The sequence below is a fragment of the Rhizobium sp. P1_C7 genome, assembly GCF_056406295.1.
Window position 1 is genome coordinate 54645 of sequence record NZ_JBFUAL010000019.1, and the last position, 56823, is coordinate 111467.

The window sequence follows — 56823 nt, forward strand, 5'->3', positions numbered from 1 at the left end:
ATGGCATCAGTGGTACCGGCCAGTTGACCGGCGTCGCGGGCGCGGAGGGTCCGTGATGGGAGGAGGAAAGAAGGGCATGCCATGGTCGATATTCCTGCCGGTGCCGGCGACATCGTCCCGCCCGCCGAAGTCGCGGATGTGGAGCTTTATCATCCCAAGAGCTGGTGGACGCGCTACGTCTTCAGCCAGGATGCCAAGATCATTGCGATACAGTATTCGCTGACCGCCTTCTCCATCGGGTTCGTGGCGCTCGTGCTCTCCTGGCTGATGCGCCTCCAGCTCGGCTTTCCCGGCTATTTCTCCTTCATCGATGCCGATCACTACTATCAGTTCATCACCATGCACGGGATGATCATGGTGATCTATCTCTTGACTGCACTCTTCCTCGGCGGCTTCGGCAACTACCTGATCCCCCTGATGCTCGGTGCCCGCGACATGGTGTTTCCCTATGCCAACATGCTGAGCTACTGGCTCTATCTGCTGGCCGTTCTGGTGCTGGTCGCCGGTTTCTTCGCGCCGGGCGGGCCGACGGGGGCCGGCTGGACGCTCTATCCGCCGCAGGCACTGCTTTCCGGCACGCCGGGCGGGCGTGACTGGGGCATTATCCTGATGCTGTCGTCGCTGATCATCTTCATCATCGGCTTCACTATGGGCGGGCTGAACTATGTCGTCACAGTTCTGCAGGGGCGCGCGCGCGGCATGACGCTGATGCGGATGCCACTCACCGTGTGGGGCATCTTCACCGCGACCGTCATGGCGCTGCTTGCCTTCCCGGCGCTTTTCGTCGCCGCCGTGATGATGCTGTTCGACCGGCTGCTCGGCACCAGCTTCTTCATGCCATCCATCGTCGAAATGGGCGAGCAGCTGAAGTCACAGGGCGGCAGCCCGATCCTCTTCCAGCACCTCTTCTGGTTCTTCGGGCACCCGGAGGTCTATATCGTGGCGCTGCCTGCCTTCGGTATCGTCTCCGATCTCATCAGCACGCATGCGCGCAAGAACATCTTCGGCTACCGGATGATGGTCTGGGCAATCGTCATCATCGGCGCACTGAGTTTCGTCGTTTGGGCGCACCATATGTATGTCAGCGGCATGAACCCGAACTTCGGCTTCTTCTTCGCCACGACAACGCTGATCATCGCTATCCCGACGGCGCTCAAGGTCTACAACTGGGTGCTGACGCTTTGGCGGGGCGACATCCACCTGACGCTGCCGATGCTCTTTGCTCTCGGCTTCATCGTCACCTTCGTCAATGGCGGGCTGACCGGCCTGTTCCTCGGCAATGTCGTGGTGGATGTGCCGCTGTCCGATACGATGTTCGTCGTCGCGCATTTCCATATGGTGATGGGTGTCGCGCCGATTATGGTCGTCTTCGGCGCGATCTATCACTGGTATCCAAAAATCACCGGACGCATGCTCGACGAGCTACTCGGGCGGGTCCATTTCTGGGTGACGTTCATCGGCGCCTACGCGATCTTTTTCCCAATGCACTATATCGGCCTGATCGGCGTTCCGCGCCGCTACTACGAACTCGGCGAAACGGTCTTCATTCCGCCCTCCGTGCACACGCTCAACATGTTCATCACGGTTGCCGCGCTGGTCGTCGGGGCCACCCAGCTGGTGTTCCTGTTCAATCTCGTCTGGAGCCTTTTCCGGGGCCGCGAGGCCGGCGGCAATCCGTGGCGAGCGACGACGCTGGAGTGGCAGACGCCGCAGACGCCGCCTGCCCACGGCAACTGGGGCAAGGAGCTGCCTGTGGTCTATCGCTGGGCCTATGATTACAGCGTGCCGGGCGCGGCAGAAGATTTCCTGCCGCAGAACCAGCCGGACGGATTGTCGAGGGCCGTGACATGAGCGCGATCCTGATCTTCATGGCCGGGATTGCGGCTGTCGTCGGCTGGTGGATGTCAGGGCAGCGGCTGATGTCGAAGCCGTGGCTCCAGGTCGGCAGGGTCGGCGACGTGATGGGGCGGCAGGGTTCGCCGTTGCCCGCCGCGAAGGTCGGCCTCGGTATCTTCCTGGCCGTCCTCGGCGCCCTTTTCTCGCTGCTGGTCAGCGCCTACCTCGTGCGCATGGCAAGCACCGATTGGTGGTCGCCGCCGGTGCCGCCGCTGCTGTGGGTCAATACGGCGATGCTGATTGCCAGCTGCGCGGCGATGCAATGGGCAACCGTCGAAGCGCGCCGCGGCGGCGACGAGGCGATGCGGATCGCGCTCGACGCAGCGCTTGCCACGGCGGGGCTGTTCCTCATCGGGCAGGTGTTTGCATGGCACCAACTGGCTGCCGCAGGCTATGTACTCGCCGACAACCCGGCCAACAGCTTCTTCTACCTGCTGACCGGCCTGCACGGCCTGCACATACTGGGCGGCCTGGCGGTGCTTGGGCGGACCCGCGTCAGGGCATTTCCGGCTCGTCGCACATCCCAGGCTGCGCGGCGTCTGAGTGCCGAGCTTTGCGCCACCTACTGGCACTTCATGCTGGTCGTCTGGCTGGTGCTTCTTGCGCTCTTCACCGGCTGGGCCAACGACCTTGTCGATCTCTGCCGCCAACTGGTTAGCTAGGAGCTGGACGATGGCTGAACTCACCCGGACCGGAGCTGACCACACCCGCCCTTTGCCTCAGGCCGGCCTTCGCGGCGTGGCGGCTGATTTCGCATCGGATCAGCGCACGTTCAAGGATGTCTCCTGGGGGAAGGCCATGATGTGGATCTTTCTCCTCAGCGATACCTTCATATTCGGCTGTTTCCTGCTTGCCTACATGACCGCCCGCATGTCGACGCCCGTTCCCTGGCCCAATCCGAGCGAGGTCTTCGCGCTGACTATCGGCGGTCAGGACGTTCCGCTGATCCTCATCGCGATCATGACCTTCATCCTGATCAGCAGCAGTGGAACGATGGCGATGGCGGTCAATTTCGGCTATCGCCAGGAGCGCACCAAGACGGCAGCGCTGATGCTTCTGACCGCCGCCCTCGGCGCCTCGTTCGTCGGCATGCAGGCCTTCGAATGGACGAAGCTGATCACCGAAGGCGTGCGGCCCTGGGAGAATCCCTGGGGTGCCGCGCAATTCGGCTCATCCTTCTTCATGATCACCGGCTTTCACGGAACCCATGTGACCTTCGGTGTGATCTTCCTGCTGATCACGGCGCGAAAGGTGCTGCGCGGCGATTTCGAGACCGGCAGGCGGGGGTTCTTCACGAGCCGCAAGGGCAACTACGAGATCGTTGAGATCATGGGCCTCTACTGGCACTTCGTCGATCTCGTCTGGGTCTTCATCTTCGCATTCTTCTATCTCTGGTGAGGTCCCATCATGGCACAGGCGCAAACCCACTCCCACTCCGGCCAGCAGCATCCGATCAGGCTCTACCTCGTCGTCTGGGGGCTGCTGTTCGTGCTCAGCACCTTCTCCTACCTCGTCGACTACCTCGGCATCCAGGGTTTTCCACGATGGACGCTGATTATCGTCTTCATGCTCATGAAGGCGGGACTGATCGTTGCCATCTTCATGCACATGGCCTGGGAGCGGCTGGCGCTGGTCTATGCGATCCTTCTGCCACCGATTCTGGTGCTGGTGTTCGTGGCGATGATGGCGTCGGAGGCGCATTACACGATCTTCACCCGGATGGCGTTTCTGGGCGGGGCACAATGACTGCCCTGGCTACATGATCTTTTCGTTGGGATAGACGCCCCAGAGCGCCGACTGCCTGACGAACCCCTCCAGCCGATGACCGGGCACATCGACGCTGCACCACGTGCCGTCGCAAGAGAAGATGGCGAGCCGAACGCGCGACGTCACCTTGGCAAGGATTGCCGCGGTTGCTGCCGGTGCGACCCGGACCGGAACGGGGGATGCGATCCATGGGCCGACCAGTGCCGTGCGATCGCTGGACAGCAGGGCGCGATGCATCCACCCGGAGACGCCGTCGCAATCCCTGATCTGGCGCCAGTCGTATTCGGCGGTGATCTCCACCGGCAGGCCGCCAACCTGGTAGACCCACTGGGTTCCGTAATCGAGTGACGGGCCGACGCGCATGCGGGCCTCTCTCGATTTCAGCGAGACGAAACGAGGTACCGGGAGCCCTGTTTCGCGACCCCTGGCGCGGCTGGTCTCCAAAGGTGCTTGCGGCTGCAGCGGGTTGGCGGCGATCGGCGGGCAGGCGAGCGCGAGAGCAAGGCAGGAAAGGGCGATCGTCCGCATCCAGCCGCGTACAGGCATGCGTATGGCGCGAAGCGTCCGGTTTGGGGCATGAGCGATGGTGTGCATGCTCAGTTGCACGTGCTCATGCGCCTCAGCGCGGCGGTCACGCCGTTCAGCGAATAAGTGTAGGTCGTTGCCGTTCCACGCAGCGAATGGGCGTGAACCGTCATGTCGTTTCCCGAGCGCAGGGCGCTGATGACTTCGGATTCGCGCGCTTCCTCGGTCACCCAGGCGGATTTGCCCCTGGTGAACATGGAAAAGGTTTTGTCGCCGATCTCGACCTTGACCAGCCATCCCGGCTTCAGTTCGTAGCCCATGATCGCCTGCGGCTCGTGCCCCGAACCCGGGGCGCCGCCGATCACGAAGAAGTTGCGGCCATGGTCGACGCTTGCCGGCTCCATGGATTTCGGCACTGTCAGCACATAGCACATCGTCTGCCCGCCCTTGCTGTAGGAATAGACACCCCAGTCCCCGAACTGCTTGACCATGGCAGGCTGCGCCTTGGCCGACAGCGCGCCGAGCAGTGTCAACGAGAGTACGAGAGCTATTCTTTTCATGGTATTTTCCCGCCAAGAGTGAGAGAGGCTGGCCTTGAGACTGGCCGGCTGGAACGAATGCGGCGCATTCAAGTCGGGCAGGGTTACCGAGACCTTAACGACGGGTGGCGGGTAACGAACGTGTTACCTGATAGGGGCGGGATGTGAAAACGGAGGCGGCCGATCCACAGGCGCAAAAAGGCCGGCCTCGTTTCCGGGCCGGCTTTTTGAAAGTCTGGCGGAAGGATGAGGCCGAAATCTTGGCCCTTCGGATATCAGCCCTGGAGGAGCGTGCGCCTGATGTCGCCGACGGTGGCGAACATGATGTCCGGTGACTGGCTCACAAGATAATCGGGTGTCGCATAGCCCCAGGCGACTGCGCCCGCCACGATCCCTGTGGCACGGGACGCTTCGATGTCGCGGCCCTCGTCGCCGATGGCGATGGCATCTGCGACGCTCAGGCCGGCGCGCCTGAGCACGCGCCGGAAGCGCGCCGATTTTCCGAAGATGGAGGTCCCGCATTCAAAGTAGTCGATTTCGATGTCGCTGCCGAGTACCCTGCGGATCGTGGCCTCGGCATTCGAGCTGACGATCGCAATTCTCACGCCGGCGGCCCGCAGATCGGCAAGCAGTTCGCCTATGCCGGGAAACAGTTTCATGTCGTGGGCGCTAGCCGCTGCCCTCTGCCGCATATCGCGCGCGATCGCCGGCATTTTCCACCAGGGAACGCGGAGATAGCGGATGATCTCCCGGTTGCCCTTGCCACGCAGCATCGCCATTTCCTCGCGGGAAAGCTGGCGAAAACCGAAACGGGCGGCCGATTCGTTCAGCGCGGACGTGAACCAGCCGGCGGTATCGGCAAGCGTTCCGTCGAAATCGAAGAGAGCAAGCTTGTAGCGCATGCGGGTTCGTCCGCCAAAAAGAAGGCCTGCTTCTTTCGAAGGCAGGCCGGGAGCTCTAAACGGGCAGAAGGATCAGGCCGAAAGCTTGGCCAGAACTTCTTCCGAGACTTCGAAGTTCGAGTAGACGTTCTGGACGTCGTCATCGTCTTCGAGGCTGTCGATGAGCTTCAGCAGCGATTGTGCCCTTTCCTCGTCGACCGGCACGTTGTTTTGGGCGCGCCAGACAGACTTGACGGTTTCCGCCTCACCGAGCGTCGTTTCGAGAGCCTTGGCGACTTCACCGAGGGATTCGAAGGCGCAGGTGATGTAGTGGCCTTCGTCATCGGTCTCGACGTCGTCGGCGCCGGCTTCGATCGCGGCGTCCATCATCTTGTCGCCATCGCCAGCCGACAGCTTGTAGGTGATCTCACCGACGTGGTCGAAGGAGAAGGACACCGAACCGGTTTCGCCAAGAGCGCCCCCGGCCTTGGTGAAGATCGAGCGGACGTTGGAGGCCGTGCGGTTGCGGTTGTCGGTCAGCGCCTCGACGATGATCGCGGTGCCGCCCGGGCCGTAGCCTTCGTAGCGGACTTCATCGTAGTTCTCCCCATCGTTGCCTGCGGCCTTCTTGATGGCGCGGTCGATGTTGTCCTTCGGCATCGACTGGGCCTTGGCGTTCTGGATCGCCAGGCGCAGCCGCGCGTTCATCGAAGGATCAGGCAGACCAGCTTTGGCGGCAACTGTGATTTCGCGCGCGAGCTTGGAGAACATTTTCGACCGCACGGAATCCTGGCGACCCTTGCGGTGCATGATGTTTTTAAACTGTGAATGGCCAGCCATGGCACCCCTGTTCACGTCTTATTGTTGTCGGAATGGGCCGCCTTATAAGAGCGAAACGGGGCGCATTCAAGGGAAAAGCGGTGCGTGCGGGGACCGGTAGATGACGCCAGCGTGTCAGTTCACGGAGTATTTCTTGCGGCTGGCGAAGAAGCCATGACCATCGTCACGAGTGCAGGTGAGGCCGCTTCGCTCCGAGCTGCAGCTGAACGGCCCGGCTCGCCAGCGGTCGCCGTATTGCAGAACGTTGGCGTCGCTGCAGCAGGCACTATCGCCTTCCATCTTGAAGACGAACGGCTCTCCTGCGGCTGAAAGGATAAGGCGGACGTAAAGAGGTTCGATGCGATCGCAGCCGAGCTCCGGTCCGCCGTCGTCGGGCGTGTACATTGCGGTGCCGCCTTTGGGTATATAGGTGCAGCCGATGTTCTTCGAGGGGGTGACGAAGACGATCTGGCGGTTTTCGTCGGGCTTGAAGGTTCGATCGGCCGTCAGAGCTGAGGATGCGGATGCCAAACAGATGGCCATAGCCAGGAATGTTGCGTTCTTCATCAAATCCTCCGTTGGCAACGTGCGATCAAACGTAGCATCGGGGAACAAAGCCGAGAAGCCAGCGTTTGAAATCACGGACCCTCGAAAAGGAAGGAAGTGCTATGGCCAGTTTCAACGAGGCGCGGGAACACCCGGCACGGCAGCTCTGGGATCAGGTCAACGATATCCATGCTGGAATGCTCGGCGTGGATGGGGTTGATAGGCACATGCAGCCGATGGCGCCGCATGCAGACCCGAAGACCAACACGATCTGGTTCTATGCGAAGTCCGACGCCGACATCGTGCGGGCGATCAAGCCCGGCACGCGGGCGCATTTTTGCGTCGTCGGCAAGGAGCACGACTATCATGCGTGCCTCGCAGGCCATATAGAGGCCCGCGCCGACCCATCGAAGATCGAGGAATATTGGAACTCGGTCGTGGCTGCGTGGTACGAGGACGGCAAGAAGGATCCCAACCTGACGATGCTCGCCATGCATGTCGACGATGCGGAGATCTGGGTCTCCACCGGCAGCAAGCTGAAATTCGGCTGGGAGATCGCCAAGGCCAATCTCGATGACGAGAAGATGCCGGATGTCGGCGTGAGGCAGCATCTGCATTTTGCTTGAGTGCAGATCGCCGATCAAAGAAACTGCCCAGGTGCTTTCGCTCTCGGGCTTTCCATTGCGGTAGGGGCGGCCGAGCCGCAGGCTGATGTCCCTTGGTTTACTGCATGCCCTTGGCGATGTAGATCAATGGCTTCTTCGGTAAAGTGCGCATCGATACGGCGATGGTGTTGGTCGGTGCGTAGGCGATATCGAAATCGGGGCCGAACATCGATAGAAAGCTCTGCAACGGCCTTGGCTGATGCATCGGCAGGATCAGCGACGATCTAAGACGCTTGATGATGCGGCTCATGCTGTCTGCTCCCATCGTCAGCCCGCCGTCGACAGGAACCATCACCACATCCAGCCTGCCGATTTCGGTGTAGTGCGCCTCGGTCAACTCATAGTGCAGGTGGCCGAGATGCCCGATGCAGAGGCCCGCGACCTCGAAAATGAAGATCGAGTTTCCGTCCCTTTGTGGTGCGCCGTAGCCGCCGCGGATATCTGTCGTGACGTTGCGGATATAGGTGTCGCCGACCATCATGTCGATCCTGGCCTTTTCGCCAGGCACGTCGCTCCAGCCGTGCAGGACGTATTGGATGGCCGGATCGGGTGTTGGCGTATGGTGCGAGGAGTGCGCGCGGTTCATCGTCGCCACCATCGGGGGGCGAGGGGGCATGTACCAGCCTGAGAAGTCCGTTGCGATCGAAACTCCGCCGGGTGTTTCAATGAAGAACGTCGAATGGCCGATATAGGTCAGCGTTACGGTTTCCTCGGTGGCACCGGCCGAAATCAATGGCGGCGGGCCGGAGAAGCTCACGAAGGTTGCCTTTGGAATTGATTGGGCGACCGCCTGACACTGGCTGACGTTGCCGCGCTCCGCCTGCGCAACGGCAGCTTCCGCCGCGACAAGGACCAGCAGGCAAGCAATTGCGAAGACAAGAAAACGCGGCCTCATTGCCACTTCCTCCGGCGCTTTCACGGTGCGAGGGAGGATGCGGCAAGGGGTCGCAACGGTCCAGATCAAAAGCCGGCACCGTTGCTCACTTTTGCGTCATGGCAGGGGGATGCCCGACCTAGCGCCAGAATTCCGGAATGGTTTCCGCCAGCCGCGGGCCAAGGCGCAACGGCGCGATCTTTTCGGCAAGGCCGGTCGTGTCGGAGATCTCGACGCCGACGCCGCAGATGGTGGCAGGGCCGGTCGCTGCCTCCATCCGGCCTTTTGGCATCTTCGAGATGAAGCGATTCAGCGGCTCTTCCTTGTCCATGCCCAGGGACGAATCGTAGTCGCCGCACATGCCTGCATCGGAGAGATAGGCGGTGCCGCCGTTGAGGATCTGGTGGTCGGCGGTGGGCACGTGCGTGTGCGTGCCGACGACGAAACTGGCGCGGCCGTCGACGAAGTGGCCGAAGCACTGCTTCTCGCTGGTGGCTTCCGCGTGGAAGTCGAAGACGATCGCGTCAGCCTGTTCCTTGAGCGGGCAGGCGGCAAGGATGGTTTCGGCCGACTTGAATGGGTCGTCGAGCTCCGGATGCATGAAGACGCGGCCCATGATGTTGGCGACGAGGATGCGCGCGCCGTTGCGGGCATAGAACAGGCCCGAACCGCGGCCGGGCGTTCCCTGCGGATAATTGGCCGGACGCAGGAACTGGTCGTGGCGACCGGCAAAGCCAACGGCTTCCTTCTGGTCCCAGACGTGATTGCCCGTCGTCACCACGTCGGCGCCGGCATTAATCGTCTCGAGGAAGATATCCTCGGTAATGCCGAAGCCGCCGGCGGCGTTTTCGCCGTTGACGATCACGAAGTCGAGTTTCAGGTCCGATACCAGACCGGGGAGGCGATCCCAGACTGCCGTTCGTCCGGTCTTGCCGACCATATCACCCAGAAAAAGCAGTCTCATTGCTATCCAATCCAAGAGGCAAAAAGGCGAAGGCCGCTTTCTGTCAGGATGGCATCCAGGCTTACGTCATGCGGCTCAGCGGGCACATGTGCCACTTCCTGGCAGTCGAATGCAATGCCGATCAGTTTGGGATGCATGCCTTTTTGCTTCAATCGGTCGATCGCGCGGTCGTAGTGGCCCGCTCCGTAGCCGATACGATGGCCGCGCGGATCGAAGGCGGAGAGGGGGACAAGCAGGATCTCGGGATCGAGAACAGGTGCATCCGGGCCCGGACCCGACGTGCCGAAGCCGGTGCTGACCAGCGGTGCGCCGCGTACCAGCTCGCGAAAAACGATCGTCTGCCGGTCGAGGATGGCCGGCACGCAAAGGCGTGCGCCGCGAGCCTGGAACCTGGCCATCAGCGGGCGGGTGTCGGCTTCGGAACGGATGGGTAGAAAGCCGGAAACGATCGTGCCGGGGTCAAAGGCGACGGCTTCGCCCGCATGCTCGGCCATCGCCAGGCTCATCTCGATACGCGTGTCGGCCGGGATGGCATCGCGAAGCGCCAGCCGCTCGGCACGCATTTCAGCTTTCAGTTCTTTCGGGGTCATGGAATCTACCGCGCTGGTTTTGGCAGAACCATAGAGCGGCCGCAGGTCATTGCAACCTGAATGCGACCTCTGGGTGTCCGTCCTGCCGGTCAGATGATGACGCTGGTCGGTATCTGCGCTGCGCCGACCTGCGCTTTTTGTGCCCTGCCATCGGCGTTGGAGCCCGGACTGCCGATCCTTGCACGCAGTTCGCGCATGGCGCTGTCCAAGAGCTGCCGGACCTCCTGCAGGATCGACTTGAACTCTTCCATGGTCTTTCGGTCCTCGGCGGAGATTCCCCAAGACGCCTGCTTCCCGTCCTCGACGACGCTCCAGTAGGCATCTCGTGCCGCTGTCGCATCGTCCGGTTCATCCGCCTCGGACGCATCAGTGCCAGCCTGCGCATCCTCGGCAGATGCGGATCCCGCTTCAGCGCTTGCTGCCGCAGTTGCTTCCGAGGCAGTGCCTGCTCCCGCATCCGCGACGGACGCAGTGGCCGATGACGCGGCGCTGGTCGTGCTGGCGGCGACGGCTGCGGCAAACTCAGAGGCGGCTGCGCTGATCTTGTGGGCGAGTTCGGCGGCAAGGCGCGCGACCACCTCGGGCGGGAACCCGCCACTCTTCAGCATTTCCAGCTGTTTGTTGGCTTCTTCCAGCTTCCGCGCCGCCCGTTCTTTGGCGGCGTTCGCAGATGTGGTCATGTTCTGGCGCAGGGTTTCGAGCGCTTTTGCGGAGGTCTGCAATATCTTCAGGCGTGTGCTGCCTGCGCTGTCTGCGGAGGGGAGGTGGTCGGCTGAATACGTGCTGCGCAGAATATTGAGCGCCGAAGCGGATCCGACTTGCATACTATCCCCCAGGATTAGACGATCAGGGACCGTCTACAACCCTAGGCTTGCGTGGGCCTGTGAGGCAATCCGCCGGTGGCGAGGGCATGGATTGTCTCGTTGAACAGCGGCATGCCACCCGGCGTCCAACCGAGCGTCCGGATTTTCGCCGTGTCCATCTTCGTCAACGCGGATTTATCGGCAGCGAGAGGCAGCCGGTTGGCGCAATCGCGCTCCCAGCGGACGGGTTCGAGGATGTCCCATGTATCCAGCGTTACATCGGAGACGTTGAAATTCTCGCCCGAGATACGGGCGCTTTCGGCTTCCAGCATCACGCGCACCGCCTGGCCGACATCGCTTCCGTGGACTTCGGTTCCGGCGCGGGACGGCAGAGGCCGGCCGGCCATATAGTCGTCGATGAGCTTGTCCCATTTGTTAGGACTGAGGTGGCCGTAGACCCCGGTCAGCCGCAGGCTTGCGGTCGCAAAGCCGGGGGCGGCGAGGTGCGCCAGGCTGCGTTCGGCATCCAGCTTGACCTGTCCGTAAAGGGTTGCCGGTTTCTCCTGCGTGTGCTCCGTCAGCACGGTTCCCGGCGGATAATCGCCATAGACCGCTCGGCTGGAAATGAAGACGCAGCGACGGGTGCCTGCGCGCTTCGCGGCCTCGAAGAGCCTGACGGTACCGTCGAGGTTGAAGCGCTTGAACGTTTCCGGATCGTCGCCTTCGCCGCCGCGATATTTCCCGGGCATGTGATGAAAGGCGGCATGCACAAAGAAATAGGCGTCATCGAAGGCCTCGATGGAATCGCGCGCTGGATCGAGCGACAAGGGTGCGAACTCGACGGGGCGGGAAAAGGCACGCGGAAGCGGTGCGTGGCGGCCGCCGATAATGACGGAGTATCCCGCAGCCAGCAGCTCCTCGACGATGTAACGGCCGACAAACCCAGTGCCGCCGGATACCAGTACCTTCATGCTGCCTCTTCCGGATTGGCCATTGCCGAGATGTCCGGCAGATCATCGCCGGCGTAGTACGCGTGCCACAGGTCGATCAACGGCCGCAACATGGCGGCCTTCGGATGATCCGATTCCCATGGTTTTTCATATTGGTAGTGCAAGACCGAAATGCTCTTCCAGTCCCAAAGAGCCGGCATGGTGAACCATACGTATTGCAGCATATTGAAATAGACAGGCAGGCCGTGCCAATCCGGGAAAAACGCCTGCAGAAATGTCTGGTCGGTCCGTTTCCAGAAACTGTCCGGCTGATCGAGGCGCGCCAGCATGTGCCGGAACGTGTCGGCGGATGGACGCGCGACGAAAACGCCGGAGTTCATGCGGTGAAAGTCGGCAAGGGTCTCGTAGACATTCGGGGCTGCGGAAAACTCAGGGTACTGGAAGAGCCTGTCGATGTTCCTGAGGACAATTGCGTCGGCGTCGACGAAGACGCAGCGTTCGTATTCCCTCAGTTCCCAGAGTCTCAGCTTGCAGAAATTGTCGAGCGGCGAATGGAAATCAGGCTTGCGGCCCCTGGTGAACAGGGCGGCGGAATGAAGCTTAGCGCGGGCGTGGCGCTCGTTGAAGGCGCCGGACAAGGGCAGGTGCTCGACCTCGATCAGGCGACAGTCCAGCTGCTGCAGCGGGTGGAGTGCGGACTGCCTGACGCCGCCGGTGTGAAGAACGACGATATCGGCCGTGGCCTGCGTGAAGCGCAGCGAGCGCGCGAGCGCCGTTGCGCCCATCGCGTAGTCCGCGTTGGTGACGAGGGTGACGTAGGCGAAGGGGGAGGTCATGGAGTGTCGACCTCGGCCCTGCCAGTGCCCCTCGCTGTCCGTTCAGGGTGTTTGTCGCCTTGGCTCCCGATCGCCTCGCCTACGCCCTGCCTCTCCCCGCCGGGGAGAAGAGGCAGGTGGCGGCGGTCCTGCCAAAACTGTGGTGGCAGACGTTGGAGAGAGCTCGAGACCTCGCCACGGGTCTCTTCTCCCCAGCGGGGAGAAGGTGCCGGCAGGCGGATGAGAGGGGCTACGGCGCGGCAGATGCGAGTTTTGCCCCTCGCTCGCCGCTCAGGACGCCTACGAGGGGTGCAAATGTTCCCCGAGACGCCCTCATTCCTGTGCTCGTCACAGGTGTCCAGTGCGCCCAAGTCCGTGAGCGTGGGAGAGTTCGGAAGCCGACACACGTTAGCCATGGCGCAGGCGCGCCGTGGCTGGATTCCTGTGACAAGCACGGGAATGAGGGCGGATCTTTTCAATAGGACACTCGCCGCCACCATCACGACACCGACCTCAGCCGCTTGCCTTCCGGATCGTGATTGATTGTCGCAGCAATATCCCGGGTCCACGCGGAAACGGCGGGAATGCGGGCGCGATCGACGCGGTAGGCGAACTCCTTCGCGACATCGACGATCTCGCTCATCAATCCGGACCTCAGCGTGATCGGGTCGAGGCCGAGTCTGCGGAACTTGTCGTTCTTGACGATCAGCTCGTTTTCCGGCGCTTCCTTGCGCGGGTTGGGCAACCATGCGATCTCAGAGCCGCTGATCCTCGCTATGATCTCGGCAAGATCGCGGACGCGATGGGTCTCGGTCATCTGGTTGAAGATCTCGACGCGAGCGCCCCGGGCGGGCGGATTGTCCAAGGCAAGCTCGATGCAGCGGACCGAATCCTGGATGTGGATGAAGGCGCGGGTCTGGCCCCCGGTACCATGAACGGTCAAGGGATAGCCGATCGCCGCCTGGATGAGGAAACGGTTGAGCACCGTTCCGTAGTCGCCGTCATAGTCGAAGCGATTGATCAGTTGCACGTGCCGGTGCGTCTGCTTCGTATGCGTGCCCCAGACGATGCCCTGGTGCAGGTCGGTGATGCGCAGCGCATCGTTCCTGGCGTAGAAATGGAAGAGCAGCTGATCCAGGCACTTGGTCATGTGGTAGATCGAGCCCGGGTTGGAGGGATAGAGGATCTCTTGGGTGACGGTCTCGCCGTCCGCGGTTTGGATGCCCACCGGCAGGTACCCCTCCGGGATCGCCGCGCCGATCGTCGAATATCCATAGACCCCCATTGTGCCGAGATGGACGAGGTGAGCGTCAAGCTGCAGCTCGACGAGGGCGTTCAGGAGATTGTGCGTAGCGTTGACATTGTTGTTGACGGTGTAGTTCTTGTGCCGGTCGCTTTTCATCGAGTAGGGGGCGGCGCGCTGTTCTGCGAAATGGATGATCGCATCGGGCCTGTTGTCGGCGAGCCACGTCTTCAGACGCTCGTAATCCGTGGCAAGATCGATGAGATTGAAGTGGATGCGCCGGCCGGTTTCGGCGTGCCAGATGCGGGTTCGCTCCTGGATCGAGTCCATCGGCGTCAACGATTGAACGCCGAGTTCGGTGTCGATCCAGCGCCTTGAGAGGTTGTCGAGAATGTGGATGTCATGGCCGGCGTCGGAGAGATGCAATGATGTCGGCCAGCCGATAAAACCATCCCCGCCCATCACCGCAATCTTCATCGGATCATCTCCTCAACGGTAAGCTGTTGGGAAATTACTTAGGAACGATGACGATTGTTCAATGCTTGCACGGCGGAAACTCTTGGGCCAAAGAAGGCGCATGACTTTGGAGAAAATCATGGCGGACAACGGCTTTTCGATTTCGGGCGAACTCACGGAGGCGGGCCATCGGCTGCTGCAGCGGGTCTACTACGAAGATACCGATTTCTCCGGTCTGGTCTATCACGCCCGCTATCTGCATTTCCTGGAGCGCGGCCGCACCGACTATCTGCGCTGCCTCGGCGTCGAGCAGCGCGAGCTGATCACGGCCGACGAGGAGGGGCTTGTCTTCGTCGTCCACCGCATGGAGATCGACTTCAAGGCGCCGGCGCGGATGGATGACATTCTGACCGTGCTGACACACACAGAAAAAGCCGGTGGTGCCAAGATGGTGCTCAGCCAGGAGATCCGCCGCGACGACACGCTTCTGATCGCCGCCAAGGTCGTCATCGCCGTCATCAACGCCCACGCCCGGCCGAGGCGGCTGCCGGAGGCTTTGGCGGAGAAGTTTCTTGAAGGCAGCAAGCCGCTCTGAATGGCAGCGTCGGGCGGATTGCACGAACCTACGCCAAAACGTTGCAGAGGGTGGCTTATTTCATCCTTGCAAAAACATGACTTTCATGTGAAGGAATTGCTGCGCTGCAAGATGAGCGCTGTTTTGGTCATCGACCTTAGATCTGACCAAGTAATCCAAGGATTATTCTTTCCGCAGATAGATCAGCTGTCACTGTCCGACGCTAACGAACTGTTAACCATAATGGTGTCTTACTAGGATTGTCAGAGTTTGTGCGGTGCACGCCTTCGTTTGACCAAATTTGACGGCAAGGAAAGCGGATAAGAGCTTGGAAGCTTGACCAGGGCTTTGGGCGGCGGCCGCCAGACACTTCTTGCGAGATCACTTTGTGCCGCCCGGTCAAGTGCCGGGCGTTTGGATTCGGGGATTTTGGATCAATGGAACAAGTAGGATTGGCAGCAGCAGCGACGGACGTGAGCCTGTGGTCGCTGTTCATGCAGGCAGGTCTCGTCGTCAAACTGGTCATGCTCGGGCTCATCGCAGCCTCCGTCTGGACCTGGGCGATCGTCATCGACAAATATCTGGCCTATGGCCGCGTACGGCGCCAGTTCGACAAGTTCGAGCAGGTGTTCTGGTCGGGTCAGTCGCTGGAAGAACTCTACCGCTCGCTCTCGGAGCGCAACAACACGGGCCTTGCCTCGATCTTCGTCGCCGCCATGCGCGAGTGGAAGAAGTCCTTCGAGCGCGGTGCACGGTCGCCGATCGGCCTGCAGATGCGTATCGACCGCGCGATGGACGTGACGCTTGCCCGAGAATCTGAATTCCTCTCCGCCCGCCTGGGTTCGCTTGCTACGATCGGTTCTGCCGGTCCGTTCATCGGCCTCTTCGGGACGGTCGTCGGTATCATGACCTCGTTCCAGGCGATCGCCGGTTCGAAGTCCACCAACCTTGCGGTTGTCGCTCCCGGTATCGCTGAAGCGCTTCTTGCCACCGCGATCGGCCTCGTCGCCGCTATCCCGGCAGTTATCGCCTACAACAAGTTCTCCGCTGACGCGGGCAAGCTCTCGGGTCGCATGGAAGGTTTCGCGGATGAATTCTCCGCCATCCTTTCGCGACAGATTGACGAGAAGTTGCAGCCGCGTCAGGCCGCACAGTAACCGACGGAAACGGAGTAAACGATATGGGTATGGGTGCTCCAAGCGGTGGCGGAGGTGGCGGTGGTAATCGTCGTCGTCGTCGTGGCGGCCATAGAGGCGGTGCCATTTCCGAAATCAACGTGACGCCGCTCGTCGACGTCATGCTTGTTCTGCTCATCATCTTCATGGTCGCGGCGCCAATGATGACCGTTGGCGTTCCGATCGACCTGCCGGAAACGCAGGCCAAGGCGCTGAACTCCGAAACGCAGCCGATCACGATCTCCGTCAAGAACGACGGAACGGCATTCCTTCAGGAAACCCCGATCCCGGTCGAGGAAATTGCCGCCAAGCTCGAGGCGATCGCGACAACCGGTTACAATGAACGCATCTTTGTTCGCGGCGACGCAACGGCGCCTTATGGCGTGATTGCCGATGTCATGGCCCGCATCCAGGGTGCAGGCTTCAAGAACATCGGCCTCGTGACGCAGCAGAAGAAGGACCAATAGCGAACGCTATGAAGGCCAGTATCGTCACATCTGCTGCTCTGCACTGTGCACTGCTTGCCTGGGCGCTGATCTCGATCGGCTCCCCGGAGCAGTTCAAAGTCGAGGATTTCGAGGCGATGCCCGTCGATCTCGTGCCTGTCGAAGACATGACGCAGATGCAGCAGGGCGACAAGACGGCCAAGCCGAGCGAAAAGCCCGCGCCGAAGCCGACGGCCAAGCCCACCAATGTCGAAAACGCCGAGAACATGGGCGAGAACAAGGTCGACCTGAAGACGCCGCCGATCCCCAACGCCAAGCCGAACAACAACGAAAGTGCCGCGGCCCCGAAGGCCTCCGAAAAGCCGCTGCCCCAGAATGATCCTGTGCCGAACGAGGTAAAGGACATCATGAAAGAGGAGACGGACGTCGAGCCGCAGCAGGTTGCGTCCATCACCCCGCCGAAGCCCGAGATCACACCGCCTACCCCGACGCCACCCAAGGCTGAGGAAAAGCCGCAGGAGCAGGCCGAACCGCCGAAGCCGGATGCCGAGGCATTGCCGGACAAGGTGCCGACCCCCGTCGTCAAGCCGCAGGTGAAGCCGCCGGAACAGAAGCCGGCCGAAAAGCCGCCTGAGAAGAAGACGGAAGACAAGGCCCCGACGGACGAGAAGCCGACGGACAAGAAGAAGGCGGACAAGAAGCAGGAGAAGGCGAAGGCTTCCTCCTCGAAGCCGAGTGACTTCAACGCTGACGATATTTCGGCACTGCTCAACAAGCAGGACCCGTCGAACGGCGGCGCCAAGAGCTCGACCGAAGTTGCTTCGCTCGGCGCCAAGAAGGCCACCGGCGGTTCCAAGCTCTCGATGAGCGAGATGGATGCGCTGCGCAGCGCGATTGCCGGTAACTGGTCTGTTATTCCAGGAATGGAAGGTGCTGGCGACGTTCGCATCAAGGTCCATATGAAGCTTGATCCGGATGGCAACATCATCGGCTCGCCCGAGGTCGAAGCGATCGGTGGCACCAACGAGGCAACGCGCATGGCCTTGGCCAGTGGTGCCAAGCGCGCCGTCATGAAGTCGTCGCCGTTCACAAATCTTCCGAAAGACAAATATGACGCCTGGGGCGAAGTCATCGTCAATTTCGATCCCAGCGATCTAGCCCTTTAAAATGCTGAAAGGCTTGTCCTCTATGACCAAGTGTTCTCTTATCCGCGCCTTGATGGTCGCCGTCGGCATGATAACCACTGCGGTTATCGCCACGCCCGCGAACGCGCTTGTCGAAATCAATATCAACAAGGGCAACGTCGAGCCGCTCCCGATCGCGATCACCGATTTCCTGCAGGGCGACATGGGCGCGCAGGTTTCGCAGGTGATTGCCGCAGACCTTCAGCGCTCCGGCCTTTTCGCACCGATCAACAAGAACGCCTTCATCGAGAAGATTTCCAATCCCGATGCCGCGCCGCGCTTCGAGGACTGGAAGGTCATCAATGCGCAGGCGCTCGTCACCGGTCGCGTGACGCAGGAAAGCGATGGCCGCCTTCGTGCCGAGTTCCGTCTCTGGGACACGTTTGCCGGCAGCCAGATGACTGGCCAGCAGTTTTACAYGCAGCCGGAAAACTGGCGCCGTGTGGCCCACATCATCGCCGATGCGATCTACAAGCAGATCACCGGTGAAGAAGGCTATTTCGACACGCGTGTCGTCTTCGTCTCGGAGTCAGGCACCAAGCAGGATCGCAAGCGCCAGCTCGCCATCATGGACCAGGACGGGTTCAACGTTCGCATGCTGACCAACGGCAGCGATCTCGTCCTGACACCGCGCTTCTCGCCGAACCGGCAGGAAGTCACATACATGTCGTTTGCCAATCAGCAGCCGCGCGTCTACCTGCTGCAGCTGGAAACCGGACAGCGCGAAGTGGTCGGCAACTTCCCCGGCATGACGTTTTCGCCGCGCTTTTCGCCTGACGGCCAGAAGGTGGTGATGAGCCTTCAGCAGGAAGGCAACGCCAACATCTACACGATGGACCTGCGTTCGCGCACGACGACCCGCCTGACCTCGACGGCGGCAATCGACACCTCGCCGTCCTATTCTCCTGACGGCGGCCGGATCGTCTTCGAAAGCGACCGCGGCGGCCACCAGCAGATCTACGTCATGAATGCCGATGGCTCCGGCCAGACGCGTATCTCCTTCGGCGACGGCAACTATTCGACGCCGGTCTGGTCGCCGCGCGGCGATCTCATCGCCTTCACCAAGCAGTCGGGCGGCAAGTTCTCGATCGGCGTGATGAAGCCGGACGGTTCGGGCGAGCGTATCCTGACGACGGGCTTCCACAACGAAGGCCCCACCTGGGCGCCGAACGGCCGCGTGATCATGTTCTTCCGCCAGGCGGCAGGAGCGGGTGGTCCGCAGCTCTACTCGATCGATCTGACTGGCTACAACGAGCAGCTGATCAAGACTCCGAACTACGCGTCGGACCCGGCGTGGTCGCCGCTCCTGGAGTAGCAAAGACTGTGGACGTGCCTTGTTGTCGCCTCAAAAATCCTCGATTGGGGCCGCAGAGGGACAAATGAACCATTCGTTAACCATAATTCTTGAGCGCCGATTAACCGAGTACGGTTACAGTCCGGCAACCTTAATCAAGTCGCAAGGAGACCGGCCATGAGCCGAATTCACACCCCGGCAATGAGCCGCATGCAGAATTTCGCCCGTAACCCCGTCATGATCGCGCTCGTTGCCGGTCTTGCTCTGGCAAGCTGCGCCAAGAAGCCGGTCAACAGCGCCGGCGATCTCGGCCTCGGCGCCGGCGCCGCAACGCCGGGCTCGGCGCAGGACTTCACGGTCAACGTCGGCGACCGCATCTTCTTCGACACCGACTCGACGTCGATCCGTGCGGACGCTTCCCAGACGCTCGATCGTCAGGCTCAGTGGCTCGCCCGTTATCCGAAGTATGCGATCACGGTCGAAGGCCATGCCGACGAACGCGGCACCCGCGAATACAACCTCGCTCTCGGCGCCCGCCGTGCCGCCGCCACCAAGGGCTACCTTGCTTCGCGCGGCGTGCCGGCTCAGCGCATGAAGACGATCTCCTACGGCAAGGAGCGTCCGGTCGCCGTCTGCGACGACATTTCGTGCTGGTCGCAGAACCGCCGCGCCGTCACCGTACTCGGCGGCGCCGGCATGTAACTGCCGGCTCGGCACAGAATTGCCGACGTTTGTTACAATTTGGAAAGGCGGCTCCTTGGCGGGCCGCCTTTTCTTTTTGAACACACTTTGGCCAGACTCCGTTGCTTTTTGAAAGCAATTGGAAAAATCTCCTGTTCGTGCCATCGAGGCGCGAAGAATCACTGGGACAGGACGAACCATATGAAGAAACTTGTCGTTGCGGGCATGCTGTGCCTCGCGGCATTGGCCGGGACAGAGCAGTCGGCGAATGCGACGTCGCTATTGGGCTGGCACATTGGCGATAGGGCCGGTGGGCCGCAGCAGAACGCGCCCGTTGTCAACGTGCAGGCGGCAGGGGGTGCGGAAGTGCGCATCCAGCAGCTCGAGGAGCAGCTTCGCCAGTTGAACGGCCGCATCGAGGAGATGAGCTTCCAGCTCCTGCAGATGCAGGAGACAATCCGCAAGGCGCAGGAGGATAACGAATTCCGCTTCCAAGAACTGGAAAAAGGCGGCGGCGGCACCAGTGCCGGCGGCAGCAGCAAGCCGATGAAGAAGAGCGAGGCCGATGTGCCTCCTCCCGGCCAGACGGCCCAGGGCGGCGACGATGTCGCCCGCACGATCCAGGCGACACGGGGAGCCGAAACGGCTCCCTCGACCGATGTTCCTGCCAACGATGGCCTCGGCCAGCCGCCGAAGCAGCTCGGTTCAATCGACTTCGACCAGAGCGGCAAGCCTGTCGGCGGCTCCCTAAACCAGGGCGCGGAGATCGGGTCGGGGCCGTTGCCCAGCGTCGATGGGAGCCGATCCTCGCAAACGGCTTCGCTCGGCAGCGAAGCGGATCAGTACAAGGCTGCCTATGGCCACGTGCTCTCCGGCGATTATTCCACCGCCGAGCAGGAGTTCACACAGTACATTGCTCAGTACCCTGGCAGTGCGCGAGCAGCCGACGCAAATTTCTGGCTCGGAGAAGCGCTCTACTCGCAGGGCAAGTACAACGATGCTGCCAAGACCTTTCTCGACGCGCACAAGAAGTATGGCAGCTCGGAAAAGGCACCTGAAATGCTGCTGAAGCTCGGCATGTCGCTCGCTGCGCTCGACAACACCGAAACGGCCTGCGCCACGCTGAGGGAAGTGTCGAAGCGCTATCCGAAGGCATCGCGCGCCGTCATAACCAAGGTCGCGAGCGAACAGAAGCGTCTCGCCTGCTAAGGCCTTCCGGTTTGCGTCCGGACGGCACCATTTCTCCTGAAACGGCCGCGCGCCGGTTCCTCGATTCGCTTGACCAGCCTTCGCGCATTCTCGTCGCGATTTCGGGCGGCAGCGATTCCACCGGCCTTCTCGTGGCGCTCTCAGATGCGCTGAGGACCGATCCCCTTTCAAAAATCTCCCTCTGTGCTGCCACCGTCGATCATGCGTTGCGACCCGAATCGGCAGATGAAGCGCGCCAGGTCGCCGCTCTCTGCCAGACCCTTGGCATTCCCCAGGTGACAAAAGTCTGGCGTGGAGCCAAGCCAAAGGCCGGCATCATGGCGGCTGCGCGCGATGCTCGATACGCATTGCTCGCCGAGGCTGCCGCCGAGCTTGCCGCCGACATCATCGTGACCGCGCATACCTCTGACGACCAGCGCGAGACGCTTGTCATGCGCAGCACGCGCTCGGATCATGAAACTACCGGCATTGCGGATCTGGTTCTCTTCGATCGGCGTTGCTGGATCGCCCGGCCGTTTCTTGCGTGCCTGCGCCAGGATATTCGCGACGGCCTGCGCTCCAGAGAGATCTCCTGGCTCGACGACCCGAGCAATGACGATCCGAAATATGAGCGTGTGCGCACGCGCTTGCTCTTGAAGAACCAAGCCGCGGGCCCAATGGGGGCGGCCGCGGCCGACAGGCGGCTGCAATTGGCCGACGAAGCCGGCCGCTGGCTGGCCGAGCATTTCGTCCTCCACCCGTTTGCACTCGGGCAGGTATTGCCTGCAGCGTTCGGCAGCGGAGCGGTTCGCGACTATGCACTTGCTCGACTTGCCGCGGCCCTCGGCGGTCAGCCCTTCGCTCCCGGGCGCGAGCAGATGCAGGCAGTGCTCGCCTTCATCGAGCGGGGTGAACGAGGGCGAATGACGGCTGGCAGGGTGGTGTTCGATCTGCGTCGCAACGGGCTGTTTCTTGTCCGCGAGAGCCGCGGCATGCGGGCGCTCGTTGTGGCTGCGGGCGAGCGCGGTGTCTGGGATGGCCGGTATGCGGTGGAGAATCGCTCCGATATGGATGTGATGGTGTCTGCTCCGAATGAGGTGCCACCCACATACTCCCTCATTCCTGTCCCCGTTACAGGAAACCAGTGCGCCCAAGTCTTTGGGCGCGTGAAATTACCTCACGGTGCGGACGCACCGTTGCTGCATTCCCGTGACGAACGCAGAAACGAGGGGGGAGATGGAGGCTACGGAGGAGAGAGAGGTCTCAATCTCCCGAAAAGCGCCCTGCGGCGCGCGTTTGCAGCCCAGCCGCACATCTCGGCATCGGCGATTTCCGCCGATCTACCAAATCAAATCCACATCGAGCCCTATTTTGCGCTCTTCGACCGTTTTTTGACACGATTCGACTTCATCTTTGCCGAGAGCCTCGCGGCTACCTTTGGAGCACGCCCCTATCCAAAACCGCCTTTAGGTCTTATTGACGGAAAAACCATCTAACGGACCGGTTTGCCTTGGCAATAGCCTGGCGCACTCCTATGTTAGAAGCCAAATATGACGGTCGCCATGAGGCGGGCGTTCCAGTGCTGGGGAGTTCGATGAACCCTAATTTACGTAATTTCGCCTTGTGGGCAATCATAGCGCTTCTGCTGATTGCCCTCTTCAGTATGTTCCAGACGTCGCCGGCGCAGACCAGCTCCCGCGATATCCCTTACTCGCAGTTCCTGCGCGAAGTGGATGCGGGCCGCGTCAAGGAAGTCGTCGTCACGGGTAACCGCGTCTCCGGCAGCTATGTTGAAAACGGCACCACCTTCCAGACCTATTCTCCTGTTATCGACGACAATCTGCTTGAACGTCTGCAGACCAAGAATGTCCTGGTTTCCGCTCGTCCCGAAACCGATGGTTCTTCCGGCTTCCTGAGCTATCTCGGCACGTTGCTGCCGATGCTTCTGATCCTCGGCGTCTGGCTGTTCTTCATGCGCCAGATGCAGGGCGGTTCGCGTGGTGCCATGGGCTTCGGCAAGTCCAAGGCCAAGCTTTTGACGGAAGCGCACGGTCGTGTGACCTTCGACGACGTCGCTGGTGTCGATGAAGCCAAGCAGGATCTCGAAGAAATCGTCGAATTCCTGCGTGATCCGCAGAAGTTCCAGCGTCTCGGCGGCAAGATTCCGCGCGGCGTTCTTCTGGTCGGCCCTCCGGGCACCGGCAAGACGCTGCTCGCCCGGTCGGTTGCCGGCGAGGCCAACGTTCCATTCTTCACGATCTCGGGTTCCGACTTCGTTGAAATGTTCGTCGGTGTCGGCGCTAGCCGCGTCCGCGACATGTTCGAACAGGCCAAGAAGAATGCACCCTGCATCATCTTCATCGACGAAATCGACGCCGTCGGCCGTCATCGCGGCGCCGGTCTCGGCGGCGGCAACGACGAACGCGAACAGACGCTGAACCAGCTGCTGGTCGAGATGGACGGCTTTGAAGCAAACGAAGGCATCATCTTGATCGCGGCGACCAACCGTCCCGACGTTCTCGATCCCGCGCTGTTGCGTCCGGGCCGTTTCGACCGTCAGGTGGTCGTTCCGAACCCTGACATCGTCGGCCGCGAGCGCATCCTCAAGGTTCACGCCCGCAACGTTCCGCTGGCGCCCAATGTCGACCTCAAGGTTCTGGCGCGCGGTACGCCCGGTTTCTCCGGTGCCGATCTGATGAACCTCGTCAACGAAGCTGCCCTGATGGCCGCACGGCGTAACAAGCGCGTCGTCACCATGGCGGAATTCGAAGACGCCAAGGACAAGATCATGATGGGTGCCGAGCGTCGCTCGTCCGCCATGACCGAAGCCGAAAAGAAACTGACCGCCTATCACGAGGCCGGCCACGCCATCACCGCGCTGAAGGTGCCGGTTGCCGACCCGCTGCACAAGGCAACGATCATCCCGCGTGGCCGTGCGCTCGGCATGGTCATGCAGCTCCCCGAAGGCGACCGCTATTCGATGAGCTACAAGTGGATGGTATCGCGCCTCGTCATCATGATGGGCGGCCGTATCGCGGAAGAGCTGACCTTCGGCAAGGAGAACATCACCTCGGGTGCGTCCTCCGATATCGAGCAGGCCACCAAGCTCGCCCGGGCCATGGTGACCCAGTGGGGCTTCTCCGACCAGCTCGGTCAGGTGTCCTATGGCGAGAACCAGCAGGAAGTCTTCCTCGGTCATTCGGTCTCGCAGTCGAAGAATGTCTCCGAAGCGACCGCCCAGACGATCGACAGCGAAGTACGCCGCCTGATCGACGAGGCCTATACCGAGGCCCGCAAGATCCTCACCGATTACCACGACGAGTTCGTGGCGATCGCCGAAGGGCTGCTCGAATACGAGACGCTTTCGGGCGAAGAGATCAGGGCGCTGATTCGCGGCGAGAAGCCATCGCGCGATCTTGGCGACGACGCACCGACAAGCCGTGGGTCGGCTGTACCGAAGGCGGGTACCCGTCCGTCTGCCAAAGGTGACGAGACCGAAGGCGGGCTGGAGCCACAACCGCACTGATTTCCTTTGGAAATGAAGGATCGGCCGGACACCAGGTGTGGTGCCCGGCCTTTTTCGTTAGTAACGAGATATATTCAGTTTTCTTGGTAATTTACGTGATGGTCGCGGCGTTTTGTGGCATGCCGCTGACATGAGGAGGACTTAATCAGGTCCTTTGTAGCGAAGTAATGCGCCGGATGGCGTTGACTTGCTTAAGTTGTGATGCGCAGCCCATGGGGCGCGCCAAGGCACAGGGGTGCATATGAAAAGACGTTATTTCGGGACGGATGGCATTCGTGGTCAATCCAACGTGTTCCCGATGACACCGGACCTCGCGATGCGGGTGGGCATTGCGGTGGGAACCATTTTTCGCCGCGGCAACCACCGTCACCGGGTCGTTATCGGCAAGGACACGCGCCTGTCGGGCTACATGCTGGAAAACGCAATGGTCGCCGGCTTCACCGCTGCCGGCCTCGACGCCTTTGTTCTCGGCCCCATTCCGACGCCTGCCGTCGCCATGCTGACGCGTTCGTTGCGCTGCGATATCGGAGTCATGATCTCGGCCTCGCACAATCCTTACGAAGACAACGGTATCAAGCTGTTCGGACCGGACGGCTACAAGCTCTCCGACGACCTCGAGGCGCAGATCGAGGACTTGCTTGAACGGGACCTGTCGTCGCAGTTGGCAAAGTCTGACGATATCGGTCGCGCCAAGCGCGTCGATGGCGTTCACGACCGATACATCGAGCATGCCAAGCGCACGCTTCCGCGCGATGTCACGCTTCAGGGCCTCAGGATCGCGATCGATTGCGCCAATGGTGCCGCCTACAAGGTGGCGCCGGCCGCACTCTGGGAACTCGGTGCTGACGTCGTCACGATCGGCGATGAGCCTAACGGAACCAACATCAATCTCAATTGCGGCTCCACCAGCCCGGTCGCGCTTCAGAAGAAGGTCGACGAAGTGCGCGCCGATATCGGCATTGCGCTCGACGGCGACGCGGACCGTGTCATCATCGTCGATGAGAACGGCGCCGTCGTCGATGGCGACCAGCTGATGGCCGTCATCGCTGAAAGCTACGCCGATAGCCAGCAGCTGCGCGGCGGCGGCATTGTCGCCACCGTCATGTCCAATCTCGGCCTCGAGCGGTTCCTTCAGAGCAAGGGCCTCGGCCTCGTGCGCACGATGGTCGGCGACCGCTACGTGGTCGAGCATATGCGCCAGCACAATTACAATGTCGGCGGCGAACAGTCCGGGCACATCGTTCTCTCCGACTACGGCACAACGGGCGATGGCCTGGTTGCCGCCCTGCAGATCCTTGCCGCCGTCAAGCGGACGGGCAAGACGGTCAGCGAGATCTGCCGCCGTTTCGAGCCGGTGCCGCAGCTCTTGCGCAACGTCCGCATTTCCGGCGGCAAGCCGCTCGAGGATATCCGGGTGCGAAAGGCGATCGCCGATGCGGAGACCGAGCTTGCCAAGAACGGCCGCCTCGTCATCCGTCCATCGGGCACGGAGCCTTTGATCCGTGTCATGGCTGAGGGCGACGATCGGGCCCAGATCGAACGGATCGTCAATGATCTGGTCGGGATAATCGGTGGGGCGCGAGACGCGGCCTGAAGTCGACGTGCATGCTTTTTCGGGCGCCTGCGTCACAGATTGCGGGCGTCTGTTCTCGTAAGTTCATGATCAATATTTTGTAAATTTAATCGGGCATTAACTCTAGTTTGTAAGACTCCAGGATAAATACGTCGGACGCGGGCGAATGGCGCGTCCGCTATTTATTATTCTTGGAGAGTATAATGAAGAGATTTTTGATTGCCGCGGTCGCGGCGCTGATGGGTGGTGCCCCGGCTTTCGCGGCCGATCTCTATATCGAGCCAGCGCCGCTGCCGGCTCCTGCGTTCGGCGGATGGTACTTACGCGGCGACATAGGCATGACCAACCAGCGTCTTGGCGGGATGCAGCATGAATTGTTTGACGACGTGGACTTTCGCGAATTTATCGACGACGGCAGTTTTGACAGCGGGCCGCTCGGCGCGTTGGGTGTCGGCTACCAATTCAACCAGTGGCTGCGTGCCGATGCGATCGTCCAGTATCGCGGCAAGACTGATTTCTCCGCGCTTGATCGTTACGGACACACCGATGCATCGGGGACAGCTGTATGGGATGCCACGAATGACTACGACGGTGCCAAGTCGGAATGGCTGCTGATGGCCAACGCTTATGTCGATATCGGCACTTGGGAGGGCATTACACCCTACGTTGGCGCCGGTATCGGTGCCTCGCGTAACACGATCTCTCGCTTCAGGGACGTCAACGTCCCGACCCTGGGGGTCGCATATGGTGACAGCGACTCCACTTGGAACCTCGCCTGGGCGTTGCATGCCGGCATTGGCTATCAAGTGACAGATCGTCTCGCCGTCGACTTTGGTTACAGCTATGTCGGCCTTGGCGACGCGAAAACGAGCCGGCTTCGCTCTTATGACAACACGGTGGACACCGGCCCGATGCACTTCAACAATATTACCTCGCACGATTTCAAGCTCGGCCTGCGCTATTCGCTGCAATAGCCAACTGCTTTCATCGTTGCAGGACCTTTTCGAATTCAAGGCTGCCGTTTCGGCGGCCTTCTTCAAATGGTTGAATCCAATCGTGGTTAACAAGCATAGTTAACCAGACGTTAGCATCTCGCTGGAATAATACTCGCACAGTGAGCTATGCGGGCACCGCATTGTCCCGTCGGGAATTGCCATGAAATCGTCCACCTTAATCCTCGCCGCTGCGACGAGCCTTGCCCTGTTCGGCGGTCCGGTGATGGCGCAGGAGCCAGCGATTACTGAGGCGCCCGAGGTTACCATTGCGGGCGAATCATCAGCGACGGGCTGGTATCTTCGTGGTGACCTCGGCTATGCGCCGTGGACGGGCAACGAAACGCCGACCTACCGCTTCGATGACGCTGGAGGCGCCGCCGTCGGCGGCGAATTTGACCCAGCACGCTTCTCCAAACCGATTTCCGGCGGTGCCGGCATCGGCTATCAGTTTACCGACATCTGGCGCGCCGACCTCACGGCGGATTTCTTCAAAAGCGACTTCACCGGTACAGCCCGCGCCGATTTGCCTTGTGCTGCATCCGCTCCTGCCGGGACCGGCTGCACCTCGGGTGCGCGCGCCGATCTTCGTGCCTATGGCATCATGACAAACGGCTATGCCGACCTTGCAACGATTGCCGGCTTCACCCCGTATGTCGGTGCCGGCATCGGTATAACCAACGTCAGGTGGGGAAGCGTACGTTCGCAACCCGAGTGCGTCGATGGAGCTTCGACCTGCTCTGGGGCCACATTCTCACAGCAAGACTTCGGCGGCGAGAGAAGCTGGCGCTTCACCTATGCTCTGATGGCAGGCCTCAGCTACGAAATCACCGAGAACATGAAGATCGATTTCGGCTATCGCTTTTCCGATATTGCCGGCGGCAGCATGTTTGCAGACTCCTCCGGGACAAGCGGACGCGACGATGGTCTGAGCCGGCATGAAATCCGCGTCGGCTTGCGTATCGCTGGCTGGTAGCGCGGTTGGTCATCGGCGCAATGATACGCATGCGCCAAAAGTTTTTCTCGTTGCGACGGCTGCTTCTTGACTTCGGTCCCGCCACTCTATAACCACGGCGGCGGGACACTCCTCCCCAACGAGGAGCTATCTATCTGGAAGGATAGCAGATGACGAAGACCGCAAAGCCGGACGTGCGTCCGCAAAACACCCATTTTTCTTCTGGCCCTTGCTCGAAGCGCCCCGGTTGGTCGCTCGAAGCCCTTTCCGACGCGCCGCTTGGCCGTTCGCATCGCGCGAAAGTCGGAAAGACCAAGCTCAAGCAGGCCATTGATCTTACCCGTGAAATTCTGGAAGTGCCGGCGGATTACCGCATCGGCATCGTTCCTGCCTCCGACACCGGCGCCGTCGAAATGGCACTCTGGTCGTTGCTCGGCGAGCGCGGCGTCGACATGGTCGCCTGGGAAAGCTTTGGCGCAGGCTGGGTCACCGATGTCGTCAAGCAGCTGAAGCTGAAGGACGTCCGCAAAATCGAAGCAGGCTACGGCGAGCTTCCCGATCTATCGACCATCGATTTCGACCGCGACGTCGTCTTCACCTGGAACGGCACCACCTCGGGTGTCCGCGTTCCGAACGCCGATTTCATCCCTGCCGACCGCAAGGGCCTGACCATCTGCGACGCCACGTCGGCCGCTTTCGCGCAGAACCTCGATTTCGCCAAGCTTGATGTCGTCACCTTCTCCTGGCAGAAGGTTCTGGGCGGCGAGGGCGCACATGGTGTCATCATCCTTTCGCCGCGTGCCGTCGAGCGCCTGCTCACTTACGCACCGGCCTGGCCGCTGCCAAAGATCTTCCGCATGACCTCTGGCGGCAAGCTGATCGAAGGCATCTTCACCGGCGAGACGATCAATACGCCGTCGATGCTCTGCGTCGAGGACTACATCGATGCGCTGCAGTGGTCGAAGCAGGTCGGAGGCCTCAAGGGCCTGATGGGCCGCGCTGACGCCAACGCCAAGGTCATTGCCGATTTCGTTGCCGCCAACGATTGGATCGCCAATCTGGCGGTGCAGCCGGAAACCGCTTCGAATACGTCGGTCTGCCTGAAGATTGTCGACAAGGACGTTGCGGCGCTCGACGCCGACGGCCAGGCGAATTTCGCCAAGGGCATAGTCAGCCTGCTCGACAAGGAGGGTGTCGCCTACGACATCGGCCATTACCGTGACGCGCCGTCCGGCCTGCGCATTTGGGCGGGTGCGACGATCGAAGCCGCTGACATGCAGAAGCTGATGCCCTGGCTTTCCTGGGCTTTCGAGGCGCAGAAGGCAACGCTCTCCCAGGCTGCCGCCTGAGTAGATCGCATCCGGCTCCGCCGACGGGCGGGGCCTCACATCTCTTTTACATCAATCGCTGAACACTTTTGAAGGAAGCCCCCAATGGCACCTCGCGTTCTCGTATCCGACGAATTGTCGGAAACCGCCGTCCAGATCTTCCGCGATCGCGGCGTCGAAGTCGATTTCCAGCCGCAGCTCGGCAAGGACAAGGACAAACTCGCTGAAATCATCGGCAATTATGACGGTCTCGCTATCCGCTCGGCCACCAAGGCGACGGAAAAGCTGATCGCTGCCGCGACCAACCTCAAGGTCATCGGCCGCGCCGGAATCGGCGTCGACAATGTCGATATCCCGGCTGCCTCGCGCCGCGGCATCATCGTCATGAACACGCCCTTCGGCAACTCGATCACGACGGCGGAACACGCCATCGCCCTGATGTTCGCCGTGGCGCGCCAGCTTCCCGCAGCAGATGCCTCGACGCAGGCCGGCAAGTGGGAAAAGTCGAAATTCATGGGTGTCGAGATCACCGGCAAGACGCTCGGCGTCATCGGTGCGGGCAATATCGGCTCGATCGTCTGCTCGCGCGCCATCGGCTTGAAGATGCACGTCGTCGCCTATGACCCTTTCCTTTCCAAGGAGCGTGCCGAGGAGATGGGCGTCACCAAGGTCGAGCTCGACGAGCTTTTCGCCAAGGCCGACTTCATCACGTTGCACGTGCCGATGACGGACAAGACGCGCGGCATCCTCAACGCCGAGAACCTCGCCAAGACCAAGCCCGGCGTGCGTATCATCAACTGCGCCCGTGGCGGTCTCGTTGACGAGGCAGCGCTTGCGCAAGCGATCAAGTCCGGCCACGTTGCCGGTGCCGCCTTCGACGTGTTCGAAGTCGAGCCCGCCAAGGAAAGCCCGCTGTTCGGCTTGCCGAACGTCGTCTGCACGCCGCATCTCGGTGCGTCGACTTCGGAGGCGCAGGAAAACGTTGCCCTGCAGGTTGCCGAGCAGATGTCCGACTATCTCGTCAAGGGTGCCGTTTCCAACGCCATCAACATGCCGTCGATCACCGCTGAGGAAGCGCCGATCCTGAAGCCGTTCATCAGGCTTGCCGACGTTCTCGGCGCCTTCGTCGGTCAGGTCACGGAAGAGCCGATCAAGGAGATCGAAATCCTCTATGACGGCATCACCGCCGGCATGAACACCAAGGCGCTGACGAGCGCGCTGCTCGCCGGTCTGATCCGCACCCAGGTCTCCGACGTCAACATGGTTTCGGCGCCAATCATGATCAAGGAAAAGGGCATCGTGCTCTCCGAGGTCAAGCGCGACAAGACTGGCGTTTTCGACGGATACATCAAGCTGACGGTCAAGACAGAATCGATGACCCGCTCGGTTGCCGGCACCGTTTTCTCCGACGGCAAGCCGCGCTTCATCCAGATCAAGGGCATCAACCTCGACGCCGATGTCGGCAGCCACATGATCTACATCACCAACACCGACGTTCCCGGAATGATCGGCTTCATCGGCACTACGCTCGGTACCGCCGGCGTGAACATCGCCAACTTCCAGCTCGGTCGCGACCAGCAGGGCGGCGATGCGATTGCGCTGCTTTACGTTGACGGACCGATCGGCGACGACGTTCTCGGAAAATTAACGGCGAACCCGGCAATCCGGCAGGCCAAGCCGCTCGTATTTGCTATCGACTGAGACTTCCTCCCAGGGAAGCATAAAAAACTCGGCGCGGGAAACTGCGCCGGGTTTTTCAATGTTCGGCCGCAAAAATCCCGCAGTTGATCCGTTCACCCTGCAAAGCTATCGTCTTGGGTGTGAGGTCCTCCCTCGGAGATCAACGCGGAGATTTTGATGACACGATTTGCAATCGCCATTGCAATCACATCTCTTATGGCACTTTCATCCTGCGCGAATACGGCCAACGGCCTGGCCAAGGATGGCAGGGAAGCCAGCAAAGCGCTTGATGCCAGCACCCATCGCGTCCTCAAGGCTGGCGCAAACTGAGCGACGGAAGCCGAAAGGGACGAAGGCATCTGTCTGGGTGCCGGATGCAAAGCAGGAGTAGCAGACAAAGAGAAAGCCCGCCATTTCTGGCGGGCTTTCTCTTTTATTGCGGTGTCGCCGGAGCGGCTGGCGTTGCGGGAGCTGCCGCTGGCGGCGTCGCTGCCGGAGGCTCCGCTGCCGGGGGTGTTGCAGCTGGCGGTGTCGTGGCAGCCGGCGGCGATGCTGCGGGCGGCGTAGCGGCTGGCGGCGTAGCAGGCTCGGTTACCGGAGCCGTCGTGCGTGGCGCGGTGGATGCGCGCTCCGACCTCGGCCAGTAGGTCGCAGCGAGGGCCGCGGCCACGACGGCGAGAGCCAGGACGATCCACATTGTCTTTGACGAACTCCTCGGCGAGGGGTTGTTCACTGGACTGGGTCGGTTGAAATCATTGGTCATGTTAGTCCTCCTCCCAAATAAAAACTCTTTGGCGAGCGGTATGTTCCGTCGTTCCCCATAATTCTGTACCAGCGGTTGCGTTCCTATCGCGGTGGCGCCAGCAGCCGCAGTGCGTTGATGGTCACCAGCACCGTCGCTCCTGTGTCGGCAAGAATGGCCGGCCACAGGCCGGTGATGCCGGCAATCGTTGTCACCAGGAAGACCGCCTTGAGGCCGAGCGCGATGGTGATGTTCTGGGCGATGTTGCGCATGGTGCGCTTCGATAGGGAGATCATCGCCGCGATGTCGCCGACACGGCCGTGCAGGACGGCAGCGTCGGCGGTTTCGAGTGCAACGTCGGTACCGCCGCCCATGGCGATGCCGACATCGGCTGCGGCCAGGGCAGGGGCGTCATTGATGCCGTCACCGACCTTGGCGACCGTCAGCCCCTGGCGCTGAAGTTCTCCAACGATCCGCTGCTTGTCTTCCGGCATCAGTTCCGAGCGAACCTCGATGCCGAGTTCTTCGCCGATCGCATTCGCCGTCCGGTGGTTGTCGCCGGTCAGCATGACGATCCTGACGCCGGCGTCGGTCAACGCCGTAAGGCCGGATTTGGCGTCCTCGCGCGGTTCGTCACGCATGGCGACGGCACCCGCGAGCGTATCGCCGACGATCAGCACGGAGACGGTCTTGCCCGCGTCGTTGAGCGCAGCGATCCGCGCGGTCTGCTCGAGGGACAGAGGAATGCGTTCGCTGGCAGCCTTGGGGGAGCCGAAGAAGACCGGCGTTCCCTCGACAATTCCCGTGACACCCTTGCCGCCGAGCGCCTTGGCGTCGGTTGCCAAGGGAATGCGGATGTCGTCGGCCGCTGCCCTGGCCAGGATTGCAAGCGCCAGAGGGTGGCTGGAGCCGGTCTCGAGGGCCGCTGCTAGTGTCAGCACCTCGGCTTGGCTCTGCCCGAAGCTCAGCACATCGGTCACCTTCGGCCTGCCTTCCGTCAGCGTGCCGGTCTTGTCGAGCGCGACGGCGTTAATCTTGCCAAGCCTCTCCAACACTGCACCGCCCTTCAGCAGCAGGCCGCGGCGAGCGCCTGCCGAAAGCGACGCCGCGATTGCCGCAGGCGTCGAGATCACCAGCGCGCAGGGGCAGCCGATCAGGAGGATGGCGAGCCCCTTGTATATCCATTGATCCCAGGCGCCACCGGCCAGGAGCGGCGGCAGAACGGCGACCAGCGCGGCAACGGCCACGACACCCGGCGTATAGTATCTTGAAAAGCGGTCGATGAAGCGCTCCGTCGGAGCCTTCGATTCCTGTGCCTCCTCGACCAGCCTGACGACGCGGGCAATCGTGTTGTCCGCCGCAGCGGCGGTGACGCTGACGCGCAGCGCGGCGTCGCTATTGACCGTGCCGGCGAAAACCCTGTCGCCTGGGCCTTTGCGCACCGGCGTGCTTTCGCCGGTAACCGGTGCCTCATCGATCGAGCCCTCGCCCGAGAGAATGGTACCGTCGGCGCAAATGCGGTCGCCTGGACGCACGAGGATCGTCGAGCCGACGGCAAGGCTTTCGGCCGGTACCTCTTGCGTCGCGCCGTCCACTTCGAGAAGCGCGATCTTCGGAACCAGTGTCGTCAGCGACTGTATGCTGGCGCGCGCCTTGCCTGCTGCCACCCCCTCCAGGAGCTCGCCGACCAGAAAGAGGAAGACAACGGTCGCCGCTTCCTGTCCGGCATTGATGATCACTGCGCCGACCGCTGCGATCGTCATCAGCATTTCGATTGAGAAGGGCGTCCCGGCAAGGGCTGCCATGACGGCACGCCGCGCGATCGGGATCAGCCCGACCAGCATTGCGGCGATGAAGGCATAGGTCGCGATCGACGGCACGAGATGGCCGACTGCATAGGCCGCAATCAGCGCAGCGCCGGAGAGGATGGTCAGGCGGCCCTTCCGGCTTCGCCACCACGGGCCGGCCATCGGAGCGTAGTCATGGCCATGCAGCCCTTCGATCTCGGAGGTTTCGTCCGCTTGGTCGGGGCCGTGCCCGTGTTCGGTTCCGTGGCGATGATCGTGATCATGCTGGCACGCGCCGAGTTCGTGCTCGTGGGTCTCGCAAGCATGGTGGACGGCCTTTGCCGCGCCGCCAAGCTGCGCCACCGAATAGCCGAGGCCGGTAACCTTCTTTTCGATCGCGACAAGGTCGCTGCTGCCGTCGTGGTGCACCGTCATCGTGCCTGATGTCGCCGACACCGAGACATCTTCGACGCCGGGCATCCGCCGCACAGCCGTGTCGATCTTTGCCGCGCAGCCGGCGCAATCCATGCCGTCGATCCTGTAGCGCTTTTCGACCGTCTCACCCATGCTTGGCTTCCTTGTCATTCAGAAGCATCCTTCCTACATCCTCTAGCGACTAGAGGTGCAAGAGGAAAATCATGAAAAAGATCACGATCGGTGCAGCTTCGCGCCAAAGCGGCGTGAAGGTGCCGACGATCCGCTATTACGAAAGCATCGGCCTGCTTGCGGAGCCAAGCCGCAGCGAGGGCAACCAGCGGTCCTACGAACCCTCCGATCTGCGCCGGCTGGTCTTCATCCGTCATGCCCGCGAGCTTGGCTTCGACGTGGAGGCAATCCGCACCTTGCTGACGCTGCAGGACGATCCCCACCAGTCCTGCGCGTCTGCCGATGCGATCGCCAAGGCGCGACTGGCGGAAGTGGAGCAGCGCATCCGAAGCCTGATGGCCCTGAAGGTGGAGCTGGAGGCAATGGTCGAGGGCTGCGGCCATGGCCGTGTCGATCAGTGCCGGGTGATCGAGGTGCTGGCAGATCACGGGCAATGCGCGCATTCGCATCACTGAAGGGTGCGGTCGAACGCAGGGTCCACAGCACGAAAAGTTTGCAACCCGGGGACGAAATGCTCGATTTGCACAATATAGAGGCTTGCCGCCTAAAGATTGGGCGAGCTATGATTCTGATTTTATTTAGTTTTTTTCACTATACCGGTATGGTCCGCCACCCGTATTTAATGTGATTTGACGATGACCGGCATTGAGAAAGCATTTGTTTCGATTGGTACTCCCAACGATGACTTTCAGTCGTTGTTCGCCACCCATCCGTCGCCGATGTGGGTCTACGACCCGGATACGCTGGGCTTCCTGATCGTCAATAACGCCGCGGTCGATCTCTACGGCTATTCTCTGCAGGAATACGCACGGATGACCGTGCTCGATATCCGCCCTGCCCACGAACGCCGACGCATGCTAAATGCTGTGCACGGCCGGACCGACATGGAAAGGGCCGAGCGCTGGACGCATCTCAAGGCCAGTGGCGAGATGCTCGAAGTTCTGACCTACGGCAGGGCGGTGCGCTTCGACGGGCGCGATGCCATTCTGGCGATCGTTCAGGACCGGACCGAGGTGAACGCCGCGCACCGCGAAGTGAGCGACACGCGATCGCTGCTCGACAGCATCGTCGACAATCTTCCGGTCGGCGTGTTCGTCAAGGACATGGCGAAGGAGGGTCGGTATATCCTGTTCAACGAGGCATGCGGCACCATCGTCGGCCGCGATCCGGTCGATGTGGTCGGCAACAGCGATCTCGGCCTATTCGACCACAGGCAGGCCGCCATCTTCTGGGCGCAGGATACGAAGGCCTTTGCAGCGAACTCGACGGTCAGTGTCGAGGAGACGATACGCCGCCCGGATGGCGAGTCACGAATTCTGCGGACGGTGAAGCGTGCCCTCCCGGCGCCGGACGGCAACCTGCCGCGCTATCTGCTCGGCATCTCCCAGGATGTGACCGAGGAGCGATCCGTCGAGGCGCGGCTGGCCTATATGGCCATGCACGACGCCCTTACGGGCCTGCCGAATCGTGCCTTCTTTTCCGATCACATCGAGCGCGCGGCGAAGATCGCCACTGCGGAGACTGCGATCGCACTGCTCTATCTGGACGTCGACCATTTCAAGCACATCAACGACAGCAAGGGGCATGCCGCCGGCGACGCGCTTCTCTGTCAGGTTGCCGCGCGTCTGACGCGGCTGGCGGGGGAGGGCGATCTCGTCGCCCGCCTCGGCGGCGACGAATTCGCGCTCCTGGTACGGCTCGATCAAGCCGGCGGCATCGAGCGCTTCGCTGAACGCCTCCTCGGTTCTTTGTCCGCGCCCTTCAATCTCGACGGTGCGAACGAACACGTCACCTGCAGCATCGGTATTGCCATTGCACCCGACCATGCGGACGACGACGACGTACTGATGCGGCATGCGGACCTGGCGCTCTATGCCGCAAAGGAAAGCGGGCGCTCGACCTATCGATTCTACGAGCCGACAATGCGCCTTGAGGCCGAACGCCGGCACATGCTCACTGTCGAACTGCGCGACGCGCTCCAGAAGAACCAGTTCGAGCTTTATTACCAGCCGATCATTCAACTTGAAGATGATGGGCTGGGCGGCTTCGAAGCGCTTATCCGCTGGCGTCATCCGCAACGCGGGCTCATTCCGCCGATGGACTTCATACCGGTCGCCGAGGAAACAGGCCTGATCGTGCCGATCGGCGAGTGGGTGCTGCGAGAAGCGTGCCGCACGGCGGCCGCATGGCCGAAGCATCTGAAGATCGCGGTCAACCTTTCGGTCTGCCAGTTCCGTCACAACAGCCTGCTGTCAAGCGTCGTGTCTGCGCTCGACGAGAGCGGCCTGCATCCGGGGCGGCTCGAAATCGAGATCACCGAATCCGTGTTTCTCGCCGATGTCGAGCAGAGCCTGCCGCTGTTGCGGGCGCTGAAGGAACTGGGCATCCGCATTGCCATCGACGATTTCGGCACGGGCTATTCCTCTTTCAGCTACCTGCGCGCCTTCGCCTTCGACAAGATCAAGCTCGACCGCAGTTTCGTTGCCGGCATCGAGACGGATCCCGGCAATCTCGCGATCGTGCGTGCCGTTGTCGGCATCGGGTCCGGTTTCAACGCGACGACGCTTGCCGAAGGTGTTGAAACCGAGGAGCAACTGCAAAGGCTGCATGCTGAAGGTTTCAGCGAAGTGCAGGGTTTCCTGCTCGGCAGACCGATGCCACAGGCGCAAGCCGAGGCGTTGATCGATGGCGGAGCATCACGGTTGCTATCTGCCGTCCGTTGCTGAGACGATCGCATCGAAGGCATCCGCCGCCTTGCTGCGGTAGCGCTCCTCGTGGCGGAGCAGAAAGAACGGCCGCGGTAGCACCGCGACGTTTGCCTCGACCAGTGCGCCGCTCTTCAGAAGTGGTGCGACGATTGCGCGGGACATGAGCGTCGCGCCGATACCGGCCTCGACGAGACCGATCACCGTCTCGTTGCCCGGCAGCGCCATCGGAACGTCGAGGTCACTCATCCCAAGCCCAGCGGTTTGCAGCAGGCTTTCGAACGCGTGGCGCGTTCCCGATCCGGTCTCGCGCAGGACCCAGGCCGTTTGCGGAAAATCTGCAACGTCGCGTGCCCGGCCGTCCGCCCAGGAATGGCCGGCCGCGACGACGACGATCATCTCGTCGATTGCAACATTTCGGGCCGACACGCTGCGGCGCTCGTTGGGCCACTCGATGAGGCCGATCTCCGCCCTGCCTTCGGCCACGGCGTCTGCCACCTCCTGCGTGTTGCCGATCCGCACGCCAAGGGCGATGCCGGGGTAGAGCCTGCGGTACTCTGCAAGGCGTGGCGCCAGCCAGTAGCCGGCGACAGTCTGGCTCGCCATGATCGAAAGTTCGCCGTGCATCAGGCCGGAGAGATCCATCAGCGCAGCCTCAGCGGCCTTGGCGCTGGCGAGCACGGCCTGCGCCTCCTTGAGGAACAGGCGCCCGGTCTCGTTGAGGACGATCGAGCGGCCGACCCGATCAAACAGCGTCACCCGATGGCGGCTCTCGAGCGTGGCGATCGCGGCACTGACCGCCGATTGGGTCATGTTCAGCTGCGCTGCCGCCTGCGTGATATGCTGCCGGGCTGCGACCTCGGCGAATATGCGAAGCTGTTCGAGCGTCATGGGAATCCGTGCGTTTGAATCATTCGATTTTATCGAATGAAATGAGAATTACAATTCGTTGGAGCCGATTGATGTGCGGGCGTATCTGTGAGGCCTTCAAGAGGGATCGCAGTCATGACCGCATTTTCAGTTTCCAAGACAGGCGTCAGACAGTCCATCAGGCGCGAGCGCATCCGGCAGTTCACGCCGAACTGGTACGCCGCCACGATGGGCACGGGCATTCTCGCCATCTGCCTTGGCCAATTCCCGGCGATGCCGGGGCTGCACATGGCGGGCGAGGCGCTCTGGCTGGCAAACATCCTGCTCTTTTCAGGGCTCACCGTTCTTTACGCCGGAAAATGGCTGCTGCATCCGCGTGAGGCACTGCGCGCTTTCGAGCATCCTGTCGTCTCGATGTTTTTCGGCTGCATTCCGATGGGGCTTGCAACGATCATCAACGGAATGGTGCTTTTCGGCGTTCCGCTCTTTGGTGCCGCTGCCGCGTCCGCCGCAGCCTATCTCTGGTGGGCCGATGCCGGTCTGGCGGTGCTTGCGGGTCTCGCCATTCCATTTGCGATGTTCACCCGCCAAGAGCATGCCTTCGATGAGATGAGTGCCGTATGGCTGCTTCCGATCGTCGCCTGCGAGGTGACTGCTGCAAGCGGCGGGCTACTGCTGCCCCACATTGCCGGCGCGGCCGCGCAGATGACCGTGCTGTTTGCAAGCTACGTGCTTTGGGCCTGCTCGGTGCCGCTGGCACTCGGCATTCTCACGATCCTCTTCCTGCGCATGGCGCTGCACAAGTTGCCGCCCGCCGGCATGGCGGCAACCGCTTTTCTGGCGCTGGGGCCGATCGGCACCGGGGCGCTGGGGCTGATCCTGTTTGCCATGAATGGGCGCGCCGTGCTGGAGGTAAACGGGCTTGGCACACTCGCCGGGGCAATCAGCGGCACATCGCTCTTCGGCGCCGTACTGCTGTGGGCCTACGGCCTCTGGTGGCTTGGCATGGCGCTCGCTGTGACGCTGCGCTACCTCAGGGACGAACTGCCATTCAACCTCGGCTGGTGGGCATACACCTTCCCGATCGGCGTTTATGCGCTGGCGACGCTCCGGCTTTCGACAGTGGTTCCGGTAGCAGCGATCGCCTTCTTCGGAAACGCCCTCGTTGTCGCGCTCGCGGCGATATGGCTGCTGGTCGCCGTAAGATCTGTCTTCGGTGCGGTCGAAGGTACGCTGTTTTCCGACCCGAGCTTGCAGGATTAGGCTCGCGAAGCAGCCTTTTTGGGGGGCTTCGTGAGGGGGCTCGAAGATGAGGCCGCGAGCCTCGTTGTGAAGCATCAGTGACTTCCGCGGATGTTTCGCGATCCCATTGCACTTGGCCCGAAGGCATCTATTCTAGGTGGGCGACAGGCCGCTCGGAGGATTGAATGTCGGCACGGCCTTTCCGGAAGTTTTCTGAGCCGCTGAGCACGTTGCTAGCGGTCATCGGGCTCATTGCTGTGGCCGCGCTGACGACACCCGATCTGACCGACCGAACCAGGAGCAATCTCGAGATTCTGCTCGTCGGCATCTGGGCCGCCTATCTGCTGCAGCTGGCAGAAACGCTGATCGTGCCGCGGGCGGTCGATTATCGCGACAGAATACCGTCGATTACCGTGGATGTGCTCGCCGTCGTGGTCCCTTTGGCAGCTTTCATGTTCGTCGGCGGGCGTGATCAGAGCCTCTACTGTGCCTTCTGGCTGCTGAAGCCCCTGCGCTATTCAACCTTCATCCGGCTGCTGGGCCGGGTGGTAAGCAACGAGGCGCGCAACCTCGTTGGCGTCACCTCGATCTTCGGCATCGTTCTGTTCGGTGCCGCGCTTGCCGCCTATGTGATCGAGCGCGACGTCCAGCCGGACCGCTTCGGCAGCATCCCCCAGGCGATGTGGTGGGCGGTGGTGACGCTGTCGACCACCGGTTATGGCGACGAAATCCCGCAAAGCCTGGCGGGCCGTGTCGTCGCCGGGCTGGTGATGATGAGCGGCATCGGCATCTTCGCGCTGTGGGCGGGCATCCTGGCTACCGGTTTCTATGAGGAAGTTCGCCGGCAAGATTTCGTTCGCAACTGGCAGCTGGTTGCGGCGGTACCGCTCTTCCAGCGGCTTGGTTCGGCAGCGCTGGTCGAGATCGTGCGGGCGCTCAGGGCCCGCGTCGTGCCGGCCGGCACCGTCATCTGCCGCAGGGGCGAGGCCGGCGATCAGATGTTCTTCATCGTCGAGGGCCATGTCAGCGTCGCCACGCCGAACCCGGTGGATCTCGGCGCCGGCAACTTCTTCGGTGAGATGGCGCTGATCACGGGCGAACCGCGCTCGGCGACCGTCAGCGCCGTAACGGAGGTCTCGCTGCTGTCGCTCTACGCGGTGGATTTTCAGGTTCTGTCCAGCAGCAATCCCGATATTGCGGATGTCATCCGAAAGACCGCGATCGAGCGTCGCGAGACCACACCAAAGGACTGATGGCAAAAGCGTCATCCGGCGCGAAATGTGCTAGATTGCCTGTCTCACTGTTCGCTGACGAACCGAGGTGTCCACGATGCGCCGCGCGCTTGCATCGGGGCCTCACGTCGACCGATTCATCGGTGGTTGCTTCCACGTTCCGTTCAGGGCGGCTTTCTTCGGCCAGTAAAGGCGCATGATTGCCGTGAAAGGACCCTTGGGCGCAGGTAGCCAATTCGGCTCTTTATCCTTGCCCGGTGACTCGTTCTGGACATAGAAAGTCATGCCGCCATCGGCGTCCTTGACGAACTGCGGCAGCATCGGCGAGTTGAGCAAATAGCGGTCGATGGGATTGGCCACGAGCAAACTCTCGGGCAATCTGTACATGGTCAGTGACCAGAACGCGTTGACTGGCGGCAGTTGCCCCCTCTCGAATTTGATGGTGTAGCGGTTGGCACCGTCCAACTTCTGTCCATCGGCATCCAGGGCATAGACGGGATACATTGCCTCCTGCCTCGAATTGCCTCCGATGCCGAGCTTGGCGCCCGCCATGCGGTAGAGGTAGTTGTTCTTCAGAAAACTCCGCGTGCCGAACAGATCGCCGGAGGTGACTTTCCCGGTGTCGATCTTGTCTTTGCGCAAGGTGTCGAAAGCACTCCAGGCGTCTGTCATTCCCTGCTCGATCGCGGCTCTCATTTCGGGAGAGAGCTTGCTTGCGTCGAAAGTCTGTCCCGGACCGACCCCGATCTGGGCAAAGCGTTTCCTCAGTTTGATTTCGGAAGGGTCGGTCGGGCAGTATTGCAGGATGAAATTGAGAACGTTGAAAAACTCCGGCGACGTCTTCTCGTCGTCCGGGGCCAGCGGCTTGACGAATTCGACGGCGGGCGCGGCTTTCGGCGCAGGCTTGCCGAGGAATTTCGACAGCGGCTCCGCCTTGTACCCGGCCTGTACTTTCTTGACGTTATCGAGATCGCCCGGATTGAAAAGCTGAGTACGGTAGGCGGCCCACGCGAAATCGGTTTCCGAGCGGATCACTTTCTTGACCCCCTTTGGCGCCTTTCCTTTCCAGCCTGGCCCGGCGACGAGGAAGCTGCCGCCGTCATTGCCGGTGGCGCGGCTGCCGATATAGGCGAAGTTGAAGGTGTAAGCATCGATAAACTGGACGCTGAAATAACGATCCTTTTCAATCTCCGGCACCGTCAGGACAATTGGTTCGGCGCGCAGGTCCAGGCCCAGCCACGAGTAGGGCGTGTCCGAGTTCGGCGTCTGGATCGCCGTGTCCGCCGGAGTATAGACACGCGGCGTGTTGATGATTTGGTTCCAGGGACCCTTGTATTCGGGATTTTTGGTGTCGACGAAATACGCGTGCTGAATGCGGTAGCTGTCAACCATCGGGAAGCCGTAGATATAGGCCTCCTTGGTGATGGCGCGTGCCTCCGCTGCGGTGACGTCCCCCGCCAAGACCACGGCAGGGGCAAACCCGGCAAACCCCGCGGCCAGAACCAATCCTTTCGTGAAATCCCGCTTTGTTATATTCATGAAATTTCTCCTCCAACGCCAATTCTGATGAGGGAATGGTGCGCCTGGATTGCAAGAACGCAAGTGTGTAACCGTAAGCTACACGTATATCCCCGTCCCCGCACCACCCGAGAATGGGTCAGACATCAGACGACGGGGCGCGATCCTGTCAACATGCACAGAATCGGCGGTCTTGCCGGTGCCTCGGAGCGTTCCATCTTATCGCAGGTGCGAGCCTGATGGGAGGCAGCGATGTCGGATGACTACGAGGCCGTCCTGGTGCGGATAACGGGCAAGGTACAGGGCGTCAGTTTTCGTGTGTGGACGCGCGACGAGGCGGTGCAACTCGGTTTGACAGGCTGGGTTCGCAACGAGGAGGACGGCTCCGTTGTCGCCTTGATCGCGGGAGCCGATACCGCGATCAAGGCTATGGTCGAACGCTTCAGGCGGGGGCCCACCGGTGCATCGGTTTCCGGGGTCGAGACGCAACGGACCACGCTCGCGGAGATGCCGACAGGATTCCGCATCACCAGGTAAAATTGCCCCGCAACGGCCAACACGCGAAATTCATCTGGGTCGGAAAACGCGCCTCGAGCGGCCCGCCAGCTGTGATGCTGGGGAATTCTCATTCGGGCCACGGGATATGTGGTTGGCACGATGCACTCGCGCACCTTGTCTTTTCTCCTGCGCGCCAATTTCCTCAGGGTGAAGCCGGCATATACACTACGGTGGAGGAAGCCGCGTGGGGGAGATCGCGTGGCGATGCCGTCGCCGCCAAAGCCCCCGCCTCTTGCGCCGGAGCCCAATCCTTTCTATATCGTCGCCATCGAAAGTGCCTGCGGCCGATCCCGCCGGCAGAGATGAAAATCCGCCGGACCTGCGCATGGCAGGCGGATCAAGGTACGCTTTAGAATTGGCAGCACCCCGTGAACACACTGGATTTTGACAAGCAGCCGGAAGATACACGCGTTGTCGTCGCCATGTCCGGCGGCGTCGACAGCTCCGTTGTGGCTGGCCTTCTCAAGCGCCAGGGCTATGACGTTCTCGGTATTACGCTGCAGCTCTACGACCATGGCGCTGCCGTCCACCGCGCCGGCTCCTGCTGCGCCGGCCAGGATATCGACGATGCGCGTCGCGTCTGCGAGACGCTCGGCATTCCGCACTATGTTCTGGACTACGAGAAGCGCTTCCGCGATACGGTGATCAACCCGTTCATGGAAAGCTATGTGGCCGGAGAAACGCCGATCCCGTGCGTGTCCTGCAACCAAACGGTCAAGTTCGCCGATCTTCTCGAGACGGCCAAAGAACTCGGCGCCGATGCGCTGGCGACCGGCCACTATATCCGCTCGCGTCCGAATCCCGGGCCTTGCAGTCCCGGCCGCCGCGCGCTCTACCGCCCGGCCGATGCCGACCGCGACCAGAGCTATTTCCTGTTTGCGACGACACAGGAGCAGATCGACTACCTGCGCTTTCCACTCGGCGGGCTGCCGAAGGCAGAAACCCGCAAGCTCGCCGAAGAGATGGGCCTCGTCGTCGCCAAGAAGGCCGACAGCCAGGACATCTGCTTCGTGCCGCAGGGCAAGTACACTGACATCATCAACAAGCTGAAGCCGAATGCGGCGTTGGCGGGAGAGATCGTCCACCTCGACGGCCGTGTGCTTGGACAACACGATGGCATCCTGCACTATACGATCGGCCAGCGCCGCGGCATTGGCGTCGCCACCGGCGAACCGCTCTATGTGGTCTACCTCGATGCTCGTTCGCGCCGTGTCATCGTCGGTCCGAAGGAGGCGCTGGAAACACATCGCGTCTATCTGCGCGACGTCAACTGGCTGGGCGACGATCAGCTGGCGCAGGCGACTTCGGGCGAGGGGTTTGCCTGTTTCGCCAAGGTGCGCTCCACCCGTGCGCCGACGCCGGCTGTTTTGCATGCCGATCCGACCGGCATCTACGTCGATCTGGCTGTCGGCGAGGCGGGTGTCGCACCGGGCCAGGCCTGCGCCCTTTACTCGGCGCCGGGTGACAACGCCCGGGTCTACGGCGGCGGCTTCATCGAACGCTCTGAACGCGAACCGGCGGCCGAAGCCTCGCTGAAGGCGTTGCTCACTAGCTCCGCTGCAGCATGAAAACAGGGCTGTGCATTTTCTTGATCATGCGCTTGACATGACGGCGAACCGCACCTTATAAGCCGCTCATCCCACGGGCCGCCCGCCTTGCGAACGGCACCGTTGACCAGTGGCGGAGTAGCTCAGTAGGTCAGAGCAGAGGAATCATAATCCTTGTGTCGGGGGTTCAAATCCCTCCTCCGCTACCAGTCAAATATACTATAGAATCAACGATCTAAGCGGGTTGCTCTTCGTTTGAATGATCAATTCTCTTGTTGCATCATGTTGCAACGGAATTCCCTTGGTTTTCAACGGTTCCCAAGAGCGCGCGGCGATTCCACGCGACATGGAATGCAACATGGAGAAGATCCTTCTCCTCGCACTTTTGCGAGTTTGAGAGGCGTACTTTTCCTACTAACTTGGTCGTATGGCCAGTAATGGTAGTCTCATAACTTGAAGCAGCGATAGGGCTCATCCTTGTGGCGGTTGTCGCGAATAGGGATGAACTTGCCACCCGTTTCTGATATGTTGGCCCAAATAGGTGGAATGAAATCCCGCCGATCAGGCCGATGACGGGGCTAGCTGCAGAGTTGTCCATATGCGGATGCTCAGGGAACCACTGCTCCACTTTGCCGTCGCCGGGGCGATTGTCTTCGGCGGCTACTCGTGGATTGCCGACACGAGGGCGGCTATTGGCCGGATCGATCGGGTGAGTATCCGCGAAGGCGACGTTAGCTGGCTCAAGCAGACCTGGTCGAGCCAATGGCTACGCGAGCCAACGGCAGACGAGTTGAAAGGCTTGGTCGATGCCCTTCTCAAGGAAAAGCTTTTGGCCCGCGAAGCAGAGGCGATGGGCCTTGGCGAGGACGACACCATCATCCGCCGCCGGCTGGCGCAGAAGCTGACGTTCGTAATCGAAGACACGGCGCAGCTGCCAGAACCAAGCGAGGCGGAACTAAGACAGTTCTATGCAGCCAACATCGGCCGTTTTGAGACTCCAGGGCGGCTCTGGTTCCGACAGGTCTATTTCGATCCGGAGCATCGCAAGGATGCGGCCGCCGATGCGAAGGCCACGCTAGCCGAGCTGAACACGAAAGGCGAAGCCGAGGCGAGCATCGGCGACCGACTGCTGCTCGGCGACAGCTTCGATGACACCGACGAGTTAGGGGTGTCGGGAATGTTCGGAGCCGATTTCGCGCAGGAGGCCTTCGCGCTGGACCCCGGCGCGTGGCGTGGCCCGGTGAAGTCCGGATACGGCTTCCACCTGGTGTTTGTTTCCCGGCGCATTCCCACAATGCCGAAGCCATTCGAGGCGGCTAAGTACTCAGTTCTGGCCGAGTGGCGCAGCCAGAAGCAAAGCGAACTCAGCCGCGAATACCTCGCCGAGCTGCGCAAGAAATACGGGGTGGAACGGGACGACAGCACGACGGCCGTGCTGGCAGCCAAGCCCGCGCCGAGCGTGGTTGTAAAATGACCCGTGCCATCAGGGCTTTACCCTTCAGCTGGCTCTGGCGGCTAACACTGACGGCAGCCATCGTAGTACTTCTTACGCAATACGGCTCTGCTCACGAGGTGCGCCCCGCCTATCTCAGCGTCCAGGAAGAGGCGCCAAACGAGTTCAGCGTGCTATTCAAGACGCCGATGCAGGGGAACGCACGGCTCGATCTGGCGGCGCTGTTCTCGGGCAGGATTGAGACCGTGACGCCGATGGTATCGCATCCGACCGGGGACGCAATGGTGCAAACCTGGCGGCTGCGCACCCTCGACCCGCTTGCAGGCCAGACGATAATGATCGACGGGTTACAGAATACCATGACCGACGCGCTGGTGCGCGTCGCCTTCGCCAACGGGAATGCCTGGACGGCGCGGCTGACGCCTAGCGAGCCGTCTACCGCAATCCCAATTTCACAAACCGCCGGGAGCGTTTTCGCCACCTATGTTGGTCAGGGCATCGACCACATCGCCTTTGGCTTCGATCACCTGCTCTTCATCACCGGCCTGATGCTGATTGTGCGCGATTGGCGCACGTTGGTGAAAACTGTCACTGCCTTCACGGTCGCGCATTCGATCACGCTCACCTTGGCGACCTTGCACTGGGTGTCGCTGCCGTCGCGGCCGGTGGAGGCGATGATTGCGGTTAGCATTGTGATGGTCGCGGCAGAAGTAGTGCGCATGGAGCGCGGCGAGCTCAGCGTCGCGGTCGTGAGACCGTGGATGGTGGCCTTTGCCTTCGGCCTGCTGCATGGCTTCGGTTTTGCCGGGGCGCTGGTGGAGCTCGGCCTTCCGCAGGCCGCTATCCCGCTGGCGCTACTTGCCTTCAACGTTGGCGTAGAAATCGGACAACTCGCGTTCATCGCGGTGCTGCTGAGCGCCGTCTATTGTGTGCAGCGGCTCTTTACGATCCCAAGCGGGGCGGCCGTCACCTCGGCATATGCGATCGGCATCGTCGCCGCATTCTGGTGTGCCCAGAGGCTCGACGCAATGCTTCTGTGAGGGACTTGTTCACGCATGGCTTAATAAGCCGACCAACAGGAAGATCAATGAGGCGAACACATCGGCCATTCATATGGAGGAGATCATGCGAAAGTTGATGCCTTTGGCCGCGTTACTATTGGCCGCAACCGCAACGCTTAGTTCCGCTGCGCTGGCCCAGGAAACAATGGACCAGGGGACGCTCAGCCCTGCGACGGTCAAGGCTCTCTTCCCGAAGGCTGGTTACTCCCCATACGCGGGCAACACGTTCCCGCTCCGCCCTCTGTTCGGCGACACCCATCTACACACGTCGCAATCATTCGATGCCATCTCCTTCGGCAACGTCCTCGGACCGGAAGAGGCCTATCGATTCGCGCGCGGCGAGGAAGTGATCTCTTCAACCGGCCAGCACGCCCGCCTGAGCCGGCCACTCGATTTCCTGGTCGTATCCGATCATGCCGAGAACATGGGCACGATGGGCGAAATCAAGGCTGGGAACCCCGCCCTGATGGAAGATCCTGACCTGAAGCGCTGGAACCAGATGCTCGCAGCCGGCGGCGACCAACCAATGAACGTCTATTACGAAATAATGGCAAGTGTCGGTGGGCAAGGAAAGCCTCTACCGGCCGCGCTTCGTTCGGAGGAGCTGACGCGGTCGGTTTGGCAGAAGAATGTTCAGGTTGCCGAGAAATACAATAACCCCGGCACCTTTACGACGCTGATAGGCTATGAATGGTCCTCGAATACACATGGCAACAACCTCCATCGCGTGGTCATTTTCCGCGATGGCGCGGAAAAAACGGAACAGATCCTGCCATTCTCGTCAGTTGACAGCGCCAATCCGGAAGACCTCTGGAAGTTTCTTCAAAACTACCAGACGAAGACCGGCGGCAGCGTGCTCGCCATCCCGCACAACGGCAATCTGTCGAACGGCTTGATGTTTCCGCTGATCAATCCGGTCGGAGGAAAGCCGCTTACCGCGGAATATGCCCGGACACGCGAAAGCCTGGAGCCACTTATGGAAGTTACCCAGATGAAGGGCGATGGAGAGACACATCCATTCCTGTCTCCGGATGACGAGTTCGCCAAGTTCGAGCGGTGGGACATGGGAAACCTCGACCTGAGCGCTGCAAAGACGCCTGAGATGCTTGAGTTCGAATACGCGCGCTCAGCCCTCAAGAACGGTCTGAAGCTCGAGGCACAGCTCGGCGTCAACCCGTACAAATTCGGGATGATCGGATCGACAGATTCTCACACCTCACTCGCTGCGGTCGAAGAGAACAATTTCTTCGGCAAGCTGCCTCAGAACGAACCGAGCGCCGAGCGCGCTATCCACCCCCTCGCCAAGTTCGGCGACAAAGTGGTCATGGGCTGGGAAGTGGTTTCGAGCGGGTATGCCGCCGTCTGGGCAGCAGAAAACACGCGTCAAGCCATCTTCGACGCGATGAAACGCAAGGAGGTCTACGCCACCACCGGGCCGCGCATGCTGGTTCGGTTGTTCGGAGGTTGGGATTTCGTTGATGCCGACGCTAATGCGCGCAGCCCAGCGGTCGTCGGCTACACCAAGGGAGTAGCGATGGGTGGCGATCTTCCGCCGGCGCCGACTGGCAAAGTCCCGACCTTCCTGATCGCCGCGCTAAAGGACCCGATCGGGGCCAACCTCGACCGCTACCAAATCGTCAAGGGCTGGATGGACGCGGCGGGGGCCCTTCATGAGAAGGTCTATGACGCCGTCTGGTCTGGCGACCGCAAGCCCGGCGCAGACGGCAAACTGCCGCCGGTTGGTAGCACAGTCGACGTGCCGAATGCGACGTGGACGAACACGATAGGCGCGCCAGAGCTCATCGCTGTATGGAAGGATCCCGACTTCGATCCGGGACAGCGCGCCTTCTACTATGGCCGCGTCCTCGAAATTCCGACACCACGCTGGACCGACTACGACGCGAAGTACTACGGCGTCACCATGCCGCCGGAAGTGCCGATGGTATTGCAGGAGCGGGCCTACACATCGCCGATCTGGTATACTCCGGGTGGCTAGCTCCGATCTGGTCTAGGTGGAAATTCGGCCCCGACTGCGTGACCAGTTAGAGAGAGCGCTTCGGAGCCGTCGCGCCGAGAGACGCAGCGGGCGGCCTGGGGCCAAGCGCGGCAGGACGAGAGTTCGCCAATGACCCATATAAAATAGGTTAATCGCGCTGGCAGGCGCATTGCCCTCCTGCTTCCCAGCGGTGGAAACGGCTCATTCGTCGCTGAGGCTCAGGCTCGCGTCGGACGCCCCCTTTCTATGCTAGCGTGACATGGCGAACGACACGTCGGACTGTTACCGTTGGAGCGGCGGTCGGTGCATCGGTTTACAGGCTGGGTTGCGTCCAAGTCGGCGATGCATATGGGCGGATTTACTGCAGGTGCCCGTGAATGTTTCACACCACCATGTGGGCGACCCCTGTCGCTTACTTTCGAGGTCAACCGTCTTGGCACAGGCTTCGCCCAAGGGACAGCCGATGCGTCTCCAAAGCCACATCCTGCCACTTTGTGACCTCGTACAGTATTGAAAGTGGACAGATCGTTTCCGTCCGCCATAAAGTGGCAATCGGGGACATAACGACGCATTCCGGCGTTCGGCTCGCGTCGGGCAACATCAGAGAGGGAATGCGATGATACGAGCCAAGCGTGCAACGATGTGTGCAGCCGTGATTCTTGCTGCCATGCTTCCGATCTCCTCGACGGAAGCTGCGGATATGACGCCGCTTGCGCCGGCCCCGACGCCGGTCGAGACACCCTCGGGATGGTCCTACACAATCTCACCCTATATCTGGGTGGCGGGAATATCGGGAGATGTCGGCGTGGGCCGGCTGCCTCAAGCCAACATTAACGCCGACTTCGGCGACATCCTGAAGAATCTCGATTTCGGCGCGATGGCGACGGGCGAGGCGCGGAATGATCGCTACAGCATTATCGGCGACGCCGTATATGTGAAGCTCTCGAACGACACCTCTACGCCGAGGGGCATTATCGCCAACAATGTCGAGGTCACCTCCAAGACCTTTACCGGCTTCCTGGGCGCAGGCTATGCGCTTCTCGACGCGCCGAACGGGCACTTGGACATCGTCGGCGGGGCAAGGGTCTGGTCGCTCGACAACTCGATTTCCTTTAACGGCGGCTTGATCAGTGGCGCCAAGGGCGAGAGCACCAAGAGCTGGGTTGACGCGGTGGCCGGTTTGAAGGGCAACTATTTCTTCACGCCACAAATCTACGCCACTGGGTGGGGCCTCGTGGGCGGTGGCGGCGCCGACGTCGATTGGGATGTCGGCGCGGGTCTCGGCTATAAGTTCAACAACACCTTTTCGGCGGAGGCCGGGTACCGGGCGCTTGGCGTGGACTATAGTGACAACGGGTTCGTTTTCGACGTGGTCCTGCAAGGCCCGATCGTGGGCTTGTCCGTCCACTTTTAGCGGGGCCGCGCCGACGGTGCCGTGATCGTGGAGGTATTCGAAAAATACGCCCCGATCTTCAACCAAAGGCCGATCTAAGCGGAGCTTGTGGCCTTTGAAAGGGAAGACTATCAAAATGAAACCGTTTCGCTTCCCGGGCGGACCAAGGCATCGTACGCTTCCTGCCGCTTCAGTACGGCACATATCCGAGTGTATCTCTTAGCGCCGCCACCAGTTCGCGGACCAGCGCGTCCTTTCTCGGCGGCATACCCGTATGTGTAGAGGTATTCCCGGTCTTGGCAGCCGCGTGCGTGGTCGGCCATGGCTTGCACCCCGCTGATTTGGCGTTGGCGAGAGCGGCATCTACACGCGGGTTGCCCTTGGCGTGGTCCGCCGGGAAGACCCCGGGGTGACAGCCCGGCGCTGCTTCAGGCCGTCCCTGGGTTACCCATGGATAACTGCCAAGCGCGCGAAAGCACATAACGCCAGACTTCGGCAAAATCGACCGTCACCTCAACTGTCCGCTGATCCATCGACCCGATCGACCCAGATATGCACGCGCGGCAGCTCATCGAGACCTTCAAGAGTAAAGGAATCGGCGACGTTGAGGACGGCACGCTGATCATCAAGGCAGCGTTCACAGCAAAACCCGGCAAGCAGTCGATGATCCGCCGCGCACCCTTGATTGCGGTGCAGAACGCGTTCAGGGAGAACGGTATCAAAGCCGTGCCGAAACCGATGACGGCCGATGCCGGTCCGGGAGTATCCGGTTAGCCATCCAGTCTTAGAACATTTCACTCCGATGTTGGGTGTTGAGCGGCCAACTCAGCCGACGTTCAGGCGACCTGTCGTAAAGCAGGCGGATGTGTGCAAACGGTCCAGCGTCTTACCCACACGACCCAATCGGCCCAAAGCCTTCCAAGAAAGCAAACGGGCGGCCCTTCCGGCCACCCGTCTCGCGTTGGGCTCTTCAGTTGCCCGGCTTGTTCTTGATCGCCGCATCGATCTGCCTCTTTACGGCCTCCAGGTTGAAGGATGCCGGGTCCTGCATCGGCGGATAGTCAATTGCCGTGAGCGCAAGTTTGCCGACTTCCTGCTGAACACTGACGAAACGCCAGAATTCGCGAGCATAGAAGTCGTTCATGTAGCCTCCACCGAGGTCATTGAGGCTCTGCCCGCCAATCGACGGCGTCCGCTCGAAGGGATCCTGGCGGATATTGACCATCGTGGGCATGTCGGTCGTTACCTTCGCACCCGGCCAGCCCTGCGGCTGCTGGAAGAACTGGTACTTGAAGTCGTCGATGCGAACCGCTCCGAGCTGCGGGCCACCGAAGTAGAAGAACTCATGGCGTGCAGAGGGTGATTTGCCCAACAGCAGGTCCAGCTGATTGTAGCCATCAAGGTGGTTTTTGTAGGTGGTGTCACCGAGCTTCACGCCCTTGAGCAACTCGTCGGTAATGTCGGGATTTCCTGCCGCCGCCACCAGCGTAGGGAACCAATCCAACGCGGAGAAAATCCCGTTCTCTACCGTTGCCGGCTTGACCTTGCCCGGCCAGCGGATGATGGCCGGTGCGCGGAAGCCACCCTCCATCACGGTACCCTTGGTGCCCTTGAACGGCGTCATGCCGCCGTCAGGCCAGGTGAACACCTCTGCGCCATTGTCGGTGGTGAAAATGACGATGGTGTTGTCGGTCTCGCCTGCATCCTCGACACATTTCATGATAGCGCCGACACTGTCGTCGAGCTGCGCCATGCCAGCTTCTTCGAGGCCGTAGTTGGTGTCGCTGTTCATGAGGGCCTGGTACTTGGGCGACAGAAACGTCCAGACGTGCATGCGCGTCGTGTTGTGCCAGACGAAAAACGGTTTGCCGTCAGTTTTGGCCTTGTCCATGAAATCGCACGAAGCCTTGACCAGCACGTCGTCAAACGTACCCATGTCGTACTTGGCCTTGGGCGTTATGTCATGCATGTTAGGCACGTTGGACATGTCGGGGTACGGGGCCAAGGGGCCTTCGTCGACAATCTTCTGCTTGCCGATCTTGCCCCAGCGCGGCTGCACGGTTGCGTCGTCGGTGGTCGTGGCGAAGCTGTGGACCAGATTGCGAGGCCCGACCTTGTCACGGTACGACTGGTCATTCGGAAACGAATACCAATAGGGGTCGGACATGGCATCGAGGTGATAGAGGTAGCCAAAGAACTCATCGAAGCCGTGCAGGGTCGGCAGAAACTTGTTCAGGTCGCCGAGATGGTTCTTTCCGAACTGGCCGGTCGCATAGCCTTCGGTCTTGAGCGCGGCCGCGATCGTTGACGCCTTGTCGGGCATGCCAACATCAGCGCCCGCCTGCCCGACGGTCGTTAAACCGGTGCGCAGTGGGATTTCTCCGGTGATGAAACTCGCCCGACCAGCGGTGCAACTTGCTTCCGCATAATAGTCGGTGAACATCATGCCGCCGGCGGCCAGTTTGTCGAGGTTGGGCGTCTTGCCGGACATGATCCCCCGGTGATAGGCGCCAATATTGAACCAGCCGACATCGTCGCCCATGATGACGAGGATATTGGGTTTGGGAGATTGTTGCTGTGCCACTGCTGGTCCAGCGAGCGCGGTCGTCAGCGCTGAAGCCAGCAGACCGAAGCAAAGGTTTCTCATGCTGCTCATGATGCCTACTCTCCGTTTTATGGATTGCATAAGGGCATAAAGGGTGCCCGTTCATTTCTGCGGATACGATCTGACTGCATGGCGCGACGAACGGTTCCCCATTTGTTATGCCCGAGAGGAGCGAGCGGCTCGTAGCAGGAAGACTTTGGTAAATACGCAAAATGCGGACGTGATGCCTTTCGACGCGACTTCGCCCCGAGCAACGCCGTGCTTTTGGCCTGTACCTCTCCCGAGCGCTGGATACTACCACAGGTTTGGCAACACTAGGATTGCCCTAAAAGGGGTACAAGGAACTAGGGTATCTGCCCGGACGCTTCTCTATTAACGTAGCGTCGCAATCGACCCCTATTTGGCGCAACCCCGCCTACTTAGCCGACATTGAGGCGACCTATCGTAAAGCGGGGGGATGTGTGTAAACGGTCCGCCGCTACCACACGTCCCCCCAGCATTTCGGCAGGCGGCCCGATCAATGCTGAGAGGTGACCGACTACTTCCACCTCAACTCCTCCGGTGACAGTGTCGTGAACAGCGACGCTATCGACGAGTCCGCACACGGCGGCGATTGCCTCTGCATCAACCCCGTCGTCGAGGTCGTTCAATCTGTCCGCCAGCTTCTCCACCGCATTCCGGTATTGCGCCGGGGCATGCGGATGCAGCTCGATCTTCAGCGACGAGGGGACCATCGCAAGCTCTGCTGCGATCCGGTCGCGGTCGGCCTGCAACGGCTTGGCGGTCCACCAAACGGTTGTATTGTTCTAGAGGCGGATGAGGCGGAACATGATCTTCCCGTCGGTACTGTCCGAGTCATATGCCCAAACAACCCATACATTCCAGACCGTTAATTAGATTGAACATGGTCAATGCCTCACGGCATGATTGCAAAGGCATGCTCAGAAGGCTAAGGGGAAGGGTTCCTGATCGCTGGGGGCGGATCGTCCGTTGTCAGGCATCCGAGCGCTCGGTTGGATCTTGATAAGGGGGTAGAACCAAATGAGCTGGAGCAAGCTGTACGCGCTGAGGAGCTTCCTGCGATCCTCATTGTGGATCGTGCCGTTCTTCGCGGTCGTTGTTCAGCAGATCATCTTTCGCACCGCGCTTGCACTCGGGGAGTGGATGTGGGTCCCGGCCTGGCCGCTCGGCACCGAGGGTACCGTCGCAGCGATGCAGGCCATCATCAGTCTGGCGCTTTCTTTTTTGGTCTTCACGTTCGGCTCCCTGCTCGTCGCGATCCAGATCGCAAGTGGGCAGCTCACGCCCCGGATTATCGCGACCACGCTGCTGCGCGACAATGTAATCCGCTTCACTGTCGGACTGTTTATTTGCACACTGCTTTGTGCAATCGGCGTGATAAGTCGCATAAACACGTCCGCTCCGGCATTTATCGTTTGGATTTCGGGTGTTCTCGGCATGAGCTCGCTGGGCGCCTTCCTCTTTTTCATCGACTACTCGGCTCGCATGCTGCGGCCCGTCAGCATCATCCATCGCGTCGCCGAGCAAGGCTTCGGGGTCCTCGACCTTATCTACCCCGCTCCCCTGTCAAACGACGACGGAGAGCCGCGGCCACACGAGTGGTGTGGAGAGCCAACGCGCATCGTCGCGCATCCCCACTCCTCCGCCATCATTCTCGCCGTCGATGTGAAGGGGCTGACGGCCCATGCGCAGCAGGCAGACGGGATCATCGAGCTCACAGCGCGCATCGGTGACTTCGTGTCGCAACGACAACCGTTGTTTCGCCTCTATGGCGGTGCCGCGGCGATTGCCGACCACGATCTACGCGGTACCATTGCCTTCGGGCGCGAGCGAACCATCGAGCAGGATCCCACCTTCGCGTTCAGGGTCATCGTCGACATCGCCACCAAGGCCCTCTCGAAGGCGATAAACGACCCGACGACAGCCGTCATGGCAATCGATCAGCTGCACCGGCTGCTACGTAGTGTCGGGCGCCGCGAACTGGGGAATGAACACGTATGCGACGCCCAAGGTCGCCTGCGCGTCGTGTTGCCGGTACCAGACTGGGAGGACTTTGTGCAGCTCACCTGCCGCGAGATCAGGATCTACGGAACGGAAAATCTTCAGATCGCACGTAGGCTCCGCGCGATGATCGACAATCTCGACGAGGTCCTGCCGGAAAGCCGCAAGCCGGCATTGCGGCTGGAACGGGATCTGCTCGATCGGATGATCGAAAAGGTTTATCTGCTGCCTGAGGACGCATCGCTTGCACGTATTGCAGATACGCAAGGACTAGGCGGTTCGCCGCAAGAATAGCATATCGCTTCGATGAGACGCCCCAACCGCCAGACCTTGCCTCGGAGCGATGTCATGGTGTTCCCCGTTTTCGTTGATAGTTATCGGTTCGATGCTGGTGGAAACAGGAATGAGATGGACGTGGGCGAAATCCGTCCGGGCCGCTGTCAGCGCTCAAGCAAACAACTGCTCCGGCGTTCACTGGTAGACTCTGTCACCGCCCTGGCCATGATAGATTGATGGCCTGGAACCCGACCACTTGCGACGTCACATCTTGGCTTCGCCGAACGGTGACGATAGTACATTGTCGAGCTTGGACATCGGAGTTTCCAGGGTGCAAGTCAGACCGTCAGCAAAGTACGCAATCGTCGGCGATGTGCCAAAGTCTGCATGAAGCAATCGTTCAATCAGTTGAGACCCGAAGCCTCTGGAGGTCGGAATGCCAACGGGCGGGCCGTTCGCCTCGATCCAGGTGAATCGAAAGACTGGCCCATCAGGCATTTGTACGCTGTCCCACGTCACAGTGACACGGCCACGCTCGTCAGACAGTGCACCGTATTTGGCGGCATTGGTCGCAAGTTCGTGGATCGCGAGCGCCAGAGATAGGGACTGTTTCGCGCCAAGCATGATCGGCGGTCCCGAGACAATGAACCTGTCGTCACCGTCCCTGTGTGGATTGAGGGCGTTCTCGACGACGACACCGATTTCTGCTGTCGCCCACGCGTTCGCCGTCAGGATGTCGTGCGCCATTGCGAATGCACCGAGCCTTGCGATAAACGCCCGCAGTGCGTCATCGCGTCCGGTCTCGCGAAGGGTCTGGCTGGCAATCGCGCTGACCATTGCCAGCGTGTTCTTCACACGGTGCTTGAGTTCCTCGTTGAGCAGACGCAGGCGTTCTTCTGATCTGACATGCTCGGTCACGTCGGCGCCTTGAACGAACACGCCCGAAACTGATCCGTCGAGATCGAAAATCGGCTGGTAGAGGAAGTCGAGGAACGTTTCTTTTCCCGGCCCGTGTTCATCGAACCGCAAAGTGAGCGGCACTCTTGTTCCGATATGGGCGCTACCTGACAGATACACGCCATCGAGTAGCTCGAAAAAGCCCTGGCCGTCGGCTTCCGGCACCACGTCGCGAACCGGTCGCCCAATATAATCTCGAGGACCGATCAGTTTGCGATAGGCGGAGTTCGTCATCTCGAATACGTGATCAGGTCCACTGAGAACTGCCGTAAACCCCGGAGCCTGCTCGAACAGTTGCTGAAGCCTCAATGTCTGATTTCTGAGTGCTGCGACCGCGACGTGTTCTTTCGTGACGTCGTTGCAGACGACAAGGACGCCGCCGATCCCTCCTTCGAAATCGATCGGATTGTAACCGTATGTCCACCAGACGTCCTCGCGCTTGCCGTTGCGGGTGACGGGAACCAATCGGTCTTCGTCCCATGTGGATCCAAAACCCGACATTACATGATCAACTTGCGGACCGATGATATCCCATATCTCCATCCAGCACACCCGACCAAAGGCTCCTAGGGCACTCGGATGGCGTTCAGGGCCCATAGTCCTTGAATAGGCGTCGTTGTAAAACTGGATTAGGTCAGGGCCCCACCAGATGAACATCGGCTGTTGGGAACTGAGGACAAGGCGAACGGTAAGCCGCAGGCTCTGTGGCCACTGTTCCGGCGGACCCAGAGATGTACTTGCCCAATCGAACGATCGGGTGAGCCTCCCCATTTCGCCGCCCCCTTGGAGGAAGTCGACGCTTGAAACGCTGCCGTGCATGAATGCTCCTTGCAATATGCTTGTTAGAGCATTTTCATTGGGCAAGGTCCAATTCTGTACGGCGGTCAATTCACGGCTTTAGCTCCCTCGTAAAGTCGACAACAGATGGAATATGGGGGAGTATCGAAGGCTGGAAGAATAAGCGTGGCGTGCCGAAGGTGGCCAGGCCACTGGTCGATCCCGTGAAAACATCGGACGGCCGCGTCGGCGCCTCTCTTAGTCCATAGCAATTAAGGATTGAACGTCTACTAACTCAGTGCGGATTCCCGGGGCCGCCGGTCTGCTGTCGGCCCCAAATCGGTCACCCATCAAGTCAAGGCTAACGTCCGCTGAGTAGCGCAAAGCCGCATACTCAGCCGACGTTCAGGCGACCTATCGTAAAGCGGGGGGATGCGTGCAAACGGTCCTCCGCTACCGGTCAACTTTCAATGGTTTCAATTGGTTGGCTGAAAATCAAGAAACACTCCGGTATTGAAAGGCTGCAACACGCAACAGGCCGGATCGT

General features: G+C 61.0%; 52 protein-coding genes and 1 tRNA gene (1 of these 53 cut by a window edge). 35 read left to right on the forward strand and 18 right to left on the reverse strand.

Translation table 11 applies throughout. The annotated features are described in order from the left end of the window. The 5 genes in view from AC1D2R_RS24295 to AC1D2R_RS24315 are tightly spaced (at most 54 nt apart) and all read left to right on the forward strand, a layout consistent with a single transcriptional unit that may run on beyond the window. Nucleotides 1–27, forward strand: the 3' end of a protein-coding gene (locus AC1D2R_RS24295; protein WP_477971284.1) for a cytochrome c oxidase subunit II. It extends 783 nt beyond the left edge of the window; the window shows 27 of its 810 coding nt (coding positions 784–810); the start codon falls outside the window, past its left edge; its stop codon occupies nt 25–27. Nucleotides 28–81: 54 nt separating this feature from the next. After that, a complete protein-coding gene (gene ctaD / locus AC1D2R_RS24300; protein WP_477971285.1) occupies nt 82–1851 on the forward strand; it encodes a cytochrome c oxidase subunit I in 1770 nt (589 codons plus the stop codon). Beyond that, complete coding sequence (locus AC1D2R_RS24305; protein ID WP_477971287.1) at nt 1848–2558, forward strand: cytochrome c oxidase subunit 3; 711 nt, start codon at nt 1848–1850, stop codon at nt 2556–2558. Before ctaD ends, AC1D2R_RS24305 begins: the two co-directional genes overlap by 4 nt. A 10-nt stretch (nt 2559–2568) precedes the next feature. Then, nucleotides 2569–3294, forward strand: a complete 726-nt coding sequence (locus AC1D2R_RS24310) for a heme-copper oxidase subunit III family protein (protein ID WP_477971289.1) — start codon at nt 2569–2571, stop codon at nt 3292–3294. A gap of 9 nt (nt 3295–3303) precedes the next feature. Beyond that, a complete protein-coding gene (locus tag AC1D2R_RS24315) occupies nt 3304–3642 on the forward strand; it encodes a cytochrome C oxidase subunit IV family protein (protein ID WP_477971291.1) in 339 nt (112 codons plus the stop codon). Between the two features lie 9 nt (nt 3643–3651). Here the strand turns inward: AC1D2R_RS24315 and AC1D2R_RS24320 are convergent, their stop codons facing one another. The 5 genes from AC1D2R_RS24320 to AC1D2R_RS24340 all read right to left on the reverse strand — a co-directional run bounded on the left by AC1D2R_RS24320 (nt 3652) and on the right by AC1D2R_RS24340 (nt 6994). Further along, the gene (locus AC1D2R_RS24320) at nt 3652–4257 is read right to left on the reverse strand and encodes an SH3 domain-containing protein (protein WP_477971293.1); all 606 of its coding nucleotides are present in this window, start codon (nt 4255–4257) and stop codon (nt 3652–3654) included. Between the two features lie 2 nt (nt 4258–4259). Next, complete coding sequence (locus AC1D2R_RS24325) at nt 4260–4748, reverse strand: invasion associated locus B family protein (protein WP_477971295.1); 489 nt, start codon at nt 4746–4748, stop codon at nt 4260–4262. Between the two features lie 254 nt (nt 4749–5002). After that, nucleotides 5003–5629, reverse strand: coding sequence for an HAD hydrolase-like protein (locus tag AC1D2R_RS24330; protein ID WP_477971297.1), 627 nt, complete (start codon nt 5627–5629; stop codon nt 5003–5005). Nucleotides 5630–5701: 72 nt separating this feature from the next. Next, nucleotides 5702–6448: a YebC/PmpR family DNA-binding transcriptional regulator gene (locus tag AC1D2R_RS24335; protein WP_477971298.1), complete on the reverse strand. Its 747-nt coding sequence runs from the start codon at nt 6446–6448 to the stop codon at nt 5702–5704. A gap of 114 nt (nt 6449–6562) precedes the next feature. Then, complete coding sequence (locus AC1D2R_RS24340) at nt 6563–6994, reverse strand: hypothetical protein (RefSeq protein ID WP_477971300.1); 432 nt, start codon at nt 6992–6994, stop codon at nt 6563–6565. Between the two features lie 101 nt (nt 6995–7095). On the opposite strand from AC1D2R_RS24340, the gene AC1D2R_RS24345 reads away from it, so the two are divergent. After that, nucleotides 7096–7599, forward strand: a complete 504-nt coding sequence (locus AC1D2R_RS24345; protein WP_477971302.1) for a pyridoxamine 5'-phosphate oxidase family protein — start codon at nt 7096–7098, stop codon at nt 7597–7599. A 97-nt stretch (nt 7600–7696) separates the two neighbouring features. Here AC1D2R_RS24345 and AC1D2R_RS24350 read toward each other — a convergent pair whose 3' ends face one another. The 7 genes from AC1D2R_RS24350 to AC1D2R_RS24380 all read right to left on the reverse strand — a co-directional run bounded on the left by AC1D2R_RS24350 (nt 7697) and on the right by AC1D2R_RS24380 (nt 14354). Next, on the reverse strand, nt 7697–8533 hold the full coding sequence (locus AC1D2R_RS24350; RefSeq protein WP_477971304.1) for an MBL fold metallo-hydrolase: 837 nt from the start codon (nt 8531–8533) through the stop codon (nt 7697–7699). 118 nt (nt 8534–8651) lie between these two features. Beyond that, a complete protein-coding gene (locus AC1D2R_RS24355; RefSeq protein WP_477971306.1) occupies nt 8652–9476 on the reverse strand; it encodes a TIGR00282 family metallophosphoesterase in 825 nt (274 codons plus the stop codon). A gap of 2 nt (nt 9477–9478) precedes the next feature. Beyond that, complete coding sequence (locus tag AC1D2R_RS24360; protein WP_477971308.1) at nt 9479–10066, reverse strand: 5-formyltetrahydrofolate cyclo-ligase; 588 nt, start codon at nt 10064–10066, stop codon at nt 9479–9481. 89 nt (nt 10067–10155) lie between these two features. Then, nucleotides 10156–10890, reverse strand: a complete 735-nt coding sequence (locus AC1D2R_RS24365) for a hypothetical protein (RefSeq protein WP_477971310.1) — start codon at nt 10888–10890, stop codon at nt 10156–10158. 41 nt (nt 10891–10931) lie between these two features. Beyond that, the gene (locus tag AC1D2R_RS24370) at nt 10932–11840 is read right to left on the reverse strand and encodes an NAD-dependent epimerase/dehydratase family protein (protein ID WP_477971312.1); all 909 of its coding nucleotides are present in this window, start codon (nt 11838–11840) and stop codon (nt 10932–10934) included. Continuing rightward, nucleotides 11837–12655, reverse strand: a complete 819-nt coding sequence (locus AC1D2R_RS24375; protein ID WP_477971314.1) for a glycosyltransferase — start codon at nt 12653–12655, stop codon at nt 11837–11839. The genes AC1D2R_RS24370 and AC1D2R_RS24375 overlap by 4 nt, the downstream gene beginning before the upstream one ends. Nucleotides 12656–13133: 478 nt before the next feature. Beyond that, nucleotides 13134–14354: an NAD-dependent epimerase/dehydratase family protein gene (locus AC1D2R_RS24380; RefSeq protein WP_477971316.1), complete on the reverse strand. Its 1221-nt coding sequence runs from the start codon at nt 14352–14354 to the stop codon at nt 13134–13136. A gap of 118 nt (nt 14355–14472) precedes the next feature. On the opposite strand from AC1D2R_RS24380, the gene ybgC reads away from it, so the two are divergent. The 16 genes from ybgC to AC1D2R_RS24460 all read left to right on the forward strand — a co-directional run bounded on the left by ybgC (nt 14473) and on the right by AC1D2R_RS24460 (nt 31576). Then, nucleotides 14473–14928, forward strand: coding sequence for a tol-pal system-associated acyl-CoA thioesterase (gene ybgC, locus AC1D2R_RS24385; protein WP_477971423.1), 456 nt, complete (start codon nt 14473–14475; stop codon nt 14926–14928). Nucleotides 14929–15344: 416 nt separating this feature from the next. After that, nucleotides 15345–16064 (forward strand): protein TolQ, encoded by a 720-nt coding sequence (gene tolQ, locus AC1D2R_RS24390; RefSeq protein ID WP_477971318.1) that lies wholly within the window; start codon nt 15345–15347, stop codon nt 16062–16064. A 29-nt stretch (nt 16065–16093) separates the two neighbouring features. Continuing rightward, nucleotides 16094–16549 carry a protein TolR gene (tolR, locus tag AC1D2R_RS24395; RefSeq protein WP_477971425.1) on the forward strand — a complete coding sequence of 152 codons (456 nt, stop codon included), beginning with the start codon at nt 16094–16096 and terminating at the stop codon, nt 16547–16549. Between the two features lie 8 nt (nt 16550–16557). Continuing rightward, on the forward strand, nt 16558–17694 hold the full coding sequence (locus tag AC1D2R_RS24400; protein ID WP_477971320.1) for a hypothetical protein: 1137 nt from the start codon (nt 16558–16560) through the stop codon (nt 17692–17694). 22 nt (nt 17695–17716) lie between these two features. After that, entirely contained in the window at nt 17717–19027 is a 1311-nt protein-coding gene (gene tolB / locus AC1D2R_RS24405; RefSeq protein WP_477971324.1) for a Tol-Pal system beta propeller repeat protein TolB, read from the forward strand. A 156-nt stretch (nt 19028–19183) separates the two neighbouring features. Beyond that, entirely contained in the window at nt 19184–19708 is a 525-nt protein-coding gene (gene pal / locus AC1D2R_RS24410; protein ID WP_477971326.1) for a peptidoglycan-associated lipoprotein Pal, read from the forward strand. A gap of 180 nt (nt 19709–19888) precedes the next feature. Further along, entirely contained in the window at nt 19889–20896 is a 1008-nt protein-coding gene (ybgF, locus tag AC1D2R_RS24415) for a tol-pal system protein YbgF (protein WP_477971328.1), read from the forward strand. An 11-nt stretch (nt 20897–20907) separates the two neighbouring features. Next, nucleotides 20908–22371: a tRNA lysidine(34) synthetase TilS gene (gene tilS, locus AC1D2R_RS24420; protein ID WP_477971330.1), complete on the forward strand. Its 1464-nt coding sequence runs from the start codon at nt 20908–20910 to the stop codon at nt 22369–22371. Nucleotides 22372–22469: 98 nt separating this feature from the next. Next, entirely contained in the window at nt 22470–24401 is a 1932-nt protein-coding gene (gene ftsH / locus AC1D2R_RS24425; protein ID WP_477971332.1) for an ATP-dependent zinc metalloprotease FtsH, read from the forward strand. A gap of 241 nt (nt 24402–24642) precedes the next feature. Beyond that, nucleotides 24643–25995 carry a phosphoglucosamine mutase gene (gene glmM, locus AC1D2R_RS24430; RefSeq protein WP_477971334.1) on the forward strand — a complete coding sequence of 451 codons (1353 nt, stop codon included), beginning with the start codon at nt 24643–24645 and terminating at the stop codon, nt 25993–25995. A gap of 182 nt (nt 25996–26177) precedes the next feature. Continuing rightward, nucleotides 26178–26948 carry an outer membrane protein gene (locus AC1D2R_RS24435; protein ID WP_477971336.1) on the forward strand — a complete coding sequence of 257 codons (771 nt, stop codon included), beginning with the start codon at nt 26178–26180 and terminating at the stop codon, nt 26946–26948. A gap of 181 nt (nt 26949–27129) precedes the next feature. Further along, on the forward strand, nt 27130–27942 hold the full coding sequence (locus AC1D2R_RS24440) for an outer membrane protein (RefSeq protein WP_477971339.1): 813 nt from the start codon (nt 27130–27132) through the stop codon (nt 27940–27942). Nucleotides 27943–28091: 149 nt separating this feature from the next. After that, complete coding sequence (locus tag AC1D2R_RS24445; RefSeq protein ID WP_477971341.1) at nt 28092–29270, forward strand: phosphoserine transaminase; 1179 nt, start codon at nt 28092–28094, stop codon at nt 29268–29270. 84 nt (nt 29271–29354) lie between these two features. Continuing rightward, nucleotides 29355–30950: a phosphoglycerate dehydrogenase gene (serA, locus tag AC1D2R_RS24450; RefSeq protein WP_477971343.1), complete on the forward strand. Its 1596-nt coding sequence runs from the start codon at nt 29355–29357 to the stop codon at nt 30948–30950. A gap of 156 nt (nt 30951–31106) precedes the next feature. Continuing rightward, nucleotides 31107–31259: an entericidin gene (locus tag AC1D2R_RS24455; protein WP_477971345.1), complete on the forward strand. Its 153-nt coding sequence runs from the start codon at nt 31107–31109 to the stop codon at nt 31257–31259. A gap of 44 nt (nt 31260–31303) precedes the next feature. Beyond that, a complete protein-coding gene (locus AC1D2R_RS24460; RefSeq protein WP_477971347.1) occupies nt 31304–31576 on the forward strand; it encodes a hypothetical protein in 273 nt (90 codons plus the stop codon). Nucleotides 31577–31775: 199 nt separating this feature from the next. Here the strand turns inward: AC1D2R_RS24460 and AC1D2R_RS24465 are convergent, their stop codons facing one another. Continuing rightward, the gene (locus tag AC1D2R_RS24465) at nt 31776–34025 is read right to left on the reverse strand and encodes a heavy metal translocating P-type ATPase (protein ID WP_477971349.1); all 2250 of its coding nucleotides are present in this window, start codon (nt 34023–34025) and stop codon (nt 31776–31778) included. 71 nt (nt 34026–34096) lie between these two features. Between AC1D2R_RS24465 and AC1D2R_RS24470 the strand changes: the two genes are divergently transcribed. Beyond that, entirely contained in the window at nt 34097–34519 is a 423-nt protein-coding gene (locus tag AC1D2R_RS24470) for a MerR family transcriptional regulator (RefSeq protein WP_477971351.1), read from the forward strand. A 180-nt stretch (nt 34520–34699) separates the two neighbouring features. After that, a complete protein-coding gene (locus AC1D2R_RS24475) occupies nt 34700–36790 on the forward strand; it encodes a putative bifunctional diguanylate cyclase/phosphodiesterase (RefSeq protein ID WP_477971353.1) in 2091 nt (696 codons plus the stop codon). Here AC1D2R_RS24475 and AC1D2R_RS24480 read toward each other — a convergent pair. After that, nucleotides 36770–37660, reverse strand: a complete 891-nt coding sequence (locus tag AC1D2R_RS24480; protein ID WP_477971355.1) for a LysR family transcriptional regulator — start codon at nt 37658–37660, stop codon at nt 36770–36772. The genes AC1D2R_RS24475 and AC1D2R_RS24480 overlap by 21 nt on opposite strands. A gap of 114 nt (nt 37661–37774) precedes the next feature. Here AC1D2R_RS24480 and AC1D2R_RS24485 point away from each other — a divergent pair, with 114 nt between their 5' ends. Together AC1D2R_RS24485 and AC1D2R_RS24490 are read left to right on the forward strand one after the other, a co-directional pair. Next, nucleotides 37775–38902: a TDT family transporter gene (locus AC1D2R_RS24485; RefSeq protein ID WP_477971357.1), complete on the forward strand. Its 1128-nt coding sequence runs from the start codon at nt 37775–37777 to the stop codon at nt 38900–38902. Nucleotides 38903–39066: 164 nt separating this feature from the next. Beyond that, nucleotides 39067–40134, forward strand: coding sequence for a cyclic nucleotide-gated ion channel (locus AC1D2R_RS24490; RefSeq protein ID WP_477971359.1), 1068 nt, complete (start codon nt 39067–39069; stop codon nt 40132–40134). 102 nt (nt 40135–40236) lie between these two features. Here AC1D2R_RS24490 and AC1D2R_RS24495 read toward each other — a convergent pair whose 3' ends face one another. Further along, nucleotides 40237–41652: a DUF1254 domain-containing protein gene (locus AC1D2R_RS24495; RefSeq protein ID WP_477971361.1), complete on the reverse strand. Its 1416-nt coding sequence runs from the start codon at nt 41650–41652 to the stop codon at nt 40237–40239. A gap of 231 nt (nt 41653–41883) precedes the next feature. Here AC1D2R_RS24495 and AC1D2R_RS24500 point away from each other — a divergent pair, with 231 nt between their 5' ends. The 8 genes from AC1D2R_RS24500 to AC1D2R_RS24535 all read left to right on the forward strand — a co-directional run bounded on the left by AC1D2R_RS24500 (nt 41884) and on the right by AC1D2R_RS24535 (nt 50413). After that, nucleotides 41884–42168, forward strand: coding sequence for an acylphosphatase (locus tag AC1D2R_RS24500; protein ID WP_477971363.1), 285 nt, complete (start codon nt 41884–41886; stop codon nt 42166–42168). A 389-nt stretch (nt 42169–42557) separates the two neighbouring features. Further along, nucleotides 42558–43757, forward strand: coding sequence for a tRNA 2-thiouridine(34) synthase MnmA (gene mnmA, locus AC1D2R_RS24505; protein ID WP_477971365.1), 1200 nt, complete (start codon nt 42558–42560; stop codon nt 43755–43757). A 111-nt stretch (nt 43758–43868) separates the two neighbouring features. Continuing rightward, nucleotides 43869–43945 (forward strand) — tRNA-Met (locus AC1D2R_RS24510). 389 nt (nt 43946–44334) lie between these two features. Beyond that, nucleotides 44335–45210 carry a peptidyl-prolyl cis-trans isomerase gene (locus AC1D2R_RS24515; RefSeq protein WP_477971367.1) on the forward strand — a complete coding sequence of 292 codons (876 nt, stop codon included), beginning with the start codon at nt 44335–44337 and terminating at the stop codon, nt 45208–45210. Next, nucleotides 45207–46229, forward strand: a complete 1023-nt coding sequence (locus tag AC1D2R_RS24520; protein ID WP_477971369.1) for a HupE/UreJ family protein — start codon at nt 45207–45209, stop codon at nt 46227–46229. Before AC1D2R_RS24515 ends, AC1D2R_RS24520 begins: the two co-directional genes overlap by 4 nt. A gap of 85 nt (nt 46230–46314) precedes the next feature. Continuing rightward, nucleotides 46315–48246, forward strand: coding sequence for a DUF3604 domain-containing protein (locus AC1D2R_RS24525; protein WP_477971371.1), 1932 nt, complete (start codon nt 46315–46317; stop codon nt 48244–48246). Nucleotides 48247–48862: 616 nt separating this feature from the next. Further along, nucleotides 48863–49660, forward strand: coding sequence for a hypothetical protein (locus AC1D2R_RS24530; protein WP_477971373.1), 798 nt, complete (start codon nt 48863–48865; stop codon nt 49658–49660). Nucleotides 49661–50191: 531 nt separating this feature from the next. Further along, nucleotides 50192–50413, forward strand: a complete 222-nt coding sequence (locus AC1D2R_RS24535; RefSeq protein WP_477971375.1) for a hypothetical protein — start codon at nt 50192–50194, stop codon at nt 50411–50413. A 196-nt stretch (nt 50414–50609) separates the two neighbouring features. On the opposite strand, the gene AC1D2R_RS24540 is transcribed toward AC1D2R_RS24535, so the two are convergent. Then, nucleotides 50610–52295, reverse strand: a complete 1686-nt coding sequence (locus tag AC1D2R_RS24540) for an arylsulfatase (RefSeq protein WP_477971377.1) — start codon at nt 52293–52295, stop codon at nt 50610–50612. Nucleotides 52296–52663: 368 nt separating this feature from the next. Next, nucleotides 52664–53017: a hypothetical protein gene (locus tag AC1D2R_RS24545; RefSeq protein ID WP_477971379.1), complete on the reverse strand. Its 354-nt coding sequence runs from the start codon at nt 53015–53017 to the stop codon at nt 52664–52666. A 268-nt stretch (nt 53018–53285) separates the two neighbouring features. On the opposite strand from AC1D2R_RS24545, the gene AC1D2R_RS24550 reads away from it, so the two are divergent. Continuing rightward, nucleotides 53286–54560, forward strand: a complete 1275-nt coding sequence (locus AC1D2R_RS24550) for a DUF2254 domain-containing protein (protein ID WP_477971381.1) — start codon at nt 53286–53288, stop codon at nt 54558–54560. Between the two features lie 246 nt (nt 54561–54806). On the opposite strand, the gene AC1D2R_RS24555 is transcribed toward AC1D2R_RS24550, so the two are convergent. Further along, a complete protein-coding gene (locus tag AC1D2R_RS24555) occupies nt 54807–56000 on the reverse strand; it encodes a sensor histidine kinase (protein WP_477971383.1) in 1194 nt (397 codons plus the stop codon). Between the last annotated feature and the right edge of the window lie 823 nt (nt 56001–56823).

Coding starts and splice junctions, on each gene's coding strand:
- tolQ (WP_477971318.1), top strand. CDS start 15,345: ATGGAACAAGTAGGATTGGCAGCAGCAGCGACGGACGTGAGCCTGTGG.
- AC1D2R_RS24470 (WP_477971351.1), top strand. CDS start 34,097: ATGAAAAAGATCACGATCGGTGCAGCTTCGCGCCAAAGCGGCGTGAAG.
- ftsH (WP_477971332.1), top strand. CDS start 22,470: ATGAACCCTAATTTACGTAATTTCGCCTTGTGGGCAATCATAGCGCTT.
- AC1D2R_RS24375 (WP_477971314.1), bottom strand. CDS start 12,655: ATGACCTCCCCCTTCGCCTACGTCACCCTCGTCACCAACGCGGACTAC.
- AC1D2R_RS24535 (WP_477971375.1), top strand. CDS start 50,192: ATGCACGCGCGGCAGCTCATCGAGACCTTCAAGAGTAAAGGAATCGGC.
- tolR (WP_477971425.1), top strand. CDS start 16,094: ATGGGTGCTCCAAGCGGTGGCGGAGGTGGCGGTGGTAATCGTCGTCGT.
- AC1D2R_RS24325 (WP_477971295.1), bottom strand. CDS start 4,748: ATGAAAAGAATAGCTCTCGTACTCTCGTTGACACTGCTCGGCGCGCTG.
- AC1D2R_RS24445 (WP_477971341.1), top strand. CDS start 28,092: ATGACGAAGACCGCAAAGCCGGACGTGCGTCCGCAAAACACCCATTTT.
- AC1D2R_RS24550 (WP_477971381.1), top strand. CDS start 53,286: ATGAGCTGGAGCAAGCTGTACGCGCTGAGGAGCTTCCTGCGATCCTCA.
- AC1D2R_RS24365 (WP_477971310.1), bottom strand. CDS start 10,890: ATGCAAGTCGGATCCGCTTCGGCGCTCAATATTCTGCGCAGCACGTAT.
- ybgF (WP_477971328.1), top strand. CDS start 19,889: ATGAAGAAACTTGTCGTTGCGGGCATGCTGTGCCTCGCGGCATTGGCC.
- AC1D2R_RS24380 (WP_477971316.1), bottom strand. CDS start 14,354: ATGAAGATTGCGGTGATGGGCGGGGATGGTTTTATCGGCTGGCCGACA.
- AC1D2R_RS24345 (WP_477971302.1), top strand. CDS start 7,096: ATGGCCAGTTTCAACGAGGCGCGGGAACACCCGGCACGGCAGCTCTGG.
- AC1D2R_RS24315 (WP_477971291.1), top strand. CDS start 3,304: ATGGCACAGGCGCAAACCCACTCCCACTCCGGCCAGCAGCATCCGATC.
- AC1D2R_RS24440 (WP_477971339.1), top strand. CDS start 27,130: ATGAAATCGTCCACCTTAATCCTCGCCGCTGCGACGAGCCTTGCCCTG.
- glmM (WP_477971334.1), top strand. CDS start 24,643: ATGAAAAGACGTTATTTCGGGACGGATGGCATTCGTGGTCAATCCAAC.
- AC1D2R_RS24310 (WP_477971289.1), top strand. CDS start 2,569: ATGGCTGAACTCACCCGGACCGGAGCTGACCACACCCGCCCTTTGCCT.
- AC1D2R_RS24435 (WP_477971336.1), top strand. CDS start 26,178: ATGAAGAGATTTTTGATTGCCGCGGTCGCGGCGCTGATGGGTGGTGCC.
- AC1D2R_RS24320 (WP_477971293.1), bottom strand. CDS start 4,257: ATGCACACCATCGCTCATGCCCCAAACCGGACGCTTCGCGCCATACGC.
- AC1D2R_RS24465 (WP_477971349.1), bottom strand. CDS start 34,025: ATGGGTGAGACGGTCGAAAAGCGCTACAGGATCGACGGCATGGATTGC.
- ybgC (WP_477971423.1), top strand. CDS start 14,473: ATGGCGGACAACGGCTTTTCGATTTCGGGCGAACTCACGGAGGCGGGC.
- AC1D2R_RS24330 (WP_477971297.1), bottom strand. CDS start 5,629: ATGCGCTACAAGCTTGCTCTCTTCGATTTCGACGGAACGCTTGCCGAT.
- AC1D2R_RS24460 (WP_477971347.1), top strand. CDS start 31,304: ATGCAAAGCAGGAGTAGCAGACAAAGAGAAAGCCCGCCATTTCTGGCG.
- AC1D2R_RS24340 (WP_477971300.1), bottom strand. CDS start 6,994: ATGAAGAACGCAACATTCCTGGCTATGGCCATCTGTTTGGCATCCGCA.
- AC1D2R_RS24495 (WP_477971361.1), bottom strand. CDS start 41,652: ATGAATATAACAAAGCGGGATTTCACGAAAGGATTGGTTCTGGCCGCG.
- AC1D2R_RS24355 (WP_477971306.1), bottom strand. CDS start 9,476: ATGAGACTGCTTTTTCTGGGTGATATGGTCGGCAAGACCGGACGAACG.
- AC1D2R_RS24480 (WP_477971355.1), bottom strand. CDS start 37,660: ATGACGCTCGAACAGCTTCGCATATTCGCCGAGGTCGCAGCCCGGCAG.
- AC1D2R_RS24500 (WP_477971363.1), top strand. CDS start 41,884: ATGTCGGATGACTACGAGGCCGTCCTGGTGCGGATAACGGGCAAGGTA.
- AC1D2R_RS24455 (WP_477971345.1), top strand. CDS start 31,107: ATGACACGATTTGCAATCGCCATTGCAATCACATCTCTTATGGCACTT.
- AC1D2R_RS24555 (WP_477971383.1), bottom strand. CDS start 56,000: ATGTCGGGTTTTGGATCCACATGGGACGAAGACCGATTGGTTCCCGTC.
- AC1D2R_RS24525 (WP_477971371.1), top strand. CDS start 46,315: ATGCGAAAGTTGATGCCTTTGGCCGCGTTACTATTGGCCGCAACCGCA.
- AC1D2R_RS24490 (WP_477971359.1), top strand. CDS start 39,067: ATGTCGGCACGGCCTTTCCGGAAGTTTTCTGAGCCGCTGAGCACGTTG.
- AC1D2R_RS24335 (WP_477971298.1), bottom strand. CDS start 6,448: ATGGCTGGCCATTCACAGTTTAAAAACATCATGCACCGCAAGGGTCGC.
- AC1D2R_RS24475 (WP_477971353.1), top strand. CDS start 34,700: ATGACCGGCATTGAGAAAGCATTTGTTTCGATTGGTACTCCCAACGAT.
- serA (WP_477971343.1), top strand. CDS start 29,355: ATGGCACCTCGCGTTCTCGTATCCGACGAATTGTCGGAAACCGCCGTC.
- pal (WP_477971326.1), top strand. CDS start 19,184: ATGAGCCGAATTCACACCCCGGCAATGAGCCGCATGCAGAATTTCGCC.
- ctaD (WP_477971285.1), top strand. CDS start 82: ATGGTCGATATTCCTGCCGGTGCCGGCGACATCGTCCCGCCCGCCGAA.
- AC1D2R_RS24485 (WP_477971357.1), top strand. CDS start 37,775: ATGACCGCATTTTCAGTTTCCAAGACAGGCGTCAGACAGTCCATCAGG.
- AC1D2R_RS24350 (WP_477971304.1), bottom strand. CDS start 8,533: ATGAGGCCGCGTTTTCTTGTCTTCGCAATTGCTTGCCTGCTGGTCCTT.
- AC1D2R_RS24370 (WP_477971312.1), bottom strand. CDS start 11,840: ATGAAGGTACTGGTATCCGGCGGCACTGGGTTTGTCGGCCGTTACATC.
- AC1D2R_RS24400 (WP_477971320.1), top strand. CDS start 16,558: ATGAAGGCCAGTATCGTCACATCTGCTGCTCTGCACTGTGCACTGCTT.
- AC1D2R_RS24360 (WP_477971308.1), bottom strand. CDS start 10,066: ATGACCCCGAAAGAACTGAAAGCTGAAATGCGTGCCGAGCGGCTGGCG.
- AC1D2R_RS24530 (WP_477971373.1), top strand. CDS start 48,863: ATGATACGAGCCAAGCGTGCAACGATGTGTGCAGCCGTGATTCTTGCT.
- AC1D2R_RS24515 (WP_477971367.1), top strand. CDS start 44,335: ATGCGGATGCTCAGGGAACCACTGCTCCACTTTGCCGTCGCCGGGGCG.
- AC1D2R_RS24520 (WP_477971369.1), top strand. CDS start 45,207: ATGACCCGTGCCATCAGGGCTTTACCCTTCAGCTGGCTCTGGCGGCTA.
- AC1D2R_RS24540 (WP_477971377.1), bottom strand. CDS start 52,295: ATGAGCAGCATGAGAAACCTTTGCTTCGGTCTGCTGGCTTCAGCGCTG.
- AC1D2R_RS24305 (WP_477971287.1), top strand. CDS start 1,848: ATGAGCGCGATCCTGATCTTCATGGCCGGGATTGCGGCTGTCGTCGGC.